The sequence below is a fragment of the Rhizobium grahamii CCGE 502 genome, assembly GCF_000298315.2.
Taxonomy (GTDB): Bacteria; Pseudomonadota; Alphaproteobacteria; order Rhizobiales; family Rhizobiaceae; genus Rhizobium; species Rhizobium grahamii.
Genome location: NZ_AEYE02000014.1, coordinates 1 through 55056, shown reverse-complemented (window position 1 = coordinate 55056; position 55056 = coordinate 1). Strand labels below are relative to the sequence as shown.

53 protein-coding genes, 1 tRNA gene, 1 other RNA gene and 3 pseudogenes (1 of these 58 only partly in view) are annotated in these 55056 nt (G+C 59.9%); 33 read left to right on the top strand and 25 right to left on the bottom strand.

Annotation, left to right across the window (positions count from 1 at the left end):
* Positions 1-204, bottom strand: a transfer-messenger RNA (tmRNA) gene (gene ssrA / locus RGCCGE502_RS34930) (it extends 165 nt beyond the left edge of the window).
* Positions 205-671: 467 nt separating this feature from the next.
* Here ssrA and RGCCGE502_RS12195 point away from each other — a divergent pair.
* The 5 genes from RGCCGE502_RS12195 to RGCCGE502_RS12175 all read left to right on the top strand — a co-directional run bounded on the left by RGCCGE502_RS12195 (position 672) and on the right by RGCCGE502_RS12175 (position 5949).
* On the top strand, positions 672-1466 hold the full coding sequence (locus tag RGCCGE502_RS12195; RefSeq protein WP_016554467.1) for a thymidylate synthase: 795 nt from the start codon (positions 672-674) through the stop codon (positions 1464-1466).
* Positions 1467-1478: 12 nt separating this feature from the next.
* Entirely contained in the window at positions 1479-1994 is a 516-nt protein-coding gene (locus tag RGCCGE502_RS12190) for a dihydrofolate reductase (RefSeq protein ID WP_016554466.1), read from the top strand.
* Positions 1995-2145: 151 nt separating this feature from the next.
* Complete coding sequence (gene hflK, locus RGCCGE502_RS12185) at positions 2146-3231, top strand: FtsH protease activity modulator HflK (protein ID WP_016554465.1); 1086 nt, start codon at positions 2146-2148, stop codon at positions 3229-3231.
* A 3-nt stretch (positions 3232-3234) separates the two neighbouring features.
* Positions 3235-4161, top strand: coding sequence for a protease modulator HflC (gene hflC / locus RGCCGE502_RS12180; protein WP_016554464.1), 927 nt, complete (start codon positions 3235-3237; stop codon positions 4159-4161).
* 192 nt (positions 4162-4353) lie between these two features.
* The gene (locus RGCCGE502_RS12175; protein WP_016554463.1) at positions 4354-5949 is read left to right on the top strand and encodes a DegQ family serine endoprotease; all 1596 of its coding nucleotides are present in this window, start codon (positions 4354-4356) and stop codon (positions 5947-5949) included.
* A 94-nt stretch (positions 5950-6043) separates the two neighbouring features.
* On the opposite strand, the pseudogene RGCCGE502_RS12170 reads toward RGCCGE502_RS12175, so the two are convergent.
* Together RGCCGE502_RS12170 and serB are read right to left on the bottom strand one after the other, a co-directional pair.
* Positions 6044-6609 (bottom strand): annotated as a pseudogene (locus RGCCGE502_RS12170) (GNAT family N-acetyltransferase).
* The gene (gene serB / locus RGCCGE502_RS12165; protein WP_016554461.1) at positions 6606-7496 is read right to left on the bottom strand and encodes a phosphoserine phosphatase SerB; all 891 of its coding nucleotides are present in this window, start codon (positions 7494-7496) and stop codon (positions 6606-6608) included. Before serB ends, RGCCGE502_RS12170 begins: the two are co-directional and overlap by 4 nt.
* A gap of 1 nt (position 7497) precedes the next feature.
* Here serB and miaA point away from each other — a divergent pair, with 1 nt between their 5' ends.
* The gene (gene miaA, locus RGCCGE502_RS12160) at positions 7498-8388 is read left to right on the top strand and encodes a tRNA (adenosine(37)-N6)-dimethylallyltransferase MiaA (RefSeq protein ID WP_016554460.1); all 891 of its coding nucleotides are present in this window, start codon (positions 7498-7500) and stop codon (positions 8386-8388) included.
* A gap of 11 nt (positions 8389-8399) precedes the next feature.
* Here miaA and RGCCGE502_RS12155 read toward each other — a convergent pair whose 3' ends face one another.
* Positions 8400-10496, bottom strand: coding sequence for an ATP-binding protein (locus RGCCGE502_RS12155; protein WP_016554459.1), 2097 nt, complete (start codon positions 10494-10496; stop codon positions 8400-8402).
* A gap of 344 nt (positions 10497-10840) precedes the next feature.
* Between RGCCGE502_RS12155 and RGCCGE502_RS12150 the strand changes: the two genes are divergently transcribed.
* Together RGCCGE502_RS12150 and ilvN are read left to right on the top strand one after the other, a co-directional pair.
* Complete coding sequence (locus RGCCGE502_RS12150) at positions 10841-12634, top strand: acetolactate synthase 3 large subunit (RefSeq protein ID WP_019279901.1); 1794 nt, start codon at positions 10841-10843, stop codon at positions 12632-12634.
* A 26-nt stretch (positions 12635-12660) separates the two neighbouring features.
* Positions 12661-13233, top strand: a complete 573-nt coding sequence (gene ilvN, locus RGCCGE502_RS12145) for an acetolactate synthase small subunit (protein WP_016554457.1) — start codon at positions 12661-12663, stop codon at positions 13231-13233.
* A gap of 70 nt (positions 13234-13303) precedes the next feature.
* Here the strand turns inward: ilvN and RGCCGE502_RS12140 are convergent, their stop codons facing one another.
* Positions 13304-14281, bottom strand: coding sequence for a LysR family transcriptional regulator (locus RGCCGE502_RS12140; RefSeq protein WP_016554456.1), 978 nt, complete (start codon positions 14279-14281; stop codon positions 13304-13306).
* An 85-nt stretch (positions 14282-14366) separates the two neighbouring features.
* Between RGCCGE502_RS12140 and RGCCGE502_RS12135 the strand changes: the two genes are divergently transcribed.
* Positions 14367-15491 (top strand): alkene reductase, encoded by a 1125-nt coding sequence (locus RGCCGE502_RS12135; protein WP_016554455.1) that lies wholly within the window; start codon positions 14367-14369, stop codon positions 15489-15491.
* A 62-nt stretch (positions 15492-15553) separates the two neighbouring features.
* Here RGCCGE502_RS12135 and RGCCGE502_RS12130 read toward each other — a convergent pair whose 3' ends face one another.
* The gene (locus tag RGCCGE502_RS12130; RefSeq protein ID WP_019279900.1) at positions 15554-16402 is read right to left on the bottom strand and encodes an aldo/keto reductase; all 849 of its coding nucleotides are present in this window, start codon (positions 16400-16402) and stop codon (positions 15554-15556) included.
* Between the two features lie 159 nt (positions 16403-16561).
* On the opposite strand from RGCCGE502_RS12130, the gene RGCCGE502_RS12125 reads away from it, so the two are divergent.
* From RGCCGE502_RS12125 to RGCCGE502_RS12110, 4 genes and pseudogenes are all read left to right on the top strand, one after another.
* Entirely contained in the window at positions 16562-17155 is a 594-nt protein-coding gene (locus RGCCGE502_RS12125) for a LysE family translocator (protein WP_016554453.1), read from the top strand.
* Positions 17156-17278: 123 nt separating this feature from the next.
* A complete protein-coding gene (gene nthA / locus RGCCGE502_RS12120) occupies positions 17279-17854 on the top strand; it encodes a nitrile hydratase subunit alpha (protein ID WP_439332339.1) in 576 nt (191 codons plus the stop codon).
* Positions 17851-18509 (top strand): annotated as a pseudogene (gene nthB, locus RGCCGE502_RS12115) (nitrile hydratase subunit beta). The gene nthA and the pseudogene nthB overlap by 4 nt, the downstream one beginning before the upstream one ends.
* Positions 18496-18867, top strand: coding sequence for a nitrile hydratase accessory protein (locus RGCCGE502_RS12110; RefSeq protein WP_016554450.1), 372 nt, complete (start codon positions 18496-18498; stop codon positions 18865-18867). Before nthB ends, RGCCGE502_RS12110 begins: the two are co-directional and overlap by 14 nt.
* Before the next feature lie 3 nt (positions 18868-18870).
* Here the strand turns inward: RGCCGE502_RS12110 and RGCCGE502_RS12105 are convergent, their stop codons facing one another.
* From RGCCGE502_RS12105 to RGCCGE502_RS12095, 3 genes are read right to left on the bottom strand one after another with little or no spacing between them, the layout of a single operon-like run.
* Entirely contained in the window at positions 18871-19653 is a 783-nt protein-coding gene (locus RGCCGE502_RS12105; RefSeq protein WP_016554449.1) for an anti-sigma factor family protein, read from the bottom strand.
* The gene (locus tag RGCCGE502_RS12100) at positions 19650-20165 is read right to left on the bottom strand and encodes an RNA polymerase sigma factor (RefSeq protein ID WP_016554448.1); all 516 of its coding nucleotides are present in this window, start codon (positions 20163-20165) and stop codon (positions 19650-19652) included. Before RGCCGE502_RS12100 ends, RGCCGE502_RS12105 begins: the two co-directional genes overlap by 4 nt.
* Positions 20166-20175: 10 nt before the next feature.
* On the bottom strand, positions 20176-20556 hold the full coding sequence (locus RGCCGE502_RS12095; RefSeq protein ID WP_016554447.1) for a COG4315 family predicted lipoprotein: 381 nt from the start codon (positions 20554-20556) through the stop codon (positions 20176-20178).
* A gap of 242 nt (positions 20557-20798) precedes the next feature.
* On the opposite strand from RGCCGE502_RS12095, the gene RGCCGE502_RS12090 reads away from it, so the two are divergent.
* Positions 20799-21926 (top strand): ATP-dependent DNA helicase, encoded by a 1128-nt coding sequence (locus tag RGCCGE502_RS12090; RefSeq protein ID WP_016554446.1) that lies wholly within the window; start codon positions 20799-20801, stop codon positions 21924-21926.
* A 13-nt stretch (positions 21927-21939) separates the two neighbouring features.
* Here the strand turns inward: RGCCGE502_RS12090 and RGCCGE502_RS12085 are convergent, their stop codons facing one another.
* Positions 21940-22626 (bottom strand): MerR family transcriptional regulator, encoded by a 687-nt coding sequence (locus tag RGCCGE502_RS12085; protein ID WP_040674535.1) that lies wholly within the window; start codon positions 22624-22626, stop codon positions 21940-21942.
* Between the two features lie 420 nt (positions 22627-23046).
* Here RGCCGE502_RS12085 and RGCCGE502_RS12080 point away from each other — a divergent pair, with 420 nt between their 5' ends.
* Positions 23047-23799, top strand: coding sequence for a pyridoxine 5'-phosphate synthase (locus tag RGCCGE502_RS12080; protein ID WP_016554444.1), 753 nt, complete (start codon positions 23047-23049; stop codon positions 23797-23799).
* Positions 23800-23855: 56 nt separating this feature from the next.
* Here the strand turns inward: RGCCGE502_RS12080 and RGCCGE502_RS12075 are convergent, their stop codons facing one another.
* Positions 23856-24743, bottom strand: a complete 888-nt coding sequence (locus RGCCGE502_RS12075; protein ID WP_016554443.1) for an SDR family oxidoreductase — start codon at positions 24741-24743, stop codon at positions 23856-23858.
* 117 nt (positions 24744-24860) lie between these two features.
* Here RGCCGE502_RS12075 and RGCCGE502_RS12070 point away from each other — a divergent pair, with 117 nt between their 5' ends.
* On the top strand, positions 24861-25277 hold the full coding sequence (locus tag RGCCGE502_RS12070; RefSeq protein WP_016554442.1) for a winged helix-turn-helix transcriptional regulator: 417 nt from the start codon (positions 24861-24863) through the stop codon (positions 25275-25277).
* Here the strand turns inward: RGCCGE502_RS12070 and RGCCGE502_RS12065 are convergent.
* The 4 genes from RGCCGE502_RS12065 to RGCCGE502_RS12050 all read right to left on the bottom strand — a co-directional run bounded on the left by RGCCGE502_RS12065 (position 25263) and on the right by RGCCGE502_RS12050 (position 28943).
* Complete coding sequence (locus RGCCGE502_RS12065; protein WP_016554441.1) at positions 25263-26492, bottom strand: MFS transporter; 1230 nt, start codon at positions 26490-26492, stop codon at positions 25263-25265. The two genes, RGCCGE502_RS12070 and RGCCGE502_RS12065, sit on opposite strands and share 15 nt — an antisense overlap.
* Before the next feature lie 70 nt (positions 26493-26562).
* Positions 26563-27180 (bottom strand): TetR/AcrR family transcriptional regulator, encoded by a 618-nt coding sequence (locus RGCCGE502_RS12060; protein ID WP_016554440.1) that lies wholly within the window; start codon positions 27178-27180, stop codon positions 26563-26565.
* A gap of 60 nt (positions 27181-27240) precedes the next feature.
* A complete protein-coding gene (locus RGCCGE502_RS12055) occupies positions 27241-28158 on the bottom strand; it encodes a bifunctional helix-turn-helix transcriptional regulator/GNAT family N-acetyltransferase (RefSeq protein ID WP_016554439.1) in 918 nt (305 codons plus the stop codon).
* A 65-nt stretch (positions 28159-28223) separates the two neighbouring features.
* A complete protein-coding gene (locus tag RGCCGE502_RS12050) occupies positions 28224-28943 on the bottom strand; it encodes an aspartate/glutamate racemase family protein (RefSeq protein ID WP_016554438.1) in 720 nt (239 codons plus the stop codon).
* A gap of 160 nt (positions 28944-29103) precedes the next feature.
* Between RGCCGE502_RS12050 and RGCCGE502_RS12045 the strand changes: the two genes are divergently transcribed.
* Positions 29104-29568 (top strand): Lrp/AsnC family transcriptional regulator, encoded by a 465-nt coding sequence (locus tag RGCCGE502_RS12045; protein WP_016554437.1) that lies wholly within the window; start codon positions 29104-29106, stop codon positions 29566-29568.
* A gap of 112 nt (positions 29569-29680) precedes the next feature.
* Positions 29681-30952, top strand: coding sequence for an NAD(P)/FAD-dependent oxidoreductase (locus RGCCGE502_RS12040; protein WP_016554436.1), 1272 nt, complete (start codon positions 29681-29683; stop codon positions 30950-30952).
* A 34-nt stretch (positions 30953-30986) separates the two neighbouring features.
* Here the strand turns inward: RGCCGE502_RS12040 and RGCCGE502_RS12035 are convergent, their stop codons facing one another.
* Positions 30987-32033: an NAD(P)-dependent alcohol dehydrogenase gene (locus RGCCGE502_RS12035; protein ID WP_016554435.1), complete on the bottom strand. Its 1047-nt coding sequence runs from the start codon at positions 32031-32033 to the stop codon at positions 30987-30989.
* A 186-nt stretch (positions 32034-32219) separates the two neighbouring features.
* On the opposite strand from RGCCGE502_RS12035, the gene RGCCGE502_RS12030 reads away from it, so the two are divergent.
* The 3 genes from RGCCGE502_RS12030 (at position 32220) to ilvC (ending at position 35010) form a co-directional block, all read left to right on the top strand.
* On the top strand, positions 32220-33125 hold the full coding sequence (locus RGCCGE502_RS12030) for an AraC family transcriptional regulator (protein WP_040674533.1): 906 nt from the start codon (positions 32220-32222) through the stop codon (positions 33123-33125).
* A gap of 167 nt (positions 33126-33292) precedes the next feature.
* Positions 33293-33943: a TetR/AcrR family transcriptional regulator gene (locus tag RGCCGE502_RS12025; RefSeq protein ID WP_016554433.1), complete on the top strand. Its 651-nt coding sequence runs from the start codon at positions 33293-33295 to the stop codon at positions 33941-33943.
* 47 nt (positions 33944-33990) lie between these two features.
* A complete protein-coding gene (ilvC, locus tag RGCCGE502_RS12020) occupies positions 33991-35010 on the top strand; it encodes a ketol-acid reductoisomerase (protein WP_016554432.1) in 1020 nt (339 codons plus the stop codon).
* Positions 35011-35058: 48 nt separating this feature from the next.
* Here the strand turns inward: ilvC and RGCCGE502_RS12015 are convergent, their stop codons facing one another.
* Both RGCCGE502_RS12015 and RGCCGE502_RS12010 read right to left on the bottom strand, forming a co-directional pair.
* Positions 35059-35646, bottom strand: coding sequence for a class I SAM-dependent methyltransferase (locus RGCCGE502_RS12015; RefSeq protein WP_016554431.1), 588 nt, complete (start codon positions 35644-35646; stop codon positions 35059-35061).
* 90 nt (positions 35647-35736) lie between these two features.
* A complete protein-coding gene (locus tag RGCCGE502_RS12010) occupies positions 35737-35994 on the bottom strand; it encodes a GlsB/YeaQ/YmgE family stress response membrane protein (protein ID WP_016554430.1) in 258 nt (85 codons plus the stop codon).
* A gap of 151 nt (positions 35995-36145) precedes the next feature.
* Between RGCCGE502_RS12010 and RGCCGE502_RS12005 the strand changes: the two genes are divergently transcribed.
* A complete protein-coding gene (locus tag RGCCGE502_RS12005) occupies positions 36146-36616 on the top strand; it encodes a YidB family protein (protein ID WP_016554429.1) in 471 nt (156 codons plus the stop codon).
* 205 nt (positions 36617-36821) lie between these two features.
* Here RGCCGE502_RS12005 and RGCCGE502_RS12000 read toward each other — a convergent pair whose 3' ends face one another.
* Positions 36822-37922: a branched-chain amino acid aminotransferase gene (locus RGCCGE502_RS12000; protein WP_016554428.1), complete on the bottom strand. Its 1101-nt coding sequence runs from the start codon at positions 37920-37922 to the stop codon at positions 36822-36824.
* Between the two features lie 219 nt (positions 37923-38141).
* On the opposite strand from RGCCGE502_RS12000, the gene RGCCGE502_RS11995 reads away from it, so the two are divergent.
* Positions 38142-39362 carry an aminotransferase-like domain-containing protein gene (locus RGCCGE502_RS11995; RefSeq protein ID WP_016554427.1) on the top strand — a complete coding sequence of 407 codons (1221 nt, stop codon included), beginning with the start codon at positions 38142-38144 and terminating at the stop codon, positions 39360-39362.
* Between the two features lie 24 nt (positions 39363-39386).
* On the opposite strand, the gene RGCCGE502_RS11990 is transcribed toward RGCCGE502_RS11995, so the two are convergent.
* On the bottom strand, positions 39387-40445 hold the full coding sequence (locus RGCCGE502_RS11990) for an aldo/keto reductase (RefSeq protein WP_016554426.1): 1059 nt from the start codon (positions 40443-40445) through the stop codon (positions 39387-39389).
* 164 nt (positions 40446-40609) lie between these two features.
* Here RGCCGE502_RS11990 and RGCCGE502_RS11985 point away from each other — a divergent pair, with 164 nt between their 5' ends.
* The 7 genes from RGCCGE502_RS11985 to RGCCGE502_RS11955 all read left to right on the top strand — a co-directional run bounded on the left by RGCCGE502_RS11985 (position 40610) and on the right by RGCCGE502_RS11955 (position 47414).
* Entirely contained in the window at positions 40610-41587 is a 978-nt protein-coding gene (locus RGCCGE502_RS11985) for an ABC transporter substrate-binding protein (protein ID WP_016554425.1), read from the top strand.
* Positions 41588-41604: 17 nt separating this feature from the next.
* Positions 41605-43299, top strand: a complete 1695-nt coding sequence (locus RGCCGE502_RS11980; protein WP_016554424.1) for an ABC transporter permease — start codon at positions 41605-41607, stop codon at positions 43297-43299.
* On the top strand, positions 43287-44315 hold the full coding sequence (locus RGCCGE502_RS11975; RefSeq protein ID WP_016554423.1) for an ABC transporter ATP-binding protein: 1029 nt from the start codon (positions 43287-43289) through the stop codon (positions 44313-44315). Before RGCCGE502_RS11980 ends, RGCCGE502_RS11975 begins: the two co-directional genes overlap by 13 nt.
* A gap of 68 nt (positions 44316-44383) precedes the next feature.
* The gene (locus RGCCGE502_RS11970) at positions 44384-45493 is read left to right on the top strand and encodes an endonuclease/exonuclease/phosphatase family protein (protein WP_016554422.1); all 1110 of its coding nucleotides are present in this window, start codon (positions 44384-44386) and stop codon (positions 45491-45493) included.
* Positions 45490-46236 (top strand): hypothetical protein, encoded by a 747-nt coding sequence (locus RGCCGE502_RS11965; protein ID WP_016554421.1) that lies wholly within the window; start codon positions 45490-45492, stop codon positions 46234-46236. Before RGCCGE502_RS11970 ends, RGCCGE502_RS11965 begins: the two co-directional genes overlap by 4 nt.
* A 66-nt stretch (positions 46237-46302) precedes the next feature.
* A complete protein-coding gene (locus RGCCGE502_RS11960; protein ID WP_016554420.1) occupies positions 46303-47214 on the top strand; it encodes a PhzF family phenazine biosynthesis protein in 912 nt (303 codons plus the stop codon).
* Between the two features lie 124 nt (positions 47215-47338).
* Positions 47339-47414: transfer RNA gene (locus tag RGCCGE502_RS11955), tRNA-Lys, on the top strand.
* Between the two features lie 155 nt (positions 47415-47569).
* Here the strand turns inward: RGCCGE502_RS11955 and RGCCGE502_RS11950 are convergent.
* The gene (locus RGCCGE502_RS11950; protein ID WP_016554419.1) at positions 47570-49360 is read right to left on the bottom strand and encodes a glycoside hydrolase family 15 protein; all 1791 of its coding nucleotides are present in this window, start codon (positions 49358-49360) and stop codon (positions 47570-47572) included.
* A gap of 299 nt (positions 49361-49659) precedes the next feature.
* On the opposite strand from RGCCGE502_RS11950, the gene RGCCGE502_RS11945 reads away from it, so the two are divergent.
* The 3 genes from RGCCGE502_RS11945 to RGCCGE502_RS11935 all read left to right on the top strand — a co-directional run bounded on the left by RGCCGE502_RS11945 (position 49660) and on the right by RGCCGE502_RS11935 (position 51305).
* On the top strand, positions 49660-50058 hold the full coding sequence (locus tag RGCCGE502_RS11945; RefSeq protein ID WP_016554418.1) for a DUF1236 domain-containing protein: 399 nt from the start codon (positions 49660-49662) through the stop codon (positions 50056-50058).
* 211 nt (positions 50059-50269) lie between these two features.
* A complete protein-coding gene (locus RGCCGE502_RS11940) occupies positions 50270-50869 on the top strand; it encodes a BA14K family protein (RefSeq protein ID WP_016554417.1) in 600 nt (199 codons plus the stop codon).
* 202 nt (positions 50870-51071) lie between these two features.
* Entirely contained in the window at positions 51072-51305 is a 234-nt protein-coding gene (locus tag RGCCGE502_RS11935; RefSeq protein WP_016554416.1) for a hypothetical protein, read from the top strand.
* Between the two features lie 599 nt (positions 51306-51904).
* On the opposite strand, the gene RGCCGE502_RS11930 is transcribed toward RGCCGE502_RS11935, so the two are convergent.
* From RGCCGE502_RS11930 to RGCCGE502_RS11915, 4 genes and pseudogenes are all read right to left on the bottom strand, one after another.
* Positions 51905-52906, bottom strand: coding sequence for a Gfo/Idh/MocA family oxidoreductase (locus tag RGCCGE502_RS11930; protein ID WP_016554415.1), 1002 nt, complete (start codon positions 52904-52906; stop codon positions 51905-51907).
* 37 nt (positions 52907-52943) lie between these two features.
* Entirely contained in the window at positions 52944-54167 is a 1224-nt protein-coding gene (locus RGCCGE502_RS11925) for an NAD(P)/FAD-dependent oxidoreductase (protein WP_016554414.1), read from the bottom strand.
* Between the two features lie 6 nt (positions 54168-54173).
* Positions 54174-54488, bottom strand: a complete 315-nt coding sequence (locus RGCCGE502_RS11920; RefSeq protein WP_016554413.1) for a MocE family 2Fe-2S type ferredoxin — start codon at positions 54486-54488, stop codon at positions 54174-54176.
* Positions 54489-54811: 323 nt separating this feature from the next.
* Positions 54812-55056 (bottom strand): annotated as a pseudogene (locus RGCCGE502_RS11915) (S-(hydroxymethyl)glutathione dehydrogenase); the annotation flags it as partial.

Here is a 55056-nt window from a genome sequence, read left to right as displayed (position 1 = left end):
AAAAAGACGATCTTTACACCCTTGTCGATCCTGTTTCGCCCCCATCAAAAGCCGGCCATCTCATTCTGGGCCGCCGGTTTTTGGTGGAGGCGCCGGGTACCGCCCCCGGGTCCAATAGGTTTATTACACCGCTCATTTATCGCCATAGCCGGCCCGAAGACCGGCATGGGTGATATAGTGTTTTCCGTCAGGGATGGGAAGAGGTGTTGTCACAAAACCGTGTGGTCCGGTCAGAAAGCGAAAGGATGTTCGGCAACCTAAGAGATCGCCTTCCGATCGCCGAAGGCGCGCCACGCTTCTTCAGTATGCGTACCTGACGATCCCGGCCACGGCTCCTACTGGTAGGGAGGCGGCAGGGCGTCGGCTGCACCCCCGCGCGACCCGGTAGATCTCGATCAGGAGAACAGCCAGCAGCGCGGCGGAGTCAGTCGAATAGTCCTTCGCGATCCTCTGCATTTCCTCGCAGTACGGCACGGACCGGCTGACCATGTCATCAAAGACGTCGGCAACCTTCGCATTGAACGTGAAATCGCCAATAGGCTGATCCTAGTCAGCGAATGGATACGTGGCCGCTGATCGTGACGGAGATTTGTCGGGATAAAGCTCGCGCGACGATTGGTTTCGATGCGCGAAGCGCTTAAATAAGTTGAGAACGGAATCGGCGGCGAACGATGAAGCAGTATCTCGATCTTCTGAAGCATGTGATGGAACACGGAACCGATCGCGGCGATCGCACCGGCACAGGCACGCGCTCTGTGTTCGGCTATCAGATGCGGTTCGACCTGCAGGAAGGCTTTCCGGTTCTTACGACAAAGAAGCTGCATCTGCGGTCCATCATCCATGAGTTGCTCTGGTTCCTACGTGGCGACACCAATATCCGCTACCTCAAGGACAATGGCGTTTCGATTTGGGATGAATGGGCGGACGAGAATGGCGATCTGGGGCCAGTCTATGGCGCGCAGTGGCGCTCGTGGCCTTCGCCAGATGGCGGCCATATAGATCAGATCGCTAAACTCGTTGCCGGCATCGTCAAGAATCCGAACTCGCGCCGCCATATCGTTTCTGCGTGGAATCCTGCCGAGGTCGATGATATGGCGCTTCCGCCATGCCATTGCCTGTTCCAGTTCTACGTCGCCGACGGCAAGCTTTCCTGCCAGCTTTATCAGCGCTCCGCGGATATCTTCCTCGGGGTGCCCTTCAATATTGCCTCGTATGCATTGCTGACGATGATGGTTGCGCAGGTGGCCGGCCTGAAGCTCGGTGATTTCGTGCACACGCTCGGCGATGCGCATCTCTATCACAACCACTTCGAGCAGGCGAAGCTGCAACTGACCCGCACGCCGAAGCCGTTGCCGTTCATGCGGATCAACCCCGATGTGAAGGATATCTTCGGCTTCAAGTTCGAGGATTTCGAGTTGGTCGGATACGAGGCCGACGCCAGCATCAAGGCGCCGATTGCGGTGTGATCGGAGACGTCGATGTCTGACATTTGCAAGACGATCGTGGTCGCCGTTTCCGAGAACGGCATCATCGGGCGGGATGGTGACATGCCATGGCGGCTCTCCACCGATCTCAAGCGCTTCAAGGCGCTGACACTGGGCAAGCCTGTTGTCATGGGGCGCAAGACCTATGACTCCATTGGTAAGCCGCTGCCCGGGCGACCAAACATCATGATTTCCCGGCAGTCTGCCGCGGTAGCGAATCCGGACGTGCATATGGCTCATTCGCTGACCGAGGCCATCAGCCTTGCAGAGCACCTTGCCAAGCAAAATGGTGAGAGCGAAATCTGCATCATCGGTGGTGGGCAGATCTATGAGCAGGCCATCGATCTCGCCGACCGGCTGTGCGTGACGCATGTCGAAACCGCGGTCGAAGGCGATACGTCGTTTCCGGCGATTGACTCAGCGCTCTGGAGGGCGACGGAGACGATCGACGTGCCTGCAGGCGACAAGGATAGCTATCCCACGAAATTCGTGGTCTATGACCGGCGCTAACCGCTGAAAACCAACTATTTTCCAATAAATATCGTCAAGTTCCTCATGCTGCGTTGAAAGCAGATGCGGCGATACCTATAACGGTCACGATCGCAGCTATCCGCCGCCCCCGTGGGTTAGGCGATCGGAGTTCAACGAATAAGAGGTTTTGATGCCCTGGAGCAATCAGAATGGCGGCGGCGGCCCTTGGGGCGGCGGCGGCGGTAACAATCAGGGACCATGGGGGCAAGGGCCCAATCGCCCGCGCGGTGGCGGCAAGGGCGGGCCGCCTGATCTTGAGGATATTATCCGGCGCGGTCAGGATCAGCTGCGCAACATTGTGCCTGGCGGGTTCAACGGCGGCGTGCTTGTCATCGTCGCGGCGATTTTGGTGGTGTTCTGGCTCTTCCAGTGCATCTATATCGTCCAGCCGGACGAGCGCGGCGTCGAACTGCGTTTCGGCAATCCCAAGGAAGAAGTTTCCACTCCGGGCCTGCATTTCCACCTGTGGCCGATGGAGACCGTCGAGATCGTCAAGGTGACGATGCAGCAGCAGAATATCGGTGCGGCGTCGACGTCGACATCCTCGTCGAGCGGGCTGATGCTTTCCGGTGACCAGAACATCCTGAACGTTCAGTTTTCAGTCTTCTTCACGGTCAGCGATCCCAAGGCCTACCTTTTCAACGTCGAGAACCCGGCTGAGACGCTGCAGCAGGTCGCCGAAAGCGCCATGCGCGAAGTTGTCGGTCGCCGTCCGGCCCAGGATGCCTTCCGCGACAATCGTCAGCCGATTGAAACGGAAGTCGCCAACATCGTCCAGGGAACCATGGATCGCTACAGGGCTGGTATTTCCATCGGCGCCGTGACGATTCAGGACGTAGCGCCGCCACGTGAAGTTGCCGATGCCTTCGAAGAAGTGCAGCGGGCCGACCAGGACAAGCAGCGATTGGTCGAAGAGGCCAATCAGTACGCCAACCAGAAGCTCGGTCAGGCACGCGGTGACGCCGCCCAGATTCGCGAAGCGGCAGCGGCCTACAAGAACCGCGTCGTCAAGGAAGCCGAAGGTGAGGCTCAGCGCTTCTCGTTCATCAACGAACAATATGCGAAGGCGCCCGAGGTCACTCGTACGCGTCTCTTCCTTGAAACGATGGAGCAGGTTCTGAAGAATTCCAAGAAGGTCGTGATCGACGAGAAGCAAGGGGTTGTGCCTTACTTGCCGCTCAATGAGATCGGCAAACCGGCGCAGCAGGGAGGTTGAGCCATGACATCGAACAGGCTTCCCCTCATTCTCGGCCTTATCGCCGTCGTCTTGATTGCGCTCTACTCGTCGGTCTTCGTCGTGAATGCGCGTGAGCAGGCGATTGTTGTCCGCTTCGGTCAGATCCAGTCGGTGAAGACCGAGCCGGGTATCTACTTCAAGCTGCCGTTTGCCTTCATGGATGCCGACCGCGTCCAGATCGTGGAACGGCAGGCACTGCGCTTCGACCTCGACAACATTCGTGTTCAGGTTCGTGGCGGCGCGACCTTCGATGTTGATGCCTTCGTGGTCTATGACATCAGGGATGTCCGCAAGTTCCGTGAAACGGTCTCGGGCGATCGCGAGGCAGCGGAAGCACGCCTTCGCACGCAACTCGATTCTTCGCTTCGGCGTGTCTACGGCCTGCGCGACTTCGATGCCGCACTGTCTGAAGAGCGTGTGGCAATGATGCTCGAGGTTCGCGACGACTTGCATCGCGATGCCGAAGATCTTGGTCTCAACATTCAGGACGTCCGCATCCGTCGTACGGATCTGACGCGCGAAGTCGCGCCGAAGACCTACGACCGGATGCGCGCCGAGCGTCTTGCCGAAGCTGAACTCCTGCGTGCGCAGGGTACGGAAGAGGGCCAACGCCGCCGGGCTATCGCAGACAGGCAGGTGGTCGAAATCACCGCCGAAGCGCAACGCGATTCTGAAGTCCTGCGCGGTCAGGGCGACGCCGAGCGCAACCGCTTGTTTGCGGATGCATTCAGTAAGGATCCTGCGTTCTTCGAGTTCTATCGTTCGATGGCCGCTTATTCGACGGCTCTGACCTCGCAAGACACGACGTTGGTGATCTCGCCGAACTCGCAGTTCTTCCGTTTCTTCAACGACGCAAGCGGCGCGCCGCGAAACGCAGCGCCGGCAATGCCGACAGCGCCGACCAACTGATCGCCGCGTTGCGGCGCCGGACAAAAAAACGCGAAGGCCGGCTAGTCTGCCGGCCTTTTTGCGTTGCGGCACCAGAGCTGCGAGCGCAGTGAACAGGATTGCACGGGATTTCGCGAAAAGGTGATTTCACCCTCCATCATTCCGCCTTATGCTGGTGCTCAGAGTGCGTTTTATTTGAAATGAGGATGCTTGATGGCCCCGACGACCCGCCCGACCTTCAGACGATCGCTCGCTCTCCTGGCCGGCGCCGCACTTCTGGCAAATGTTGGTTTCACCGGCTCGGTGCAGGCACAGGGCACCCCGCCGATGAACGGTCCGGCGTCCGTTGCCGATCTCGCCGAAGGGCTCCTCAATGCCGTTGTAAACATTTCGACGTCGCAGAATGTCAAGGATGACGAGGGTGTTGGCCCGGCGCCGCGCGCGCCCGACGGTTCGCCCTTCCAGGAATTCTTCAACGACTTTTTCAATAAGCAGAAGGGTAACAAGGGCGGCAACCACAACGTCAATTCGTTGGGTTCCGGCTTTGTGATCGACCCGCAGGGCTACATCGTCACGAACAACCACGTCATTGAAGGGGCTGACGATATCGAAGTCAATTTCGCCGATGGCACGAAGCTGAAGGCGAAGCTGATCGGCACCGATACCAAGACCGATCTTTCGGTGCTGAAGGTTGAGCCAAAGACACCGCTGACGGCCGTCAAGTTCGGCGATTCCAGCGGAATGCGCATCGGTGACTGGGTCATGGCGATCGGCAATCCGTTCGGCTTCGGCGGGTCGGTGACTGTCGGCATCATTTCGGGACGCGGTCGCAACATCAACGCCGGACCCTATGACAACTTCATCCAGACGGATGCGGCCATCAACAAGGGCAATTCCGGCGGCCCGCTCTTCAACATGAAGGGCGAGGTTATTGGCATCAACACGGCGATCATTTCGCCGAGCGGCGGATCGATCGGTATCGGTTTCTCGGTGCCGTCGGAATTGGCTGCAGGCGTCGTCGAGCAGCTGCGCGAGTTTGGCGAAACGCGCCGCGGCTGGCTCGGTGTGCGCATTCAGCCGGTTACCGACGATGTTGCTGACAGCCTCGGCCTATCGAGCGCCAAGGGTGCGCTGGTGGCGGGGGTCATCAAGGGTGGTCCCGTTGATGATGGTTCGATCAAGGCTGGCGACGTCATCCTCAAGTTCGACGGCAAGCCTGTTAACGAGATGCGTGATTTGCCACGCGTGGTGGCGGAAAGCCCAGTGGGCAAGGAAGTCGACGTTGTCGTGCTTCGTGACGGCAAGGAGCAGACCGTGAAGGTGAAGCTCGGCCGCCTCGAGGATAGCGATCAGGCCGCCTCGAACGATGCCGACGCCAACAACAAGGGCGGTGTCATCAATCCGGATCCTGATGAAAACCAGGATATGGACGAGCCGGATGACCAGCAGAGCCAGCCCATGCCGGATGGCAAGGGCAAGACGGATCAGGCTGCACCCGATGCAGCGAATCCGAAGAATGTACTCGGCCTGTCGCTGTCTGAGCTAAGCGCGGAGACCCGGAAAACCTTCGGTATCGCTGAAAGCGTCGACGGCGTGCTTGTCGCTGAGGTCGCAGCCGGCTCTTTGGCGGCGGAAAAGGGATTGAAGCCGGGTGACGTGATCGTTGAGGTGGCGCAGGAGTTTATGCGCTCGCCCGAGGCCGTCGCCGCGAAGGTGCAGTCGCTAAAGCAGGAAGGCCGGCGGAACGCGCAGATGATGATCGCGTCGGCAAACGGCGACTTGCGCTTCGTAGCTGTGCCGATGGAGTAGCGAGACGAGGGCTCGCTCATCCCTTCAAGAAGCGTCAAATGGACGATGGTAAGCGGTACCATGTGCTCATGGTGCCGTGCGCTGATATTTGGCGCTAGCGGATCCCGCGTTCCCATTGCTGACGGCTGATCGTGTAAAGAACGTGGCGTTTCAGATGCGGATGCGTGTCCGGAATGCAGGGTGGTCGAAATCGCGATCAGGTTCATGATGCAAGCCAAGCCGCTGCATGACAGCGGTCGAACGATGGTTGTCGGTTACCGCAAACGAAACGATTTCGCTCGGGTCGAACTCTGTGAAGCCATGGCGCAGTGCGGCCATTCCCGCTTCTGTCGCATATCCGTTGCCCCAGTATCGTTTCGCGAGACGCCAGCCGACCTCGATGGTACCTGCCGGCAGAAACGGTTCGAGTTTGGGTCTCCAGAGGCCGCAGAAACCGATCGGCTCATCGGTTTCCTTCAGGGCTATCGCATAGAAGCCAAGTCCGGTCTTGGCGATACTGTCGCGGATAGTGTCGAGCATCAAATCCGCTTCAACTCGGTCGCGACGGAAGGCGAAAAATTCCATCACCTCCGGATCGGAGTTGATCTCGTGGAACAGCGGCCGATCGTCATCGGTCCAGTTGCGCAAAAGCAGGCGATCGGTCGCTAGGATTACCATCATGGCACTACGAAATCGGTCTTGCGGTAGCCCTGGATATAGAGCAGGGCGCTGAGATCGCCGTGATTGATCTGTATCTTCGCCTGTGCTGCAACGGTCGGTTTGGCGTGCAAAGCGACGCCGGATCCAGCCAATTGAAGCATGCCGAGGTCGTTTGCGCCGTCTCCAACGGCAATGGCGTCGTCGGGAGAAATACCGAGCCTTTCGGAAATATCATTCAGCGCATCGACCTTGGCCTGCTTGCCGAGGATCGGTTCAGAGACGAAGCCGGAAAGAACACCAGCCTCTTCCAGCAGAACATTCGCGTGGTTCTCGTCGAAGCCGAGCGTCTTTGCGATGGGGCCGGTGAAGACGGTAAAGCCCCCGGAAACCAGCGCTGTGTAGTGCCCCTTGGACTTCATGGTGGCGATCAGTTCCCGGCCACCCGGAGTGAGCGTGATTCGTCTGGAAATGACGTCGTCGACGACGCCGATCGGTAGCCCTTTCAAGAGCGCAACGCGCTCACGGAGGGCTGGCTCGAAAGCGATCTCGCCATTCATGGCGCGAGCAGTGATCGCGGCGACCTTCTCCTTCAACCCCACTTCGGCAGCGAGTTCGTCGATGCATTCCTGGCCAATCATGGTTGAGTCCATATCGGCGATCAGAAGTCTCTTGCGGCGTGTCTCGGCATCCTGGATGACAAGGTCGATCGCAGCGCTGCCGATGACGGCGAGGATGTTGGCCCGAGCGGCTTCGACGTCGGCCCCATCCCTCAGTGCGATATCGCAGGCAATTCCGTCAGCCAGCCAGTAGAGACCGGAAGCTTTCACGGCATCGGCCGCCTGCTCGGCAATCGACTGCGTGAGAACAGGATTTGACGGATTGGCAACAAGCGTGGCAACGAGGGCCATGATGGAAAACCTTCTGAGCGCATTGGACGCGATCCTGATAACCGGGCCGACCGCCAGCGGCAAGTCCGCGCTCGCGGTCGAATTGGCAAAAGAGCACGGTGGCGTCGTCGTCAACGCAGACAGCATGCAGGTCTACGACACGCTGCGCGTGTTGACCGCGCGGCCATCTGAAGACGATATGCAGGGTATTCCCCATTACCTCTACGGTCACGTCCCCGCGAGTCGTGCCTATTCGACGGGGGCGTGGCTGCGCGACGTTACTGATCTGCTGCAGCGCCTCCGCGCCGATGGGCGCAAACCGATTTTTGTTGGCGGAACGGGCCTCTATTTCAAAGCGTTGACGGGCGGCCTTTCCGACATGCCTGCGATACCGCAGGACGTGCGCAACAGCCTTCGTTCACGCTTGCAGGATGAGGGGCCCGACGAACTCTATCGGCACCTGCAGGAACGCGACCCTGCTGTCGCCGAAGGTCTTCGTCCGCAGGATGGGCAGCGGATCGTGAGGGCGCTCGAGGTTGTCGAGGCGACTGGCCGCTCGATCATCGATTTTCAGGCGCAAGCGGGACCGGTGATCATCGACCCGTCGGCGGCTCGCAAGATCGTGGTCGAACCGGAGCGCGCCGTCCTTCACCAGCGGATCAACGGGCGATTTGAAAAGATGCTGGAGCAGGGGGCTGAGGACGAGGTGAAGGCGCTGCTTTCGCTTTCGTTGCCACCTGATTTGCCAGTGATGAAAGCGATAGGCGTTTCGCAGATTGCGGCGATGTTGAAGGGCGAGCTTACCCGCGACGAGGTTTTGGAGCGGGGCGCTGCTGCAACGCGGCAATATGCCAAGCGGCAGATGACCTGGTTTCGCAACCAGATGGACGAAAGCTGGGAGCGCTTGCGGTAGCGCTGCGCTCGCTAATCCTTGTTGTTGAGGCTGCTGAGCGGCTTTTTCAGTATGCTATCCCGGAGGGACATACCGGGTTCGCGGCGAATGCTTCCCCCGACAGTTGGGCCTTCGCCGGATCCCGGCTGCGATTCTCCGCGTATTTCGCGTCGCAGGGCCTCGAGGCGGCTATCGATAGACGTTTCCGGCGCTGCAACAGGTGGGCGCTGTGGAGCGGCAAGGGGCTCGCGCGGTGTTCCTGATCCCGGCAACATATCACGACGATAGGGTTCGATTGGCGCCAGCGGTGGCGTTGCCAGGGAATGACTGGGCGATGGCGCTGAGGGATAGGCGGAGGGTGCTGCTACCGGTCCGTCGAAGTCGTTATCATAGTCGTCTTCGTCATCGTAAGGACCGCTGGGCGGCATTGCGGCGGCGTAGCTTTGCTGGAACGCGGAAATATCCGGGCCGCTGGTGGCGCGCATGCGGGTTACGATCTTCCGCAGATCGACGTTGTCGGGATCCTCGTCGCTGACCTTCACATTGGCACCGTTGGCCTTCGGCAAGTAGCGCTCCTCAACGCGCGAGAAGCGCATTCGCATTGGAACGCTGATCGCTTCACCGAAGGCAATCGCCTCGCCGTTGCCGATCGAGGAAATGAAGCTGGTCGTCGAGATCGACGAGTTAGGAATCGCCGAACGGATGATTTCCTGGTCGCGATCATTGGCAAGGCGCATGGCAAACAGTGTCGAGCACTGCGACAGGATCGTCTGATCGAGTTCGCCTGGACGCTGGGTGATGATCCCCAGCGACACGCCGTATTTGCGGCCTTCCTTGGCGATGCGGGCGATTGCCTGTCTTGTCGGGAAGAAGCCGAGATTCGGATCCGACGGAATGTAACGATGCGCTTCTTCGCAGACGACGAGCATGTGGATGGCGCCGTCGCTCCACAATGCGATTTCAAAAGCCATGCGGCAAAGAACCGAAGCGACTGAGTTCACAACCTCGGAAGGGATGCCGGACAGCTGGAAGGTGCAGATCGGCCTGTTGTCGCCGGGGATGCGGAAGATTTCCGCCACCGTCTCCATGATCGTGTCGCTGATCGTGTTGCTGGAGAACATGAAGTGGTAGCGCGGATCGTTGATGGCAGCGAGAACGCGCATCTTCAGCGACCGGAGCAGAGGCTTTTCACTGCGTCCCTCGAGCCTGCCGATGCGTTCGTCGATCAGCGCCAGCAGATCGGCCATCCGATAGGGAACCGGCGTATCCGCCGTAATCGAGCTCTTTTCCGTTGTGCGCCTGACGAGCGAATTGTCGCTGCCGCGGAAGGCGCGCTTTGCCTCCGGCAGCAAATCCCGCAGGATGTCGACTTCTTCCGGAATCGGTGTTCGGCCTCTGAAGACCACTTCTGCGAACTCTTCCAGTTTCATCAGCCAGAACGGCAGGTCGAGTGTGTCCGTATCGATGACAACCGAGTGCTTAGGGAAGGCGGCCGCAAACTCGTTGTGCGGGTCGAGGATCAGTACGCGCAGCTTCGGGTCAGCCTCTATCGCCTTGTGCAAGAGCAGAGACACGGCTGTCGATTTGCCGACGCCGGTCGAGCCAACGATTGCAAAATGCTTGGACAGCATCGAGGGAATATGGATGGCGGCATCAATGCTCTCGTCTTGCGTGAGCTTGCCGATCACGGCCGTTGTTCCGCTGCCGGCGTCATAGATGCGCATCAAATCTGTCGAGCGAATGCGGTGAGCGATGGCGCCGAGATAGGGGTAGCGCGAAATGCCGGTCGAGAATTGCTCGCGGCCATCCTCGTCAACGCGAACTTCGCCAAGCAATTCGGTTTCGATTTGAAAGTAGTTGTCTTCTCCTTCGCCCCAGCTGTGACCGCCGGTGTTCATGGAGTAGACGAGGGCGACCACCCGGTTTCGACCAACGCTGATCGAAATGAGCCTGCCGACCGACCACAGTTCGGCCAGCTCTGTGCCGCCGGCTTCTGCGACGGCAGCGATCGTGGCACGAGACCCGCTACACGCAACAACGCGGCCAAGAAACCGGTTACCCGGGGTCTGGTCGTCGCGGCGGTCATGCTCGCCTGCCTTGCCTGCCGTGTGCAAGTCCTTGTTCAGCAAAGGGCTACTCCCTGCGGTAGTAAAGGAGGATATGAGCGAACGTTTAAGAAAGTCTTTTTGCGACAGGCGCCGGTCCCGCACGGCTTCTGGTGGTAGGGATGATGCTCGATTTTTTATTGCTGCATGCGTTGACGATGCGAAATTTTCTGTCTATCACTTCGCCCCATGAAAATCGCAGTAGCTCTTATCGTGGTGGGAAGGCGCATGGGCAGGATGGTGTAACCATCCGGCGATAGCCACCCATGCGCTAGACGAAGGCTCCCACAGGGGCCTTTTTTTATGCCCGAAATTCGGGCTTCCGGACCATAAAACTCAAATCCCAGCAGTCAAAACGGAAAAGAAACATGACGGGCACGGACAATCAGGCAGCAGGCAATCGGATGACGGGAGCGGAGATCGTCCTCCAGGCGCTGAGGGACAACGGCGTCGAGCATATCTTCGGCTATCCGGGCGGCGCAGTGCTGCCGATTTACGACGAGATCTTCCAGCAGGACGATATCAAGCACATTCTCGTCCGCCATGAGCAGGGCGCCGGCCACGCCGCCGAAGGCTATGCCCGCTCCACAGGCAAGGTCGGCGTCATGCTTGTTACCTCGGGCCCGGGTGCGACGAATGCCGTCACGCCGCTGCAGGACGCCTTGATGGACTCGATCCCGCTCGTTTGCCTGACCGGCCAGGTTCCGACCTCGCTGATCGGTTCGGATGCGTTCCAGGAATGCGACACTGTTGGCATCACGCGCCCCTGCACCAAGCACAACTGGCTGGTGAAGGACGTCAACGATCTGGCTGCGATCATCCACGAAGCCTTCCGCATCGCCCAGTCCGGCCGTCCGGGTCCTGTTGTCGTCGATATTCCGAAGGACGTTCAGTTTGCGACCGGCACCTACACGCCGCCGTCAGCCCATGCGATCCAGAAGAGCTACCAGCCGAAGGTTCAGGGTGATCTCAGCCAGATCCAGGCTGCCATTGAACTGATGGCAAGCGCAAAGCGTCCGGTCATCTATAGCGGTGGCGGCGTTGTCAATTCCGGCCCCGAAGCTACCAAACTGCTGCGCGAGTTGGTCGAACTGACGGATTTCCCGATCACCTCGACGCTGATGGGCCTCGGCGCTTATCCGGCATCAGGCAAGAACTGGCTGAAGATGCTCGGAATGCACGGCTCCTACGAGGCGAACATGGCGATGCATGACTGCGACGTCATGGTCTGCATCGGCGCCCGCTTCGACGACCGTATCACCGGCCGTATCAACGCCTTCTCGCCGAACTCGAAGAAGATCCACATCGACATCGACCCGTCCTCGATCAACAAGAACGTTCGCGTCGATCTTGGGATCCGCGGCGATGTCGGAAGCGTTCTGGAAGATATGGTTCGCCTGTGGCGCGCATTACCGAAGAAGCCGGAAAAGAGCCAGATCGCCGATTGGTGGGCCGATATCGCCCGTTGGCGCGCGCGTAATTCCTTCGCCTATACCAAGAATAACGACGTCATCATGCCGCAATACGCGCTGGAGCGCCTCTATGCGCTTACCAAGGATCGCGACACCTACATCACGACCGAAGTTGGTCAGCACCAGATGTGGGCAGCACAGTTCTACGGCTTCGAGAAGCCGAACCGCTGGATGACCTCGGGCGGCCTCGGCACCATGGGCTACGGCCTGCCGGCAGCGCTCGGCGTGCAGATTGCCCATCCGGAAAGCCTCGTCATCGATATCGCCGGTGACGCCTCGATCCAGATGTGCATTCAGGAGATGTCGACGGCGATCCAGTACGAAGCGCCGATCAAGATCTTCATCATGAACAACCAGTACATGGGCATGGTCCGCCAGTGGCAGCAGCTGCTGCACGGCAACCGCCTGTCCAACTCCTATACGGAAGCGATGCCTGACTTCGTCAAGCTCGCCGAAGCCTATGGGGCCGTTGGCTTGCGTTGCGATAAGCCTGATGAGCTGGACGGTGCGATCCAGGAAATGATCGACGTCAAGAAGCCGGTCATTTTCGATTGCCGTGTCGCCAATCTCGCCAATTGCTTCCCGATGATCCCGTCGGGCAAGGCTCACAACGAAATGCTGCTTCCGGACGAAGCCACGGACGAGGCGGTCGCCAATGCGATCGACGCCAAGGGCCGGCAGCTCGTTTGATATCAAGGTAGAGGAAACCCACGATCATGAATGCACATCTTCAGCCGACGGGCTCTGCCTATTTCATCTCGCCCGAGACGGCGGCGGCCGAAAGCCATACACTTTCGGTCCTCGTCGACAACGAACCCGGCGTCCTTGCCCGCGTCATCGGCCTGTTCTCAGGCCGTGGCTACAACATCGAGAGCCTGACCGTCTCCGAGACCGAGCACCAGGCGCACCTGTCGCGCATTACCATCGTGACGCGCGGCACGCCGCACGTGCTCGAACAGATCAAGGCGCAGCTTGAGCGCATAGTTCCTGTTCATCGGGTGGTCGATCTGACGGTTCGCGCCCGCGAACTCGGCCAGGAGCGTCCGATCGAGCGCGAAGTGGCGCTCGTCAAGGTCGTCGGTACCGGTGAGACGCGCGCCGAAACACTACGGCTCGCCGACGCCTTCCATGCGAAGGTCGTCGATGCGACGGTCGACCACTTCATCCTGGAGATCACCGGAAAGTCTTCGAAAATCGACCAGTTCGTGTCGATCATGAAACCGCTCGGCCTGATCGAAGTCTGCCGCACCGGTATTGCTGCAATGAACCGCGGCCAGCAAGGCATGTAAGCAAACAGATGTGCCGGGCGCCTTGGCGCTCGGCACGTCATTCGTTCCGATGGTTTCGGGGCGACTTATCCTACTCGGCAGCCATCATGGCGATGTCGTGTCCGGCATTCGCCTCAAGTACCTTGGCGCGAACCGGCTCAAGAGCGGCAAGGATCTGTTGGCGCAGCCACACATGACCGGCGTTTCGGTCGGACGAGGTGTGCCATCCAAGCGAGATGTCATAGGGTGGAATGTCCACCGGGCCTGGGCTGATGGCTAGGCCGAACACCGGCGCCCAGGCTCGGGCGAAGCTAGCCGGCACCGCAGCGATCACGTGCGTATCACGAACCAGGATCGGCAGCGTGAAGAGGTGCGGCGTCGTCACCGCGGCGCGTCGTTTCAAGCCACGCTCAGCCAGTACTTCATCCACCAGGCGGCAGCGCCCGTCCTTGCTGACGATCACGGCTTGCGGGGTCGCAAGAAACGTTTCGAGGTCGATCGCGCCTGGACCACCTGTTGTCCCGGGATTGCTGAGGATGACATAACGCTCGGACCAGAGCTTGCGACGTTTGTGGAGCTCGTTGCCGGTCTCTACCTTGCCGATCGCAAGGTCGATTTCGCCGCTGTCCAATAGATCCGCGGGATAATCCTGGTCGATCGACCGTATCACGAAATCGACATTTGGCGCCTGCTCGTGAACGGAAGCGAGGAGCGGTGGCATCAGCAGGCTTTCGAGATAGTCGGTCATTCCGAGCGTGAAGGTCCGCTCATCCGTTGCCGGGTTGAATTGCTCCGGCTCGATCAGCCGGGATTGGATCGTGCACAGGATGCCGCTGACGGTTTCCGCAAGTTCCTGCGCCCGCGGCGTCGGCTCGATGCCGCGCGCCGAGCGAACAAACAGTTCGTCCGACAGCAGCGCCCGTAGCCGGCCGAGGTTGTGGCTCAAGGCGGATTGGGAGGTGCCGATGCGCTGTGCCGCCCGCGTGACGTTGCGCTCGCTCATCAGTGCGTCAAACGCAACCAGCAGATTCAGGTCGAACTTCAGGATATGAGCGTGATCGATCGACATTATGATTTCCATCTGTTGGATTTATGAATGACGCAGAGATATCTGTTCGGTCGATGATAATCAACCGACTTAAGGAATAACGCTCATGAAGTCTCTCTTTGAAGCCTACGATCTTCGCGGCCAGAAACTTCGCAACCGCGTCGTCATGGCTCCCATGACTCGTGCTCGGGCGAAGGACGGTATCGCCGACCAGCAGACAGCCCGCTACTACCGGCAGCGCGCCGGCGCCGGTCTGATCGTCTCCGAGGGGACGCCGATCTCGCAAGAGGGAACGGGCTTTGCCTTCATTCCCGGCATCTGGTCGGATGAGCAGGTCCGCGGCTGGCAGGGTGTGACTGACGCCGTGCACGAAGAAGGCGGTAAGATCTTTGCGCAGATCTGGCACGTCGGTCGCATGTCGCACACCTCTCTTCAGCCGGCTGGCGGACTGCCTGTCAGCTCCAGCGCCAAGCCTGCGCGCGACGATAAGAGCACGGCCTATGCGTTCAATGAGGACGGCGTTGCCGGCTTCGTCGAAGCGAGCGTACCGCGGCCGCTCGGGACTGACGAGGTTGCGAGGGTCGTAAACGACTTTGCGAATGCCGCGGCCAATGCCATTGCGGCCGGATTTGACGGCGTCGAAATCCACGGCGCAAACGGCTATCTGCTGGAGCAGTTTCTCAATCCTGAAATCAATGACCGCGCCGATCGGTATGGAGCGGGCAACGTCGAGGACAGGACGCGCTTCGTGCTCGAGATCGTCGATGCGGTGGTGGCGCGGATTGGCGCGGAGAAGGTCGGCATCAGGCTTTCACCATTCGGCAGGCTGTTCGACATGCCGCTTCATCCGTTGGTCGAGGAAACCTACCTGCACCTTGCAGCTGCGCTGGCTGAACGGAACCTTGCCTATGTGCACTTGAAGGACCAGGGGCCGGCGAGTGCTCCGGCTCTTTCGAGAGATTTCCTGCACAAGTTCCGCCAGAGCTATTCGGGTACGCTTATTCTTGCTGGTTCCCTCGACAAGGGGCGCGCCGAGCAGTTTCTGCGGGACGGTTTGATTGATCTTACCGCCTTTGGTCAGCCATTCATCGCAAATCCGGATCTGGTAGAACGTCTGCAGGGGGACCTGCCGTTGGCAACGCCCAACCGTGACACCTACTACGGCGGCGGCGCCGAGGGCTACACGGATTACCCGGTATACGCGGGTGGCACTGAGGCAAAGGCTGCCTAGTCGCGGCGCCACCAACGATTTCCAGGAAATCGCAACGCGACTTCATAGAAAGCCGCTGGAGATCATAGCATCTCCAGCGGCTTTTTTCTTGCTGGAGGCGGGAAGACAGTGTCGAGTGCCCCCCAGTCCTCGTCGGTAATATCGAGCGAAACGGCGTCGCGGTTTTCGGTGGCGCGGGCAGCGCTCGATGTTTTCGGGATAACGATTACACCATCGCGCTCCAGCAGGAAGGCAAGCGCCACCTGGGCAGGCGTCGCCTGGTATGCCTTGGAAATGCGGACCAGTTCCGGATGATGCAGGATGCGACCCTGTTCGATCGGCGAATAGGCCATGACCGGGATGTGCCGCTCCTGACAAAATGGCAGCAGATCATATTCGACGCCGCGGCGCGACAGATTGTAGAGGATCTGATTGGCGGCGACGTTGTGCCCATCAGGCACGTCAAACAGTTCCTCCATATCGCTCTTGTCGAAGTTGGAGACACCCCAGGCCCCGATCTTGCCTGATGCCTTCAGCGCCTCGAACGCTTCGACGCTTTCGGACAAAGGGTGGTCGCCGCGCCAGTGCAACAAATAGAGGTCGATCCGCTCCGTCCCGAGACGCGACAGGCTGGCTTCGCAAGCGTCGATCGTGCCCTGCCGGCTGGCGTTCCAGGGATACACCTTGCTGACGAGAAAGACCTCGTCCCGGCGCCCACGGATCGCCTCGCCGACGATCTTCTCGGCGCCGCCATCGGCGTACATTTCTGCCGTATCGATCAGTGTCATGCCGAGGTCCAGGCCTGTCCGCAGGCTCTCGATTTCTCGCTTTGCCTCCGAGGATTTCTCGCCCATGTTCCAGGTGCCCTGGCCAAGGGCCGGGACCTCGGCACCGTTCGGAAAGCGGATCGTTGGGATGGCGTCGCCTTGCATGATGTCATTCCCGGTTTCGGAGAAGATTGGACAGATCGATGATCTTTCAACCAATCCTGTCACCATGACAATGGCCGTGTGGAAAGACAAATTTAGGTCACATACATTGACCTAAATTCAAAGGCCTCGCCGTACCGGACGCGGGCTTCGGGAGGTTCCATGCCGCTGGACACATTTCTTGCCCTTGTGCTGTTTGCATTTACGACATCCATAACGCCGGGGCCGAATAATATGATGCTATTCGCATCCGGCGTGAATTTCGGTTTCCGGCGTACCGCTCCGCATATGCTGGGTATCGGGGCGGGGTTCTTCTCACTGCTGATCGGCGTCGGTTTCGGGCTCGGCGCGCTCCTGCATACGGTTCCGGCGCTCTACATGACGCTGAAGTTTGCCGGTGGAGCTTATCTTGCCTGGATCGCGTGGAAGATTGCGACGTCCCGCTCTATCGGCGAAGGCAAGAGCGGCGCGAGGCCGATGTCCTTTCTCTCCGCAGCCGCCTTCCAGTGGGTCAATCCGAAGGCCTGGGTCATGGCCGTCACCGCAATGGCGACCTATACGATCCCCGACATCTATCTGGCGAGCGTTCTGATCGTCGGCGGCGCGTTTGCAATGGTCAACGTGCCAAGCGTGTCGACTTGGGCGGGCTTTGGTTCGGCGCTGCGCGATTGGCTGTCAGAGCCGACACGGCTCAAATGGTTCAACATCACCATGGCCGTACTGTTGGTGCTAAGCCTGTGGCCGTTGTTAAAGTAGATAACGGCTGGCGGTGAGCTTGGCGGCTGGATTTCAACCGCCTAAGATGCATCATGCATTGGCGGAGGATGTCCCTTGCACGACGATCACGACCATCACCATCACGACAACCGCTATACGGACATGCAGGCGCGGGTGAGGGCGCTTGAGACTGTCCTGACGGAGAAGGGGTTGATCGATCCCGCGGCGATCGACGCGATCGTCGAGACCTACGAGACGAAGGTCGGTCCCCGCAACGGGGCGCATGTTGTCGCGAAGGCGTGGAGCGATCCGGAGTTTGCTGACTGGTTGCGACAAGATGCGACAGCTGCGATCGCGAGTCTCGGATATGCCGGACGCCAGGGGGAGCACATGCGTGCGGTGTTCAACACCGACGACACCCACAATCTCGTCGTCTGCACGCTCTGCTCCTGTTACCCCTGGTCTGTGCTTGGCTTGCCGCCGGTTTGGTACAAGGCGCCGGCCTATCGTTCGCGGGCAGTCATCGACCCGCGCGGCGTACTGGCAGAGTTCGGCGTTACATTGCCGGAGAGCAAGAAGATCCGCGTCTGGGATTCGACGGCCGAGTTGCGGTATCTCGTTGTTCCCGAACGGCCGAACGGCACGGACGGTTGGAGCGAGGAACGACTTGCCGATCTCGTTAGCCGCGACGCGATGATTGGAACAGGTCTGGCAGCTGTTCCGGAGGATGCAAGATGAACGGCCCGCATGACCTTGGCGGCCAGATGGGCTTCGGCCCAGTCGCGCCGGAAAAGAACGAGCCGTATTTCCATGCGGAGTGGGAGAAGCGGGCACTTGGACTTACGCTGTCCGGCGGGCACTTGGCGCCTGGAACATCGACGAGAGCCGCCATACACGCGAAAGCATCCCGCCGGCCGATTACCTTGGTGCTAGCTACTACGAGATCTGGACGCGGGCGCTGGAGGTGCTGTTGCAGCGACATGGCTTCGTCACAGCCGAGGAGATCGATGCCGGCCGCAAGAAGTTGGATGGCGCGACGCCGAAGCGGGTGCTCAAGGCCGATATGGTGGCAGGCGTGCTCGCCAAAGGCGGCCCCTGTGACCGGTCAGTGACAACGGCGCCCCGGTTCGCTGCAGGTGACAAGGTTCGAACCAGAAATTTCAATCCGACCACCCATACGCGGTTGCCACGTTATGCGCGCGCGAAATCGGGCGTGGTGGAGGCGGTTCAGGGCTCGTTCGTCTTTCCGGACGACAATGCCCACGGAAGGGGTGAAAACCCGCAATGGGTCTATACCGTCGTGTTCCATGGCGGCGAGATCTGGGGCGAGGGTGCCGATCCGACACTCAGCGTTTCGATTGATGCTTGGGAGAGCTATCTTGAGCCAGTGTGAGACACGCTCGCCGCTGGCGCAGTCGCCGCAATTGCCGAGATCGGCTGACGGCGAACCGGTTTTTCCGGAGCCCTGGGCCGCTGAGGCGTTTGCGATGACAGTCCATTTGCATGAGCGGGGATTGTTTACTTGGAGCGAATGGGCGGAGGCCTTGTCCCGGGAGTTGCATAAGCCCGGCCGCGCCGAAGACGGCAGCGACTACTTCGACTGCTGGGTGGCAGCGCTTTCGGCGATGCTTGTCAAGCTCGGCGTGGCCGACGCCGACATGATTATCGATCTGCAGCGGAGTTGGCAGCGGGCGGCCGAGGCGACACCGCACGGCAAGCCGATCGAGCTTGCCAACGATCCGTTGCGCTGAGGTTCAGGACGGAAACTGCCTGTAGCATTCCTCCGCGACCTTCCTCAGCAGGTCGCGCGACACCTCACCGGTGACGGCATAGCCAAGTTCTCCATCGATCCAATAGAAGGTTTCGACATCGCCTGATGAGGCGAAGCGGAAACTGGTCGATTTGTTATCCGCGTTCCGCCCGACGAGCACCGTCAGGCGCTCGCCTGCCTGATCCTCATACATGAACATCGCGCCGGGCTTGCCATCGACGGGCAACAGGCGTCCGCCGACCAGCTTGAAACCGAGTTGGTGCAGGTTGGGAACCTTGAGATCCTGCACGGCAAGCCGCTTGCCCAGCCAGGTCGCAAGATGAGCTTCCTCGCTTGCAAAGACCTCCACTGGATGGCGCACTTCTCCAGCGTAGACCAGGAAAGCGTTACGTGCTTCGCTGGGAAGCGTTTCGAGTTCCGTTAATTGCATTTCCGGCTTCTCAAACAGTGTCGGTCCGTAGTGGCCACTCAGCGCTCCAAATCCAAAAACTACGGCGATCGCGGCTGTCATTGCCAGTCGCTTCGGCCAATTGGCAGGCCGGCTCCGACCGGTGACGAGTTGGATATCCGCGTCCGCGGACTTCTCATAGGCAGCGAAGAGCGATCGGATCTCGGCATTTTGCGCAATCCATTCCGCCACTTTGGCGGCATCGTCCGGATTGTCATTGAGCCATGCGTCGATGCGCGCGCGTCCGTCGTCTGGAAGCTGGCCGTCGGCGTAGGCATGAAGATCCGCTTCGGTCACGGTCTGGTTGATCTCTTTCATTTCGGTCTCCGAAGCGTAATGACATTATCGGCCTTCATCCGCTCTCCAAGGCGCTGGCGTGCGCGCGACAGGCGCGACATGACGGTGCCGATGGGGATGTCGAGCGAGGTCGCAACCTCTTGGTAGGTATAGCCTTCGATGACGACCAGCATCAGCACCGAGCGGTTTTCTTCCGAGAGACTGTTCAGCGCGTCCTCCAGCCGCGAGCGCTCGAGCGGATCAGGGGCCGGATCCACCGACACGATCTCTTCGGCGTTATCAAGTTCCACGAACGGGGCGCGGCCGGTCTGGCGCCGACTATTGCGATAGAGGTTCGTCATGATCGTCAGGACCCAGCCGCGCAGGTTCAACCCCCGCCATTGTCCGCGACGGGTGAGCACCTTCTCGACGCAATCCTGCAGCAAATCCTCCCCATCCGCATCGGAGCGGGTAAGGCTACGTGAGTAGCGCCTCAGCGAGGGAAGGAGGGCCAGGATTTGGCCCTCGAACGTATCATGACCCGGTGTCTTCAAGTCCGTTCGCTCACGGCTTGACGAGATCCCAGTTGCCGCCGACGCCGTCACCGGTGATATCGCCCATCTTCTTGTCCTTGACCCAATAATACAGCGGCATGCCGTCTTTCGCCCACTGCTTGGTGCCGTCCTTCCGTTCGACAATCGAATATGCACCTTCCGGCTTCGCGCCGCTAGCGGCCATGAGCGGCGGCCAGTTCTTGGCGCAATCCTCGTAGCAATTCGACATGCCCTTGTGATCTTTCTTGAAAGTGTAAAGGGTCATGCCTTTTTCGCCGGCCAGGACCTTCCCCTTGGCTGTGTCGACGGTCTCGACGGGCGGGGCGGCAAAGGCAGCCGTTGCGGCAGCGGAAGCGACGGCAAATGCAACTAGCATCTTTGCGGATTTCATGGGCTCTCTCCTCACATCTCGGCCAGGCTTGATTGCCTTGCCTGACATGAGACACCATCGGCCCCGGTTTTATTCCCCTGTCGCCTGTCCGTGGCGCTGTTATTATTGCAGCGTCGTCGGGAGAGTGGGAAGGGTGCCGAGATCAGATCGCGTTCCCATGGAGCTGCTGTGATCGAAGGTTCTTGTCCACTCGGATTTTCAGGGTTGCCTATGTCAGGCGAATCCTGCCAAGTCGATCCACGATGCAATTTGCTCCGCAACAAGATGAAGCCCTCAAGGCCGTTTCCAAATGGCTGAAGGACGGGCGGTCTCCGCTTTTCCGCCTGTTCGGTTATGCCGGTACGGGCAAGACGACGCTTGCGCGCCACTTCGCGGAACATGTGGACGGTGATGTGTTGTTTGCCGCGTTTACTGGCAAGGCGGCTCAGGTTTTGCGCTCGCGCGGCGCCAGCAATGCCAAGACGATCCACTCGCTGATCTATCGCCCGCGGGGCGAGGAGGCTGTTGAGGACGAAGAGACAGGCAAGACCTCGATCGCCCCGATGTTTTCCATCAACCGGCAAAGCCCGGTGGCCAAAGCCGCCCTCATTGTGGTCGACGAATGCTCGATGGTTGATGAGGCGCTCGGCCGGGACCTGATGAGCTTCGGAACCCCGATCCTGGTGCTCGGCGATCCGGGTCAGCTTCCTCCGGTTTCTGGCGGCGGCTTCTTCACCAATCAGGAGCCGGACTATCTGCTGACGGATATTCACCGCCAGGCTCGCGACAATCCGATTATCCAGCTTGCGATGCAGGTACGAGAAGGCAACGAAGTCGGCTATGGCGACTACGGGACAGCGCAGGTTATCTCAAAGGGCGAAGTCAACCAGGCGCTGGTCCTTGATGCCGATCAGGTCCTCGTCGGAACCAATCGGACGCGGCGCAGATACAATCAGCGCCTTCGCGAGCTGAAGGGCTTCACGACCGAATATCCGCAAACGGGCGACAAGCTCGTTTGCCTGCGCAACGATCCGGCAAAAGGGTTGCTCAACGGCTCCCTCTGGCAGGTGATGACGTCGTCCAAGGAGACGACGAAGCCGGGCATCAACTTGCTGATCCGCCCTGAAGACGATGACATGGATCGCGGCGCGGCCAAGATCAAGCTGCTGAAGCAGGCGTTCGAGGATGTCGAGGGCGAGATTCCCTGGAACACACGCAAGCGCTACGACGAGTTCGACTACGGCTATGCGCTAACGGTCCACAAGGCACAGGGCTCGCAATGGAACAATGTCGTGCTGTTCGATGAAAGTTGGGCCTTCCGTGATACCCGCGAACGCTGGCTCTACACCGCCATCACGCGCGCGGCCGAAACGTTGACGATCGTGCGCTAGGTGCTTCTCCGAGTCAGATCTGGACTACACCCAACATGACGGCCTTGGCTATCGCCTGGAAACGGTTGTTGGCCCGGAACTTTTGAATGATGCCGGTTTCGAGGGAGTGTGCGTCTTCGTTCTGGAGGTCGAGGGTGCGCGCAATGCGCTGCGTGGAAAGGCCTGCCGCCATCAGAGCCAGGCATCGGGACTCCTGATCCGTGAGGCCCGACCCACCCTGGTTGTCGTTCAGCGGCTGATCATCGCTTGTTTCGCGATCGAGCAGGTTACTCACCTGCTGCATCTGCCGGTGTAGCGTGGACATTTCAGCGCTGAGTTCGCGCTTGCGGGTGTTAAGCGCGTCGCGAAACAAGGTTTCCGCAGCTTCCTGCGTCTCAGCCTCAATCAGGTCATTCATCAGGTCTTGTATCACGGCAACGGCCATTCCGGCCTCGCGGCAAGCGTTGATGACCGCCATGCGTCGGACGTCGCCCGGCTCGTAGACGCGCATCAGGCCGATTCGGCCGGCGGAGATCAGGCCTTTCTCCTCGTAAAAGTGTAAGGTCCGATGGGTAACGCCGAAGGCATTGGCCATATCGGCTATAGGCACTCTTCCGCGGGGCAGGTCGGCGGGTAGTGCCGCTGAAGGGAGGAAACGGTGCCTCGGGCGAGTTTGCGTCACGTGGTCTGAGGTGAACCCTTGATTGTAACCTTCTGCCATGGTCCCTCCCGTTGTGTTCATCATGCGACTGCATTGCAAAGGGTGCGGTTGAGTGGGGTTTCCTCTTAGCGTTCCTGTTCAGTTATCGAAGGACTTGGCGGTGTCTTCTTCGATATCGCAAGCTTACGTTACCCGTGATTGACGTATTTTGTTAGTATCAAAATTAGTGACTTTTAATTTACAGGGCAACCCGCCTTGAAAGCTTCACGAAGCAACGTTGATTCGCGGCGAAAGTGGCCGTGGCGAAACATTTGGCCGTTTAATGCGCAAAGGCCGAACCAAATCTACTTGCAGCCGTTCCGCTAACGGACGAAACGCTCGCGCCATCACGGATTTGCATGCATTCATGTACGAATCTCGTTGGCCCCTGACGACTCATTGGCTTAGAAACACTTGTGCTTCGTTTCAGTGGAACCCGCTATGCCGACTACGCTTTCCGTCAATCTCAATGCCGTCGCGATGCTCCGCAACCGCCGCGATCTACCGTGGCCAAGTGTAGAAGGACTCGGGCGGATCGCGCTGCAATCCGGCGCAAGCGGTTTGACCGTGCATCCGCGCCCCGACCAGCGGCACATCCGCTTCTCCGACCTGCCTGTTATCCGCAACTTGATCGACGATGAGTTTCCGGATGCCGAGTTCAATATCGAAGGTTATCCGACCGACGAGTTTCTGGAGCTCTGCGCCGGCGTTGCGCCTGAGCAGGTGACGCTGGTTCCTGATGATCCGACACAAGCGACGTCGGATCATGGCTGGGATTTCCGCAAGCATCGGGACTTCCTGGCTGACGTGATCGGGCGGCTCAAGAAGATGGGAACGCGTGTATCGCTGTTTGCCGACGGCGACGGTGATGCCGAGGCTGCTGGGATCGCCAAGGCCGTCGGCGCCGACCGGATCGAACTTTACACTGGCCCCTATGGCGGCTGCTACGACGCACCGGAGCGGGCCGGGCCGATCCTCGAAGCACTGGGCAAAACTGCGGACGCGGCGTTGGCGATCGGCTTGGGCGTCAATGCCGGGCACGATTTGACGGTGGTGAATCTGCCCCCGTTGGTAAAGCGAATTCCGCAGCTGGCCGAGGTATCCATCGGCCACGGATTGACGGCAGATGCGCTTGAATTCGGCATGGCGGAAACGGTGCGGCGGTTCTGCCGAGCCTGCGGCCAGAAGATCTAGGCTGGGAATTGGGCGAAAGCCCGCTCTGCCGTGCAAAGCGGGCCTACGCGACTGGCTCAGGCGATGAGCGCGGTCTTGTGTGCGACCAAGAAATCCTTGAGCGTTTCGGACTGCCTGCCGGTCAGCTTTTCATAGTCATCCGTTACCAGATCAAAGTTGCCCGCGCGGATGTTCGCGTCGGCGGAGACGAGCATGTCGGCGACGAAATCGGGCAGGCCGGCGCCGCGCATGCCTTGGCCGAGCTGCTCGTCCGTGACGCTGACTGCATTCAACGGCTTTCCGGTTGCATCGGTGACGGTCGCGGCGATCTGGCTGGCGTTCAGAGACTCCGCTCCAGTCACCGTATAAGTCGCGCTCTCCGTCGTCTTCGATGCAAGCGCTGCCGCAATTGCCCGTGCGCAGTCTTCGCGGGAAATATTGGAAACCTTCCCTTCGCCAGTGGCCGTGTACCAGCTGCCAGACTGAAGATTGTGCGGCATCCCATGGAGATAGTTGTCCATGTACCAGGCATTGCGAATGATGGTGTAAGGGATGCCCGTCGCCTTGATGGCATTCTCGGTGCCGAGATGATCCGGCGCGAAGGTGACCAGCGATTTGTCCGGCGATGGCATCGACGTGTAAGCGATGTGCTTCACGCCAGCTTTCGCCGCCGCATCCACGGCTGCCTTGTGCTGCTTGAGCCTCTGGCCGGGGACGGCGAGCGCATCGGTGCTGATGATCAGCAGCCGATCGACGCCCTTGAAGGCAGCTTCGAGGGAGGCGGCGTCGTCGAAGTCGGCCCTGCGCGTGGCGACACCCTTGGCGGCAAGGTCTCCGAGCTTGGCGATGTCGCGCGTTGCGGCGATGATGTTTGCAGCAGGAACCTTTTCGGTCTCGAGCAGATGGTGAATGATCCGCTGGCCGAGCTGGCCGGCTGCACCGGTGATGAGAATGGTCTCGCTCATGTCTTTCCTCTAGGTTCGATCAAGGTCTCAAAAAGAGACTAGCTCTAGATTAGGAATTGACTGCGAGCTGTAAAGAAGGCAGTTTTTTCGCTCTACGTTACCAAAAGGGAACCAAGCATGAGCGGCGCTGTCCTCAACCTGAAGAACAAGGCTCCCGGCGTTCGTCGCGATGTCGACCTCAGCAACCTCGACTTCGACAATTGCCCGGTCCGGGACATGATGCAGCAAATCGGCGGCAAGTGGTCGACGCTGATGCTCGAGGCGCTCTCCAAGCGTCCGTATCGATTTGGAGAGCTACGGCGGATGATCCCAGACATCTCGCAGCGTATGCTGACACAGACATTGAGAGACTTGCAGCGTGATGGTTACATCGAGCGGGAGGTGTTTCCGACCAAGCCGCCGAGCGTCGAGTATCGCATGACCGATCTTGGCCGCTCGCTTTACGGCACTCTGGCGCTACTGCTGAACTGGGCGGAAGAAAACCATCATTTGGTTCGCGCCGCCCGGCTCAGATTCGATTCAGCCGACGTCTGAAACTGTCTGCCTGCCGAAGCCTTCCGTGAGGAAGAGAAGGAAGGCGAGGGCTGGAAAGCAGAAACCGATCCATGCAGTCATCGTCCAGCCGCCGGTAGCGTAAGCCCAGCCGCCCACCGCCGATCCGATCGCGCCGCCGGTAAAGAACGTTGCCATGTAAAGGCCGTTCAGGCGGCTGCGATGCTCGGCGCTGATCGCGTAGACGGCGCGCTGGCCACAGACAAGGTTGGTGGTCACTCCGAAATCGAGCAGGATAGCCGCCGCAGTCAGCAAAAGCAGGGCCGTTAGGGAGCCGTCCGTCGCGAATTGACTGATGAGAAACGCCGACATTCCAAGCAGCATCGCCAGTGTGGAAGCCGCTCTCGTGAGCCCGCGGTCGGCGAGCCGTCCGGCGATCGGCGAGGCCACAGCGCCAGCCGCGCCAGCGAGCGCGAATAGTGCGATACCGTTCTGCGTCAGCCCAAATTGAGGGCCGGCGAGGAGGAGCGGCGTGGTGGTCCAGAACAGGCTGAAGGCACCGAACATGCCCGCCTGATAAAGCGCGCGACGCTGGAGAACGCGGGAGTGGAGTGCAAGGTCTGCCATCGAAGCAAGCAGCTTGCCGTAGCTCAGTCGCGTGTGGGGGACACGGACCGGAAGCTTGGCTCTTAGAATGACGACGAGCACGACCATGGCGGCGGCAGTCAGGAAGTAAACCATGTGCCAGGACGTCGCCTCCGCAACGAAGCTGGCGAACGGGCGTGCCAGCATGATGCCGCAGAGTAGCCCGCTCATCACGTTACCGACGACGCGCCCCCGGATTGCATCCGGCGCCATATGAGCAGCAAAGGGGACGAGTACCTGGACGGCAACCGAGGCGAGACCAATGCTCAATGAGGCCAAAAGAAACATTGCGGGAGTCGATGACAGACCTGCAGCCACCAGGGCAACGGCGGAGACCGCAATAAGCGTCAGCACGAGCCTGCGGTTTTCCAGAAGATCGCCGAGCGGAACGATCAATAGCAGGCCCAGACCGTAACCGATCTGGGTTAGCGTAACGATCAGGCCTGTTGCCGCTGGCGTGAAGCCGAGAGACGCGCTGATCGGGCCGGCGAGCGGCTGACCATAATAGAGATTCGCCGCGACGAGTCCGCACGCCGCGGCGAAAAGAAATGTCATCAATGGCGAGATCGCCTGTGGCGCGACGGTTTTTCGCGTGGCGGTCGAAAGGCTCATAGTAGGCTCCGGTGGGGCTATCGGATGTTAAAAAAGATTGCGCGCTGAGGCGGGTCTTATTCAACCCGATTCACGCAAGAAGTTTCATTGCCGTTGCGGCGACAGCGGCCATGTCGTCCTCGCTACGTCCGGTCTTGCCGACAACACGCATTCCCTTAGTCATGCAAAGGAGCGCCCGGGCAGTGGCCGCAACGTCGATCTCGCTGGATATCGAGCCGTCGCTTTGGCCGAGACGGAGGAGATCGGCGATCAGTGTCTCGTTGGCAGCAAAGGCCGCCGCGACACGTTCGGCCGCCTCCTGATCGAAAAGCGCGAGGTCGTTCGCGCTACCCACGACCAGACAGCCGCGCAGGCCGGCAGCGCCGTGCGACGAAAGTGCATAGTGTGTCAGGACCTCGCGAATTTTGTCGCGGCCGGTTTCGGCTTTCGCCATGCGTTCGTCCAGTAGCCCACGACGAACAGTCCGATATCTGTCGAAGGCTGCGAGAAACACGCCGCGCTTGTCCTTGAAAGCCTTGTAGACGCTGCCTGAGGCAAGGCCCATGGCTTCGGTAAGCTCGCTGATCGACGCGGCCTGATAGCCACGCTCGGAAAAGACCTGCAGCGCTTTGTCGAGCGCTGCGTCGCGATCGAATTCGCGTGGTCTACCGCGTGTCCGGGTCGTCTCAGTGAAGGTCGCCATGATCATGGCAGAATAATTAGGAAATGATCGTTTCCAAATCAAGCAAAACTTTTGCGACGCAGCAAATCAGAGGTCAAGAACCCAGGTCTGGCCATTCTCCTCCGGACCAAACATTCGGTGTCGCTCTTCGGAGACAAGGCGAAAGCCCGCCTTCACATAGATGCCGCGCGCTGCGTGCAGAACGTCGTTCGTCCAGAGCGATACCTGACGGTATTTCTTCGCCCTGGCGAACCGAATGCACTCGTCCACCAGCATCTTGCCGAGTCCGAGACCACGCGCCGCCTTGTCCACATAGAGCAGACGAAGCTTGGCGATGCCGTCGCCGCCGTTAGTGACGAGGATGGAGCCGACGTTGATGCCTGCTCGTTCGGCGATCCAGCAATACTCCATTGAAGGATCGAAATTCGCCAGGAACTTGCCGGCGACCTCGGCGACAAGCCCCTCGAAGCGCATGTCCCAGCCGTACTCCGCGGTATAGGCTTTTCCCTGGCTCTGAACGATCCAGCCGATATCCCCAGGCTGATGCGCTCGGATGATTAAGGGCGGCGGCGACGCGTCGGAGTCCAGTAGTGAACGGATGGCCGTCATTGCAGTCACGATGCTTTGGGGTTCACCATCGACCAGCGTTGCAAAACGCTCTGCGATCTGAGCGTTGGAGCGTCGGCCAAGTTCCTCGAATTGCTCGTGTCCCTTGGTGGTGACCGTGATGATCTGGCTGCGCAGATCGTTTGGATCAGCGGTGGTCTCGATCAGTCCGTCGGCGCGAAAGCGCTTGAGGATTCGGCTAAGGTAGGCGGGGTCGAGATGCAGGTCGCGCGCCAACGCGACGGCGCTGACGCCCTTGCGGGAGCCGATCTCGAAGAGCACACGCGCGTCAGTCAGCGTGAACTCGGTATCGAGATAGGCCTTGTTCAAGACCCCCAAGAAGTTTGTGTAGAAGCGATTGAAGTCGCGGGCAGCGTCGATCAAACCTGAATCAGCCATGGACAATACCTCCGATTAGGAAATCTTGTCCTGTTTTTATTTGACTGAGTCAACTAATTTCGATGTCAGGCAGCGACTGTCTCGTCAACTGTTTCGTCGGCGAGCGCGAACTCGACGGCCGCCCTGGCATGGATCTCTGTCGTGTCGAACCCGGGCAGCGGCAGCCGGTTCGGGTCGAGGATGAGGCAGATTTCCGTGCAGCCGAGAATGATACTGTCGGCGCCCTTGGCACGCTCACGTTCGATAATCTGCATCAACTTTTCACGCGAGCTGTCGAGCACCTTGCCGGCGCAAAGCTCGTTGAAGATGATGTCATGAACGGTTGTCCTGTCGGCGGCTTCAGGAACAGCGACGTCAACGCCGAGCCCCTTCATGCGATCGGCATAGAAGCCATGCTCCATTGTGTATCGCGTCGCCAGAAGCAGCGGACGCTTGCATCCGGCTGCCTTCAGTGACGCTGCAGTTTCGTCGACAATGTGGATCAGCGGCACGGAGATGCGCGAGGCAACCCGATCGGCGATCAGGTGCATGGTGTTCGTGCAGATCAGCACGCAGCGCGCGCCGGCAATCTGCAGGTGAAGGGCAACGTCGCCAAGCCGGTTTGCAGCGGCGTCCCAGTCACCGGCTTTCTGCATCGAAACAATCTCGTCGAAATTGACGGAGTGCATCAACAGCTCCGCCGAAGACAGTCCACCGAGGCGCTCGCGCACCATCTCATTGATCATGCGATAATAAACCGCCGAGCTTTCGAAGCTCATTCCGCCGATCAGTCCGATTGTTTGCATTCTGGTTATGCTCCCGTCTGGAATTTCCTATTGGCGAAATCATGCATCAATCATCGCGCAAATGGTTTTCTTTCTTTGATCCGAACTCCCCATTCGCGCTGTATTTTTGCGCAAAATAGCAATACTGTGCAAAATCAAATCGCCACTCCTGGAGGGCTCGATGCTGGATGATCGCGACCGCCGAATCCTTGAATTATTGCAGACCGATGCCGGCATTTCGGTGACGGATCTTGCGGAGAAGGTCGCTTTGTCGGTCTCGGCCTGTTCGCGGCGCATCCAGCGGCTGGAGGAGAGCGGCCACATTGCGCGGCGGATCGTCGTGCTCGACCGCGCGAAGATGGGGGTCCCGACGACGGTGTTTGCGTTGATCAAGACGGCACACCACACCGACGAATGGATCGAGACCTTTCGCCGGGCGATCAGCGCCGTTCCAGAGATCGTCGAAGCGCACCGCCTTACTGGGAACCACGACTACATTCTGAAGATCGTGCTCCCACGGGTCGAGCACTACGACGTGATCTACAAGCAAATCGTTCGAAAGATCGAACTCTTCGACGTTTCCGCGTCCATATCGATGGAGTTGCTGAAAGGCGGCACATCGATCCCCGTTGCCTACGCGGACTGACCGACGTTTCTCGACCATCGCCCTGAGCAGGCGAGCTATGCGGAAAGGAAGGTTGAAAGCTGCGTTGGATCAACGACATTGGCTATGGCGAAATGACACGGAAAGGCAGGTCATGAGCGAGCAACATGTTGTCGTTATCGGCGGTGGCTTCGGTGGATTGCAACTGGTCAACGATCTCAAGGGCGCTGGGCTTCGGATCACGCTCGTCGACCGACGCAATCATCATCTCTTCCAGCCTCTGCTATACCAGGTGGCGACAACGATCCTTTCAACATCCGAAATCGCGTGGCCCATCCGGCATCTCTATAGCGACCGGCAGGATGTGACGACGCTGCTTGGTGAAGTCGTTGGCGTCGATACTGCCGTAAAGGAAGTTTCCTTACGTAGCGGCATGACGCAGCGTTATGACACCCTCGTTCTCGCCACAGGCGCGACTCACGCCTACTTTGGGCGCGACGATTGGGAACCGGTGGCGCCCGGGCTGAAGACGCTGGAGGATGCGACGACAATTCGTCGGCGCGTGCTGCTGGCCTTCGAGCGGGCCGAAACTGAAGCCGATCCTGCCGTTCGCGACGCGCTTCTGACTTTCACGATCGTCGGCGCTGGACCGACCGGTGTCGAACTTGCCGGCATCATCGCCGAACTCGCAAGCAAGACCCTGCCGCGCGAGTTTCGCAATATCGATACTGGAAAGACGCGGGTCGTGCTTGTCGAGGCTGGGCCAAGGGTGCTCCCGACCTTCGCCGAGGAGCTTTCCGCCTATGCAAGCAAGGCTCTCACTGAACTCGGCGTCGAGCTGCATATCGGCGAACGGGTCATGGAATGCACGGCGGAAGGCGTCGAAACGAGCGAGGGGTTCATCTCCAGCCGCACGATCGTCTGGGCCGCAGGCGTGCAGGCATCGCCCGCGGCCAAGTGGCTCGATGTTCCGGCAGATCGGGCGGGGCGCGTCATCGTCGAGACGGATTTGACGGCACCAGGACTTCCGGATGTCTTTGTCGTCGGGGACACGGCGTCGGTTATTCAGGAAAGCGGTGCTCCCGTGCCTGGAATCGCACCGGCTGCGAAGCAGCAGGGCGCCTATGTCGCCAAGGTGATCCTGGCGCGTCTCGCGGGAAAGCCCGCTCTCCCGCCGTTTCGATATCGTCATCAAGGCAGCCTTGCGACGATCGGTCAAAGTGCCGCCATCATCGATTTTGGTCGCATCAAACTGAAAGGCTGGATTGCATGGTGGATATGGGGCATTGCCCATATCTACTTCCTGATCGGGACGCGTTCGCGTTTCGCGGTGGCCTGGAGTTGGCTGTGGATCTATCTGAGTGGGCAACACAGCGCCCGGCTGATTACCCAGAAGGAAACGATGCGCGACGACGATCGCAAATAGAAAGAGGGCGGCTCGAGGCCGCCCTTTGCGTTTGTCAGGCAGCCAGCGAGGCAATGTCGATGACGAAGCGGTAGCGAACGTCGCTCTTCAGAACGCGTTCGTAAGCTTCGTTGACCTGCTGGATGTTGATCGTCTCGATCTCGGAGACGATGTTATGCTCGCCACAGAAATCCAGCATTTCCTGGGTTTCCTTGATCGAGCCGATCATCGAGCCGGAAATGCTCTTGCGGCCTGGGATCAGCGAGAAGGCGTGGACTGGGATCGGGTTTTCCGGTGCGCCAACCACGACGAAGGCGCCGTCGACCTTGACCAGACCGAGATAGGCATTCCAGTCAATTTCAGCACTGACCGTGCAGATCACCAGGTCGAAGGCGCCGGCGAGCTTCTGGAACGTCGCCGGGTCGTTGGTAGCGTAGTATTCCTTGGCGCCGAGCTTGAGACCGTCTTCTTTCTTGGAGAGGCTTTGCGACAGAACGGTAATCTCAGCACCCATCGCCGCGCCGAGCTTGACGCCCATGTGGCCAAGGCCACCCATGCCGACGATCGCGATCTTCTTGCCGGGACCGGCATTCCAGTGACGCAGCGGCGAATAAAGCGTGATGCCGGCGCAGAGCAACGGGGCCGAAGCGTCAAGTGGAAGGTTGTCCGGGATGTTCATCACGTAGCCTTCCTTGACGACGATCGAGTCCGAGTAGCCGCCCTGAGTGCGCGTCTTGCCGTCAGCTTCGAATTCGTTGTAGGTGCCGACAAGGCCCGGCATGTATTGCTCGCGGTCGACGTCGCGGGTTGCGCAGCCGACGCAGCTGTCGACGAAGCAACCAACGCCGACGCGGTCGCCGACCTTGAATTTGGTCACGGCCGAACCGACGGCGGAGACGATGCCGGCAATCTCATGGCCCGGCACGATCGGGTAGACGGCGTTCTTCCATTCGTTGCGGACGGTATGGATGTCCGAATGGCAGATGCCGGCAAACTTGATGTCGATCACAACGTCATCCGGATTGGGGTCGCGTCGCTCGAACGTGAAGGGCGTAAGAGGTTTCGACGCATCAGTAGCAGCATAGCCTTTTGCAATAGGCATCCGAGACTTCCTTTCGGGTTGCTGGGAGGATGGCCGAAGATGTATCGGATCGAGTTCCATGCGGTAGAGCAATCCTCCGTGGTTTTTGCACGATCCTGCAAAATTGAGGAGAAGGGCTATTCTCGGGCGCGCGAACCTATCCTAGATAGTGCGCATCCCCGTGCCGCAGATGAAGGGTTTTCTCGCATGACCTTGCCGTTCAATCCCTATCAGGAGATCGCTTCGATTGCCGCTCGATACGCCGGCGACGACGGCGAAGTCCGTACTGCCATTGAAAGCCTCGGGATCAGTCGCCGGCATACCCCGAGCGCGCCCTGCCATGGCAGCTACCGACCTTGCATTGCCCTTGTGGTTCAGGGCTCCAAGTCCGTGCGCCTGGGAACGGATGTCATCAACTACGGTCCCGGCGACTACCTGCTGACGTCGCTCGATCTGCCGGTTATCTGGCGTGTTGTTGAGGCGAGTGCGGAGGTTCCACACCTCTGCCTGACACTTGCCATCAACAGCGAGAAGGTTCTGGAATTGCTCAGCCGCGCCGATTTTCCGCGACCGGCGGCACCAGCGCAGGGCCGGGGGATCACGGTCAACGTTGCAACGCCGGAGCTTCTGGATGCAACGGTGCGCCTGCTGCGCTTGCTCGATAGTCCGAAGGACATCGCCGCGATGGCTCCACTGATCGAACAGGAAATCCTCTACCGCGTGCTCATCGGTCCCGAAGGCGCCAGACTGATCAACATTGCGGTCGCCGATAGCCACGGCAATCGTATCGCACGGGCAATTGCCTGGCTGCGACAGCATTTCGCGCGTCCGCTGCGCATCGAGGATCTGGCGGAGCAGGTCAACATGAGCGTGTCGTCCTTCCATCACCATTTCAAGTCGATCACGGCGATGACGCCGGTGCAATACCAGAAGCAACTGCGCCTGCACGAGGCCCGTCGCCTGATGCTGGTCGAACGGCTGGATGCCGGCACCGCTGGGCACAGGGTTGGCTATCAAAGCCCGTCGCAGTTCAGCCGTGAATATAGCCGGGTCTACGGCCTGTCGCCGCTGCGGGACGTCGAGGCCGCGCGCGAACCGGTTGATGGCGCCTGACCCCAGGTGACGGAATTGTCCGAGGAGGGCTGAACAATCAAGCTATCGCGAAATTTGGCTGTGCGCTGTAGCATGAAATTTTGCTATCGGCCTGCTTGACGCGGACTTAGCTTTGACGCATAACGCCTACGAACCGTACCGTACGGTACTTATCGGGAGTGGGGAACGTGTCCGTCGATAATTTGGAGCCAAGCGAGTTTTCACCGCGCCAGAACGCGGTGTTGGAACAGGCGCTGCAGTTGCTCGTCGATGGCGGCGAGAAGGCGCTGACGACGTCGGGTGTCGCCCGCGCGGCCAATTGCTCCAAGGAAAGCCTCTACAAGTGGTTCGGTGATCGTGACGGTCTGTTGTCGGCCATGATTGCCTATCAGGCGAGCAAGGTGCGCACGTTCGAGCGCAACGGCGAACGGCTGACATCGGCCAGCCTGCATGACCACCTCGTCATCTTCTCGAAGGATCTGCTGGAAGTTCTGGCGGGCGACATTTCGCTGGCGTTGAACCGTCTTGCCATCGGCCAGTCGCATCGTGACGGCTCCAAGCTCGGCAAGCTGCTTCTGGAGCGCGGGCGCCGCCAGATCGATCGCCGCGCCATGGGGCTGATCGATTCAGGCAAGCGTGCCGGACTGCTGCGCTTTCATGATGCCGACGAGGCATATCACACGCTTTATGGCCTGATCGTTTCCGATCTGCATGTTCGCATGCTGCTCGGCGAGCCTGGTCTCAAGGATACCGCGCGCCAGGCGGAGAGGGCGGTTACCGCCTTTTTGCGCCTCTACGGCACGGAAAAGGTTTTAGCGGAGATGCCGCTGGTCGGCTGATCCCCACTTACAACAGTCACAGGACAAGCAAAGGGAAGGAAATTCAAATGCGCGTCTATTACGATCGTGATGCAGATCTCAACCTCATCAAGTCGAAGAACGTCGTCATCGTCGGCTACGGTTCCCAGGGTCGCGCACACGCCCTGAACCTGAAGGACAGCGGCCATGCCAACGTCGCCATCGCGCTGAAGGCCGGTTCGCCGACCATCAAGAAGGCCGAAGCCGACGGCTTCAAGGTCATGACCGTTGCCGATGCCGCCAAGTGGGGCGACTTGATCATGATGGCGACACCCGACGAACTGCAGGCCGACATCTACAAGGCCGACATCGCCGGCAACATCCGTGACGGCGCTGCCATTGCATTCGCACACGGCCTCAACGTTCACTTCGGCCTGATCGAGCCGAAGGCTTCGCTCGACGTCGTCATGATCGCGCCGAAGGGCCCGGGCCACACGGTTCGCGGCGAATACCAGAAGGGTGGCGGCGTTCCCTGCCTCGTTGCCGTTCACCAGAACGCTTCCGGCAACGCTCTTGAACTCGCTCTCTCCTACGCCTGCGGCGTCGGCGGCGGTCGTTCGGGCATCATCGAAACCAACTTCCGCGAAGAGTGCGAAACCGACCTCTTCGGCGAACAGGTCGTTCTTTGCGGCGGTCTCGTCGAGCTGATCCGCGCCGGCTTCGAAACGCTGACGGAAGCTGGCTACGCGCCTGAAATGGCCTACTTCGAGTGCCTGCACGAAGTGAAGCTCATCGTCGACCTGATCTATGAAGGCGGCATCGCCAACATGAACTACTCGATCTCGAACACGGCGGAGTGGGGCGAATACGTCACCGGCCCGCGCATCATCACGGCTGAAACCAAGGCTGAAATGAAGCGCGTCCTGCACGACATCCAGACCGGCAAGTTCACGTCCGACTGGATGCAGGAATACAAGGCTGGCGGCTCGCGCTTCAAGGGCATTCGCCGCATGAACGACAGCCACCAGATCGAAGAAGTCGGCGCCAAGCTGCGCGGCATGATGCCTTGGATCGGCAAGAACAAGCTGGTCGACAAGTCTGTCAACTAAGTGGTTTCAAGCTGCTGAATCAGGGGGCCGGGGCGAAAGCTCCGGCCTTTATTTTTGCGTCCGCACCGCAAGCCAGCGCGTTGGCTTTCCATCATAGCCGGTGCCGTCGCCTTCGCTGATGACGATGTTATGCCAGCCGCCATCGCCCAGCATTTCCGAAAGCAATTCAGCCGAAAGGTAATTGTAGTAGCGACCGAAGCGATCATGCCCTTCCGCCTCGCCCGCCTTGAAGGTCGCATGGAAGGTGCCACCGGGCCGCAGGGCCGTGCGAATCCGCTCCAGCACCTCGGGCAACGTCGCACGCGCGACATGCGACAGGCTTGCCTCGGCCCAGACGCCGTCGAAGGCTTCCTCCTCGTCCAAATCCTCGAAGCGCAGGACCGCGACGGGACGCTTTAGGAAGGACTCCGCCTGATTGGCGATCGCCGGTGATCCATCAGTCGGCGTTACGTCGAAGCCTTTTGACAGCATGTAGGCGCTGTCCTGGCCGCCGCCGCAGCCAAGGTCAAGGATGGATGAGCCAGGATGCAACTGAGACAAAAAGGCGTCCAGCCGTCGGATCGGCAGCGTTCGTTGGCGCGAGGCGTAGGTGGCCGCGTTGTCGTCGTAGAAGGAAGATGTACTCTCGTCCGCCATGATCGTTCGCCCGATGAATCAAGGCCGAATAACACGCACAAAGCCGCCGCCTTTGAGGCGACGCTCATTCGGCCGAAACAAAATCGCGCGCTAGATGGACCGGCGCCCGCTGACGGCGTGGTATAGCCAGAGAACGACGACAGCACCGATGACCGCCACAACGAGGCTGTAGATATTGATGCCCGTTACGCCCGATGCGCCGAAGAAACTGAAGATAACGCCGCCGACGATCGCTCCGACGATGCCGAGGACGATGTCCATCAGCATGCCAGCGCCAGACTTGTTGACGATCTTGCTGCCGATGAAACCTGCGATCAGTCCAAGGATAATCCAACTGATTACTGACATCCGCCATTTCCCTCCTTGATTGGTTGAATATTCAGACCATCTTCCCGTTTAGCTAAATAGCTCGCCGGGGAATTCAAGGTTCGTGAGAGCCTTATGCTTTCATTCTACAGTTGTTGTTCAGTGAAATGAAGAAACCAAAAAGGAGGATGGCATGGGTATTTTTGACGACGCCGTTCCAGGCGGAAATATATCGAAGCCGATCATGATTGCACTCGGTGCGTTGCTGGTGGGCAAGCTTCTCGGTGGTGGCGGCGGCCAGACGGATCCAGCTGGACAACAGGCCAATCCGCAAACCACTCCGCAGCCCGGTGACGGCGGGCTTCTCGGCGGTCTTGGGGGGCTCGGTGGTCTCGGCGGCCTCCTCGGCAAGCTGACGGAAGCCGGGCAGGGCGATACGGTGGATTCCTGGGTCCAGCCCGGGCAGAACAAGCCGATCGCGCCGGGTAGCCTCAATGATGCGCTCGGGTCCAAAACGATCAGCGATCTCGCACGTCAGGCGGGAATCAGCGAGCAAGAGCTCCTGAATCAACTGTCGACGGTCCTGCCCGGAGTGGTTGATAAGCTGACGCCGCGAGGCCAGCTGCCGACACAAGAGCAGATCGCGTCTCTGTTCCGTTCCTGAACGCGGGACGATCGAGCTACAGTCTCGGAAATACTCCCCCGCTTCCCCAACGGAAGCGGGGAACGAGGGCTTTTCCCGCCTTAACTCCTTTAGTCAACGGCTGAAGGGTCGCACCTCTCGGCGCAAGCCACAAAAAACCGGGCGTCGCCCGGTTTCGAAATCTCTGAATTGCTGGTGGCCGACTGGTCGCGCGCCGCGGATGGCCTCAGGCGAGGATACGGCGTGTCCAGCCACGTTCATCGTTTGTGACGCCCTTCTGCAGGCCGACGAGCTCCTGACGCAACTCGCTGGTCAGCTTGCCGGTCTGTCCATCTCCGATACGGAATTCGCCCCCGGCGTGTCGCACCAGGCCGATGCCCGCGAGGACTGCTGCCGTGCCGCAAGCGAATGCTTCCACGAGTTTGCCACTGGCCGAATCGGCCTTCCATTCCGCGAATGAGTAGGGGCGCTGCTCGACGCGCAAGCCCTTTTCTTCGGCGAGCACGATCACCGAGGCGCGCGTGATGCCCGGCAGGATCGTGCCCCCAAGAGGCGGGGTTACGACAGATCCGTCGTTCATCACGAAGAAGACGTTCATCCCGCCGAGTTCCTCGACCCAGCGATGTTCCGCAGCATCAAGGAACACGACCTGGTCGCACTCCTTCTTCGCCGCTTCGGCTTGTGCCACGAGGCTGGCGGCGTAGTTTCCGCCGCATTTGGCAGCACCGGTGCCGCCGGCTGCTGCTCGGGTGTATTCAGTCTCGACCCAGAGGGAAACTGCCTTTGCGCCACCCTTGAAGTATGCGCCAACCGGAGAGGCGATGATGCAGAAGATGTACTCCTGGGCAGGGCGGACGCCGAGAAACGCCTCGTTGGCGAACATGAATGGGCGCAGATAGAGGCTGCCGTCGCCTGACGGAATCCATTCCTTGTCGACGCGGACAAGCTCCTCGACCGCCTTCAGGAAAAGCTCTTCCGGTACGGCAGGCATCGCCATCCTGGCCGCCGACTGCGCGAAACGGCGGGCGTTCTCTTCGGGCCGGAAGAGCAGGATGCGACCGTCGTCGGCCTTGTAGGCTTTCATACCTTCGAAGATTTCCTGAGCGTAGTGCAGCACTGCGCTGGCGGGATCGAGTTCCAGAGGCCGCCGGGGCGTTACCTTCGCATCGTGCCAGCCTTTGTCGGGAGTCCACCGGGCCAGAACCATATGATCCGTGAAAACCTTTCCAAAGCCGGGTGTCTCCAGAGCCTGAGTTCGATCGGCTTCCGAGACCGGCGACGTATGGAATTCGATCTTGATTTCAGGAGTATTCGACGACGCGGACATTGCTGGCACCTTCATAGGATGTTGGATAGTGGCGGCGACACTACCGCCACGGGGTGGGTCTTGAAAAGATCGATTCTGGCCCGTTCTGGCTTCTGTTTACGGAAGTGACCTTCGCTCGCCAAAATTGTCATGGCGGCAACCAAATAGGTCAGTAATATTGACTTATTTTTTATTGCGTGGTTCTCTCATCTAAAGACAAAAAATTGCGAGGAAATACCCATGTTGAATTGGGAGGGCATGTTCGCGACGCGTTCTTCACGGATGCGCGCATCGGAGATTCGCGAGCTTTTGAAGCTCCTTGATCGCCCTGAAATCATTTCCTTTGCGGGCGGCATTCCCGATCCGGCTCTTTTCCCCGACCAGGAATTCAAGGAGGCCTATGCCGATATCTTCAGCAGCTCGGCCGTGAACTCGGCGCTGCAGTATTCCGTTAGCGAAGGCTACAAGCCGCTCCGCGAATGGCTGGTCAAGCAGATGGCGGCGCTCAACATTCCTTGCGAGCTTGAGAACGTCTTCATCGTCTCCGGCTCGCAGCAGGGCCTCGACTATCTCGGTAAGCTTTTCCTCTCGCCAGATGATACGGCACTCGTTACCTGGCCGACGTATCTCGGCGCACTCCAGGCCTTCAATGCCTACGAGCCGACCTACGATCAGCTGACGCCGAACGGCAACCGCACGCCCGATTCGTATAGGACGCAGGCCGCTGCGGCGGGTGGCAAGGTGAAGTTCGCCTATCTCTCGGCCGACTTTGCCAACCCGACCGGTGAGACCGTCGATCAGGCTGGACGAGAGAAGGTTCTCGCGTTGGCTGACGAACTCGATATCGCCGTTATCGAAGACGCGGCCTACCAGTCGCTCCGCTACAACGGGGCGCCGGTCGCGCCGATTCTTGCAACCGAAATTGCGAGGAAGGGGCACATCAACAATACCCGCACGATCTATTGCGGCAGCTTCTCCAAGACGCTGGCGCCGGGCCTCCGCGTCGGCTTCATAGTTGCCAACGCTCCCGTCATCCGCAAGCTGGTGCTGATGAAGCAGGCGGCTGACCTGCATTCGTCGACGATCAATCAAATCGCGATCGCCCACGTCGCGGAACGCGGTTTCGAGGCTCAGGTCGCCAAGATCAGGTCCGTTTACAGCCACCGCCGCAATGTCATGTTGGCGGCGCTGGAGAAATACATGCCTGCCGGTACGAGTTGGACCAAGCCGGAAGGCGGCATGTTCATCTGGGTGACGCTGCCTGATGGCATGGACGGCGCCGCACTGCTTGCCAAGTCGCTGGAAACGGCCAAGGTCGCCTTCGTCCCCGGCAAGGCATTCTTCGCCGACGGCTCGGGAGCAAACACCTTCCGCGTCAGCTTCTCCTGTGCCAACGATCAGATGATCGAGGAGGGGATCAGCCGCCTGGGGGCGCTCATCACCGCGGAAATCGGCGGCTGATTGGCCGCCGACCTTCGGAACCAACTACCGATTTAGGTGCGGGCCGAACAATTCCAGATCGGCCTCACTCAGTCTATCGCTTGCCGTATTGAGCTGGTGCCAATACGGATAGAGCACAGGCGGCAGGCTGACCGCATCGAGGCGCTTGCGCTCGTCTTCGGTCAGCTTCAGTTCAGCGGCGGCCAGATTGTCCTTGAACTGGGCCTCGGTGCGACCGCCGATGATGACAGAGGTCACCGCCTTGCGACCGATCAGCCAGGCAAGCGCCACCTGGGCTGCCGACACGCCACGTTCTTCGGCGATGGCCACCAGCGTTTCCACGATGTTCCAGAGGCGGTTTTCGTCGCGGATCGGCGGCTCGGTCCACCCGGCGAATTGACGCGACCCTTCCGGGGCGGCCTGGTTGCGGCGATGCTTGCCGGAGAGCAGGCCGGCAGCCAGCGGGCTCCAGACGAGGACGCCGAGGCCCTGGTCGACGCTGATTGGAAGCAGTTCGTATTCCGCGTCGCGTGCTTCGAGCGTGTAGTGGATCTGTTGGCTGACGAACCGCTCCCGCTTTTCCCTTTCGCTGATACCCAGCGCTTTCATGATGTGCCAGCCTGAGAAATTCGAACAGCCGACATAGCGGACCTTGCCCTGGCGGACGAGCATGTCGAGCGCTTCCATGGTTTCTTCGAGGGGCGTCTGTCCATCCCATTCGTGAAGCTGGTACAGGTCGATGACGTCGGTCTTCATGCGCCGGAGGCTCGCTTCGCAGGCACTGATGAGGTGATAGCGCGACGAGCCGGTATCGTTTGGCCCGTCTCCCATGCGAAAGCGCGCCTTGGTCGCGATCAGCACGCCGTTCTTGCGCGGCCCGCCGATGATCTCGCCGAGAATTTCCTCGCAAACGCCTTGCGAATAGACGTCAGCCGTATCGATGAGGTTGACGCCGGCGTCGAGGCACAGGTCGACGAGCCTGCGCGCTTCGGCGACTCCGAGATCACCAACCATCTTCGCCCAGCCTTGGCCACCGAACGTCATCGTGCCCATCGTCACGGTCGAAATCTTGAGGCCGGAGCGGCCGAGAAGCCTGTATTCCATATGCATCCTCCTCCCAGAGGCTTGAGCCAAAACGTCCGGTAGAAGATAGGGGTAGGGCAGGCGGGTCAAGGGCACGATTGCACGTCAGCATCGCGAAGCAGACTGTCACAATCATGTTATCCGCGATGGCTAAGGATCGGCTCTCCCATCATCGAGGATCCACCATGAAGACGATCGTTTCCGCCGCCGCGCTGCTCGCAGCGACCTTGCTTGCAATTCCGGCATCCGCCGCAAATCTCGTTCTCTACACCAGCCAGCCGAATGAAGATGCGCAAGCGACCGTGGACGGCTTCATGGCCGCCAATCCCGACGTCAAGGTGGACTGGGTACGTGACGGCACGCCGAAGATCATTGCGAAGCTGCAGGCGGAAATCGAGGCCGGCAATCCGGTCGCCGACGTGCTGCTGATTGCGGACACGGTGACGCTCGAGCGTCTGAAGGAAGCCGGCAAACTGCTCGCCTACAAGTCGCCGGAAGCCGCGAGCTACGACGCTTCGCTTTATGACGCCGACGGTTACTATTATTCCACGAAGCTGATCACTACCGGCATCGTCTACAACACTTCCGCCACGTTCAAGCCGACGAGCTGGAAGGATCTGACGAAGGCCGAAGCCAAGGGTCTCGTGACCATGCCGAGCCCGCTGACGTCGGGTGCGGCCCTCATTCATGCGCAGACGTTGGTCGGTGTCGACGGCCTCGGCTGGGACTTCTACAAGGATCTTGCCGCCAACGGCGCGACGGCTGCCGGTGGTAACGGTGCGGTGCTCAAGTCGGTCGCTTCAGGCGAAAAGGCGTTCGGTATGATCGTCGACTACATGCCGATCCGCGAAAAGGCCAAGGGCGCGCCGGTCGAGTTCGTGTTCCCGATCGAAGGCGTTTCTGCAGTAACGGAACCAGTCGGTATTCTCGCAAGCTCGAAGAATGCCGATGCGGCGAAGAAATTCGTTGACTACGTCCTCTCCGAAAAGGGACAGGAAGGTTTCCTCAAGCTCGGCTACATCCCGGCGCGCAACGGTATGAAGCTGCCGGAAGGCTTCCCGGCTCGCGATAGCATCAAGGTGCTGCCGATCAATGCCGCCCAGGCGCTGAAGACCACCGATCAGGACCTCAAGACGTTCTCCGGCATCTACGGCTCGAACTGATCGCCGCCGGAAAGCAGATGCGCGGATATGTTCGTCCGGGAAACAGCCAGCCTGCCTGGCTGTTTCCTTTTGTCGTTATCATCGTCCTGATCCTGAGCGTGCTGCCGCTGGCGCGGCTCGCGATGACGGGCATTGTGTCACTTGCACATGGCGGCGTCGGCGCGGTGCTCAGCGATCCCGCGCTTTGGCAAGCAACCTACTACACGCTGGTCACGGCCATTCTCGGCACACTGATCTCGCTTGCCATCGGCTGCGCCTTCGCCTTCCTGCTGACGCTGACAGATATCAGCAGCAAGGGAGCGCTAAGCTTCCTGTTCGTCCTGCCGATGATGATCCCGCCGCAGGTGACGGCGCTTGCCTGGGTGCAGATGTCTGGGCCTTCAAGCCCGCTGTTGAAGGCGTTGCACATTGCGCCTCCGCTTGGATCACCGCAGCCACTCTATTCGGTCGGTGGCATTTCGCTGCTCTATGGGGTGCAGCACGCGCCGCTCGTCTATCTCGCTCTCCGGGCCGGCCTGATGGCGTTGCCTCGCGATGGTGTCGAGGCGGCGCGCCTTTCTGGGGCCGGTAGTCTTCGTGTCTTCCGCGACATCATCCTGCCGCTGTCGTTGCCCGGCATCATTGCTGGAGCCGCGATTTCGTTTGTTTCCTGCACCGGCAATTTCGGCATTCCGGCAATTCTCGGCATACCGGCTTCGATCTACACGCTCCCGACACTGATTTTCACCAAGTTTTCCGCCTTCACCAGCCGGACTTTCGGCGATGTTGCAGTGCTTTCGGTGCTGATCGCGATGATTGCCGCTGCCGGGCTTGCCATTCAGGAACGCGCCTTGCGTGGGCGCGATTACCGCGTCCTTGGACTTTCGGGCGCGACCGCGGCCTTTGAGTTGGGGCACTGGAAGTTCCTTTTGCAGCCGCTGCTCTGGGTCTGCATCTTCTTCATGCTGGTGGCGCCATTCTTCGCGCTTCTCGCCGGCGCACTCGTGCCGGCCTATGGTGTGCCGCTGACCTTCAAGACGATGTCGGTAAGCGCTTTCTACGAAATTCTCTTTCGGCAAGCGGTCACACGCACGGCGTTCGTAAACTCGCTCTCCCTCGCGGCCGGAACGGCACTATGTCTCCTTCTGGTGACCGTGCTGACGGCTTATGCGTTGACGCGACGGAAAGACCTGCTTGGCCGGATCGTTTCCAGCCTTATCGAGATTCCCTATTCGCTGCCCGGTATCGTCATGGCCGTGTGCTTCATCCTGGTGTTTGCCGCACCGCTTCCGATCCTGCATGTGACGCTCTATGGAACGATCTGGATCATTCTGATTGCCTACCTCTCCAGTTTTTTTGCCGTTAGCCTGAAGCCTGTGGTCAGTGCCTTTCATCAGCTCGATCCGGCACTGGAGGAGGCGGCAAGGCTCTCGGGAGCGGGCTTCTTCCGGCGGCTTGCGGATATCATCGTGCCCTTGATCGCGCCCGCAGCCGGCGCGTCGGTGATCCTGGTCTTCCTGATCGCCTGCAATGAGCTGACTATTTCCGCGCTTTTGTGGTCTGCCGGGACGCAGACGCTTGGCGTCGCCATCTACAATCTCGATGACAGCGGCAGTTCCGATCTCGCTTCGGCTCTCTCCGTGCTCGTCGTTCTTATGGTCGTCTTCATGATGCTTCTCATGGAATTGATGGCAAAACGCCTGCCGAGAGGGGTCGTACCGTGGCGGAACTGATCCTCAACCATCTTGCCAAGGATTTTGGCACCGGGCGCGCGGCGGTTGCCGACTTTTCCTTGAAGGTGCCGCATGGCGGCTTCCTAGCGCTGCTCGGACCGTCCGGTTGTGGCAAGACAACGGTTCTGCGCATGATCGCCGGTTTCGAGGCGCCAACCGATGGCTCGATCCATCTTGGCGAGCGCCTGCTTGCAGACGCGTCGCGGTCGTTGCCACCGGAACGGCGCAATATGGCAATGGTGTTTCAATCCTACGCGCTGTGGCCGCATATGAGCGTTGCAGACAATGTGGGCTACCCCCTGAAAGTGCGCGGCATCTCCGGCGAGGCGTACAGGCAGAAGGTCCGCGAAGCACTGGCGACGGTGAGACTTGGCGATCATGCCGAACGGCGTCCCGCCGATCTCTCCGGAGGCCAGCGACAGCGCGTGGCATTGGCCCGCTGCCTGGTTTCGTCACCTGACGTCGTGCTGCTCGACGAGCCGCTTGCCAATCTCGACCGGCACCTGAAACAGGAGATGGAGGAAACGTTCCGCGAATTCCACCAGCGCTCCGGAGCGACGATGGTCTATGTGACGCACGATCAGAGTGAGGCGATGGCGCTTGCGACGGACGTTGCTGTCATGTCCGAGGGCCGCCTGCTCCAGGCCGCACCGCCCGCGGAAATCTATGCGCGGCCGGAGGGCCGGCTGGTTGGCGGGCTGATCGGTCGCGGCGCGATCCTCTCGCTGTCTTCTCCGGCTGGTGACATCAGGCCTCTCGATTGGAGCGTCCTCGAACAGATGTTTTCGTGCGAGGCGAGTCATGGGCCAAAGGTGGACGTGCTGGTGCGGCAGGAAGACGTCTTGATCGCGGGTGAGGGCATTCCGGCACGCGTCGATTCAATCCTCTACGAAGGCGAACGCTACGCCGTGAAGTTGCTGCTTGGCGACGGACAGGTGCTTCGCGCATTCAACCGTGAGCGCTTGCGGGTCGGCGAAAGCGTGCGGGTCATTGCGCGCGCCGCCTGGCGTCTCTGATCTCGAAACGTCTTTCCGAAGCGAGGCTTAGCCACTACTAATGGCATAGAGCCAATTGGAAATGTTCGATGTCGCTTCGCATTGCCACCTTCAACGTCGAAAACCTCATGACGCGTTTCGACTTTACCGGCTTCCGCAACCAGTTGCGTCAAGACCGGGTCATCAAGCTTTTCGAAGTGCGCAGCGAGGGCGTCTATCAGCAGCTCGAGCAGGCGCGGGTGATCGCTTCCACTGACGATACCAGGCAGATGACGGCGCTGGCGATTGCTGACGCCGACGCCGACATCCTCTGCCTGCAGGAGGTCGACAACATGGAGGCGCTGCAAGCTTTCGAATACGGCTATCTCTTCAGGATGGTCGGCAACGGCTATCGTCAAAAATATCTCGTCGAGGGCAATGACAGCCGCGGGATCGACGTCGCGGTGCTCATCCGGGAAGAGACGCGCGATGGGCAGAAGATCGAACTCAAGCAGATCAAGAGCCACGCGATGCTCACCTATCGCGATCTTGAACTTTTCAACGACGAGCTGGCGCTGACCAACCGCATTGACGACAAGATCTTCAAGCGCGACTGCCTGGAGCTCGACCTTGAAATCGGCGGCGTTCCGCTGTCGCTCTATGTGGTTCACTTCAAGTCGATGGACGGGCCGCGCACGAACGGCGTCGATAGCAGGCTTGGTACGATGCCGGTACGTCAGGCGGAGGCACTAGCGGTACGTCGTATCATCGAGGACCGTTTCAACGGTCATACCGATGACAAGCGGTTCGTTATATGTGGTGACATGAACGATTATCAGGAGCGCGTCGACGTCATCGGGCGTCGGCGCACGGGATACCGCTTCGAGCACCGGGACGAGGATATCAGTGCACTCGACGCCTTCAGCCACGATGGTTTTGCCGAGAACGTCGTCCGTCGTCGTGACCCGCTCGATCGCTGGACGCTCTACCATGCTCGGGGTCCGGAAGAGCAGTGGCTGTGTCAGCTCGACTACATCTGGATCTCGAAGACACTTGCCAGAACGAATGCCGGTCGCCTGCCGGAGATCGTTCGGCACGGGCAGCCCTATCGCACCGTCTTCCCACCCGGCCAGGAGATCGAGCGTTATCCCCGCACCGGCTGGGACCGGCCGAAGGCCTCAGACCATTGCCCCGTTGTCATGACATTGGATTTGATATGAACCTGCATTTTTCTGAGGATTTTGCCGGCTGGCCGCCGGAGCAGACGGTATTTCCGATTGCCGGATTGGACCTTAAGGTCCTCATGGGGGATCATCCCTTCGATGTCGCTGAGCGCGAGGCGATCCGGGAGAACTGGGAACGAGAAACTGCGGCCAACCCGGCGCTCTTCGATGGCCGCATGGTCTTCCAAAAACGGCTGGCGCTCACCGAAAGTGGCCTGGCGGCCGAGGGCCACGTCATCCCATTCTCGACATTCATGTGGTGGCGCCGACAGCCGGATCGGCAGGGCGGCATCCATCTGTTCGCCTATCCGGTACTTGAGACCTCCGACGGCGCCTTGGTGGCGATCCGCATGGGAAACCATACGGCCAATCCGGGTCAGGTATATTTTGCCGCCGGTTCGCTGGAACCCGAAGACATCTCCGGAGATCGGTGCGACGTGGATGGCAATATGCGTCGCGAGGTGTTCGAAGAGACCGGGCTTGACCTTGCCGATGCCGAGGCTGGCGATCGCTACTATGCGAGCCATGTCAGGCGTACGGTGACGGTGCTGCGTCTCTTCCGCTTCGACCTGACCGCCGACCAAATGATTGCGAAGATCCACGCACATATGCTGGTTGCCGATGACAAGGAAATTGACGGCGCGGTTGCGATCCTTTCCGCTGACCCGAAGGCGCATCCCTACAATATCGCGATGCTTCCCGTCATCGATTGGTACTTTGGAGAGAAGCCCCGCTCTTAACGCCTTGCGCTCGGTCGTCCGGTCGGGCAGGTTGGCGAAACGAGGACCGAGACCAGGGAGGCCCATGTGGCGCGAAGCTACAGTGTCTACGACGTGTTTACCGACCGCAAACTCGCCGGAAACCCGCTCGCCGTCATCTTTGATGGTGATGACCTGAGCGACGACGCCATGCAGGCGATCGCGAAGGAAATGAACCTTTCAGAGACAGTCTTCGTGCAGGCTTCGGATAACCCCGCCTACACGGCGCGAATCCGTATCTTTACCCCCGGCCGCGAGTTGCCTTTTGCCGGACACCCGACCGTCGGAACGGCCGTCGCGCTCGCCGAGCAAGCGCATCGCAACGCAACTATCGATCTCGTTTCGGTGCTGGAGGAAAATGTCGGGCCCGTACGGTGCGCGGTTCGACTGCGAGAGGGCGAGGCTAGTTTTGCCGAATTCGATCTGCCGCGAAAATCGCAGCAGATCACCATGCCCCTCGACAAGCTCGGGATTGCCAATGCCCTGTCGCTGAACACCACGGAAATCGGCTTTGAAAATCACATTCCGTCGTTGTGGAGCGCCGGTGTACCGTTCCTGATGGTGCCCGTGCACGACCTTGGTGCTGCGCAACGCATGGATTTCGACCCACAGCTTTGGGAAGCGACCGTTCCTTTTGTCGATGGGGCGCTCGCGTCGGCCTATGTTTATTGTCGCGGCGGTGTGAACCATGTCGCGAAGTTCCACGCGCGGATGTTTGCGAGCGGCATGGGAATTGTGGAAGATCCGGCCACGGGGTCGGCGGCCGCGGCGCTTTCCGGCGCTATCCACCATTTCGACCGCCTGACGGATGGCCACCACGATCTGACGATTGAGCAGGGTGTAGAAATGGGCCGGCCGTCCTTTATTCACCTGCACATGGATGTCGAAGGCGGGGCAATCTCGAATGCTCGGATTGGCGGGCAGGCAGTGCGGATGGCTAGCGGAACACTGGACCTTTGATTTCATTGCATTTCAGCCATGCGCAAAAATCTTCGCATTTAACCAAAGAATTTTCAGGCAGGCGCTAGACAAGCCAAACGATCATGTTTATACGCCCCCTCACACCGCGCAACACGGCGGTTACGGGTGATTAGCTCAGTTGGTAGAGCAGCTGACTCTTAATCAGCGGGTCGTAGGTTCGAGCCCTACATCACCCACCAAAAGCTCCTTTAAACAAGGACATAGAGAAACCAGCTAAAGCTGGTTTTTGTCGTCTTTGGACTTTAGCTCCCATGAAAAAGTCGGCCGCCGCTTCCTGTCGAATTGGCCTGGCCCCGTTCCTCCCCTTCGGTGAAGCCGGTGCTGAGAACGACGGTTATTCGGCCCGTTGCTCGGCCGGTCCCTCAGCCCGTGCGAGGTTGAGCGCGCTGTTGATAAGTCCGACATGACTAAACGCCTGGGGAAAGTTTCCCACCATCCGTTTTGCCTGGGTATCGTACTCCTCCGAGAGAAGGCCGACGTCATTGCAGAGCGAGAGCAATCGCTCGAAGAGACGTAGGGCGTCGTCCCTGCGTCCGATCAGCACAAGTGCATCGACAAGCCAGAAACTACAGGCAAGGAAGGCGCCTTCACCAGCAGGTAGTCCGTCGTCGACTTCACGGGTTTCGTATCGAAGGAGCAGACCATCGCGCAGGAGCTTGTGCTCGATCGCCTCGACAGTGGCGATGTAACGTGGGTCTTCGGGAGGGAGGAACCCGACCATCCCAATGTGCAACAGGCTGGCGTCGAGGGCTTTTGATCCGTAGGCTTGGACGAAGCAGCCAAGCTCCGAATCGAATGCTTTGTCGCAGACATCCTGATGAATACGGTCGGCGGCGGCCTTCCAACGTGCTGCGGCCTCACTGTTATCTTCTTCGCGTGCCGTCGTGGCCGCGCGGTCGAAGGCAACCCACGCCATAACCTTCGAATAGGTAAAGTGCTGGCGCTGCCCCCGCACTTCCCAGATCCCTTCGTCCGGTTCGGTCCATATCTTCTCCAGGAATTGGAGGATGGCATCGCTGAGCTGACGACTGCGCGGATGTGGCGGCAGTCCTCCCTTGCGTGCCTGCAGCATCGCGTCGGCGACCTCGCCATAGACGTCGAGCTGAACCTGTTCTGCGGCGCCATTGCCGATGCGGACCGGGCGAGACCCTTCGTAACCCGCCAGCCAGGGAACCTCCCACTCCAGTAGGTTACGTTCCCCTGCAACGCCATACATGATTTGCATCTGCGCCGGGGCACCCGCGACAGCGCGCAGCAACCAATCGCGCCACCCACTGGCTTCCTCGTAGTACCCAAGCTTCATAAGTGCCAGAAGGGTAAGTGTGGCGTCCCGAAGCCAGCAATACCGGTAGTCCCAGTTGCGCGGTCCTCCGAGTTGTTCGGGGAGGGACGTCGTCGCCGCCGCGACGATACCGCCTGTCGGCATATAGGTCAGCGCCTTCAGCGTTATCAGCGACCGTTTGACGAGCGGCTTCCATACGCCCACGTGTGAGCATGTGCTTGCAAACGATTTCCAGAAGCCTTCGGTGTCCTCCAAGGCGGCCCGGATCGATCTCGCTACCGGCCGAGGAACGTGCGACGGGTTCCATGTCAGGGTGAAGGAGTGCTGTTCTCCCGCGGAGACAGAGAACGAACCCACAGTCCGCATTTCGTCGCCATGCAGGGGTACCGATGATGTCAGGGTCAGCCTGTCGGGGCCGGCGATCGCCGTTAGGGTGCCATCCTCGCTGCTCGTCACCCAAGGCACAGTTCGTCCGTAGTCAAAGCGAAGAACGAACTCCAGGTCGAACGCCAAGGTGCCGTGCGTGCCCTCGACGATACGCATCAGATCACTCCGGCCATCGCGAAGAGGCATGAAGTCCTTGATGACAGCGCTGCCTGTCTCAGTTCTGAACTCTGTCTCCAGGACGAGCGTGTCTTCAGTATATCGGCGTGTCACCTCGTAGGTCTCGCTGGAAGGTCGGATAAGCCACCGTCCATTGTCGTCGCTGCCGAGCAGCGCCGCAAAGCAGGCGGGGGAATCGAAGCGGGGAAAGCAGAGCCAGTCGATGGATCCATGCTTCGATACAAGCGCGGCGGTCTCGCAATCTCCGATGAGCGCGTAGTCTTCGATGCGGGCCGGCACGACCGATCTCCTTTGTTCGTGGTCTCGTCTAAGGTAGAGGCCTAGAAGGAGGGTCAAGTGCACATAGTGGTCCTTCGACGGAGCCGGTTTGGCAGCATACTTCCCGCAAGGTGTTCGTTTGAAAGCGGTGAGACGCGCGTAAGGACCGCTTCTCCTCGCCAGTTCGCCAGCGTGAAAGCGACGCTCGGACTAAAGTCGGGTTCACCTCGGACTGAGGTCCGGTAGACGGAACCGTCAGGATTCCACGTCGTTGGATTTACGTGCGGCCTGTCGAGGTCGCTTTGTTCAAGGAGGAAAACATGCTTATCAAACATTCGATTAGCGCTGCCGCAGCATTGGTCCTTGCGTCCGGCGTAGCATTCGCGCAGTCGTCGACCGTCAACGGCGCGGCAGGCGGTGCAGTCACCGGCGCGATCGTTGGTGGACCGGTTGGCGCAGCCGTTGGTGGGGTCGCCGGAGCGACTGTCGGCGCGATCCTCGAGCCGCCGCCGCAGAAGGTGGTTACCTACGTCCGTGAGGCACCAGCGCCTTCGGCGCGGGTCGTCGTCAAGCAGAAGGTCGTCGTCGGCCAGCCGCTTCCGACGACTGTTGTGGTTACACCTGTTCCTGATAATCCCAAATACGCCTATGCCGTGGTGAACGACGAACGTGTGATCGTCGAGCCTTCATCGCGCAAGGTCATCCAGGTCATCAACTGATCCTGGTCCAGAGCGCGGCAACGCTGCGCTCACCACCAGCAACAATCAAACGACATCAAGGGAATACGCGGCGGCCGCGATCGGTGTGGTTGCCCGCCGGACTTTCGCCGAGCGCGACAGGGCGAGGAGGAACAAAGTTCCGGAAGGCGGGTTTCTCGCTGAACTCGATTGTGTCGCACAATCAGTTGGATCGAGGGGTAGGGAGGCTGCTATGAAAGCGATTGCTACGGTGCTGTTCGGCGCTGCTGCGGCGGTGGGGGCCTGTCTCATCGGCGCGGCTGCTGCCACCTACATCCTTGCCGTGCCTGAAGGACAACACTTGGGCAATCTCGAAACTGCAGGCCCCTGGACTTCAACTCCTGAGCGCGTTGATCCGCGGAGCCAAAAGTTCGAGCGCGTTGCGCCCCTAGTCTCCGCAGCCTATCCCATCACTCCCGTCGTCCCGAAGCCTATGACGGACCCAGCAACAGAAGCAACCTCCGAGGGCTTGTCAGTAGACTCCGGCGACACTTCGCTGCGCAACGATCATGAACAATGGTGCGCGTCGCGTTACCGGTCCTACAATCCTGCCAGTGATACCTATCGCTCCTATAGCGGTCAGATCCGCACCTGCGTCTCTCCGTTCGCGGCGCCATCCACGGAGGTCACGGGGTCGGTGAGCAACGGAAATACCAACCATGTCGTGTGGTGTTCTGGCCGCTATGCGTCGTATCGGACGGATGACAATACATACCAGCCGTATGGCGGCCCGAGGCGCGAATGCGTCTCGCCGTTTCCCGAGGGCTCAAGTATCATAACCGTCAGCCAGTAAGCCTCGCCCGGCACTGTGGGCGATTGCTGCTCTTTTGCGTTGGGACAGAACGAGACGGCGGGAACCAACAGCCTTTCATCGCGTTCTAGGCACAGTTCCAAGGCGTTTCGCACACTGCGCCTTGGCCTTTCCAAATGTCCCCGTTACCTGCCCCGCTTCCCTGCGGGGCTCCTTTCTGCTTGTGGAGGAGGGAGGAACCACTATGTCCCACAAACGCTACAGCCGCCGCGACGAGCCGTTGCATTCCAAGGATCTGGCAGTCTGTCATCGTGTGCTCGACCATATCCGCAACGAACAGGGGATCAAGGCGTCCTCGGACGAGTCCGAACGGATCGCCTCCATCATCATCGAGTTCTATCGTCAGGGAGTCCACGACGAGATGCAATTGCGTGCGCTGATCGACGTGGCGCGAGGATTCACGCACCGGGAGACGTAGCAACGGGAACCGGTCTGGAACAGAAGCAGACCTGCGGCGTTTTCCCATTCAGGTCGTGTCGCCCTAGACACGTTGTTTTGAGATGTAGCGATACTAAAGAGCCCCGCCAACACCGCGGGGCTTTTCTCTGCCGTCTTCCCCGGAGTTCCTGTAGGACTTAGGTCCTATAGGACCTCAAACGGCTGAACCATAGGGGGGCATGGCGCGTTGAATCTGCAGAGAAAGGAGACTGACCATGAAACGGTTGATTATCGCAGTGGCCGGCCTCGCAGCACTTTTTGTAAGTGCCCCTGCCGACGCCCAAGGTGTGTATTTCGAGTTCGGTTCCGGAGACTCTCGATACTATGACGATCCGCCGCCGCCTCGTTATTACCGAGAGGGACCGAGGTATCGTGACTACTACCGGCCGCGTTACGCCTACCGCGACGTTTGCTGGAGGGTGCCGTATCAGCACCGAAGCCACAACCACTACATTACCCGGTATAGAACAGTCTGCCGATAAGAGTGAGCCTCGCGCACAGCGGGGCTTTCTCGTTGAAGCTAGGGGCTCGCCATTCCCACGTGCCGGAGGTCAGCCGATTTCTTCGATTCTTGTGGTGTTACTGATACAGAGACGGCTTTGCCGTGAGTTCCACGGCAACACGATTGCCCGTCTTCCAGGCCTGAAGGCAAGCCTTCGTCACCAACATCGCCATGTAGCCATCCCAAGCGCTTGAGCCTGAGGGCGTCTGTGTGAGGATGCCGGCCGTCCAGGCTTCCAACTGCGCGCGATAGGCTTGCCTGAACCGCGGCCGCCAATCCGCAGGTGTCCGAAAGCCGTCGTGGCCCTTTGCACGCAGCGTCGTTGCCGGGCTCGGATCTAGCGCGACGGTTCCATCCTCGCAGACGAGCTCTGCCCGCACATCGTATCCATACTGGGCATCCGTGAAGACCTCGATATCGACCACCACACCGGAAGCAGTTTGCAACAGAATGAACTGCGGTTGCCTATTCGGGGCATTTCGGGTCGCCGGTGGGCTGGCGACGACTGCTGAGGTGATCTCTTCGTCGAGGAGGTACCGCGCGATGTCGAACTCGTGGCCGGCGGAATTAGCAATCACCAATTCGGATGTCAGGTAGTCTGGGCCGACAGCGTTTCGGTGAACGCAATGGAGAAAGAGCGGTCGCCCCAGTTCGCCGGAGGCGAGAGCTTGTTTCATCTCGACGTAACCAGCATCGAACCGTCGCATGAAACCGACCTGCACGAGGCGCTTTCCGGCTGCGACCTCCGCTCGAATGATCGCCTCGGCATCCTCCGAGCTTGCTGCCAGCGGCTTTTCGACGAGCACGGGTTTTCCCGCCGCGATCGCCCTCAATGCCAGAGCGGCATGAGTGCCATCCGGCGAGCAGACCATCACGGCATCGACGTCGGGATCGCTGATCAAGGCATCCGCATCTGCGGCGGCGCGCACGCCAAGGGATACGGCGACGTTTTCGGCGCGACCGCGATCAAAATCCTGCACGGCGACCAGCCTGGCATTCGCGACACCATCGGCCAGAATAGCCGCATGATCGGCACCCATGACGCCGGTTCCGATGATACCGATCCGGATCTCTTTCATTGCCTCTCCCATTCGAAAGTCGCCAACTCAGGAAAGTCTATGACCGGGATAGCAAAGATTTCAAGCTCACTGCAGACGACGATAACGCGTTCGGTGCGGGCTTGGCGCGCTGTGCGATCAACATCTCGGCCACCTTGATATCTCGTGCAATCCGGTTGCCCCGTGCCCAGCCACTCGCCGCAACGATCCGCTGATCGTCAGCGAGATGAAATAAGATCAATGCTTCCTCGTCGATCTCCCGAGTGATGGTGCTCGTCGATTCATTGGCGAGACCGGCTATCTGAAGCGAGAAGTCGTATTGATCGGACCAGAACCAGGGAACAATTTCGTAGGGTCTTTCCGCGCCCAGCATATTGGCGGATGCATGCGCCCCTTGGTCTTGGGCGTTGCGCCATGCTTCCAGGCGGATCCTCTTGTCTCCGTAAGGGAACGAGCAGCAATCGCCAGCAGCATAGATCGCTGGATCGCTTGTCTGCAGCGTGGCGTTGACGGCGATACCGTTCTCGACTGAAAGGCCGGCATGGTGCGCGAGCTCGCAGCGAGGCTCGGCGCCGATGCCGACGACCAGCGTTGTTGCATCGAGGATTTCGCCATCGTTCAGCGACAGGGTGATGCCGGTGTCATGAGCCGCGATCTGCCGCGCGCTTGTACCGCAGAGGATGCGCACGCCATGGGCCCGGTGGAGCGCGTGGACGCGCGCTGCTATGGCTTCCGGTACCGCTCGCATGAGGATGCGCGGCAGTGCTTCGATAACCGTGACTTCGAGGCCCCTTTGCCTCGCCGCTGCAGCCAACTCAAGGCCGATGAAGCCTGCGCCGATGATTGCCAGATGCCCTCCAGGGACAAGACGTTGCGACAGGCGTTGCGCATCGTCGTGTGTGCGCAGATAGAAGACATGCTCCATACCTTCCACAGAGGCGAGCTTTCGTGGAGACGAACCGGTTGCGAGCAGCAGTTTGTCGTAGGAAACACGGCGTCCGCTTGCCAGTTCCACCGACCGGCCCTGGCGGTCCAATCCGACGGCCGCATCGCCCGTCACCGTCGCTATCTTCCGCTCCGCAAGCACGCTGCTGCTGACGACGAAGGGAGGTTCGATACCCTCCGGTGACATCAGATGTTCTTTCGACAAGGGTGGACGCTCGTAGGGAAGGTGCCGTTCCTCTCCGATCAAGGTGATGTCACCATCAAACCCTTGATCCCGTAGCGCAAGCGCTGCTCTTGCGCCGCACTGGCCGCCACCGACAATGACAAACTCTTCCATGGCTCCTCACTCCAGGCCAAGGTAGACGTTGCCGTCTTCGACCTTTGTCCGGTAGGTCCTGAGGTTGACGCACACGGGGGCTCCGCGTGCCTCGCCGGTCCGGTAGTCGAACCTGCCATTGTGTTTTGGACACTCGATGATGTTGTCCATCACCAATCCCTCGGCGAGATGCACCTTTTCGTAAGAGCACATCCCGTCCGTCGCATAGAAGCTGTCGTCGGGGCTCCGATAGATGGCGAAGGTCTTGCCTTCGTGATCAAAACGGATGACGTCCTCATTGGCGATGTCATCGATTTCACAGGCCTTGATCCACGCGCTCATCTGGTCCTCCCAAGCTTGTCTTGCTGATTGAGGCTAGGCCAAAACGGCGTTCGGCGCGGCAAAAAAAATGATCAAAAAACCTCAGGTGTCGGTGGCGTGCACAGGAGAGCTTAGTGCGGAGAGAGATTTGTTCCTGATGAAAAGACGTCATTCGGTGGCGAAAGCGGCCGGTCTGCGGGAAGCTGCCGCGCCGCCGTTGTTGGCGCGGCGCGGATGACCTGGCATCCGCGCCGCGATAGCTAGGTCCGCCACCGCTGCAGTGGCACGCTGGCGGACCTTCTGGAGTGAAGCTCAGTCTCTGGACGCCAAGCGTCGTCCTTGCCTCAATACAGTATCACGCTTCGGATGCTTTCGCCGGAATGCATGAGCTCGAAGCCCTTGTTGATATCCTCGAGCGGCATGGTGTGGGTGATCATCGGATCGATCTCGATCTTGCCCTGCATGTACCAGTCGACGATCTTCGGGACGTCGGTGCGGCCGCGGACGCCGCCGAAGGCGGTGCCCATCCACGAGCGGCCGGTGACCAGCTGGAACGGCCGGGTGGAGATCTCCTGGCCGGCCCCGGCTA

Coding starts and splice junctions, on each gene's coding strand:
- RGCCGE502_RS12195 (WP_016554467.1), top strand. CDS start 672: ATGAAGCAGTATCTCGATCTTCTGAAGCATGTGATGGAACACGGAACC.
- RGCCGE502_RS12190 (WP_016554466.1), top strand. CDS start 1,479: ATGTCTGACATTTGCAAGACGATCGTGGTCGCCGTTTCCGAGAACGGC.
- hflK (WP_016554465.1), top strand. CDS start 2,146: ATGCCCTGGAGCAATCAGAATGGCGGCGGCGGCCCTTGGGGCGGCGGC.
- hflC (WP_016554464.1), top strand. CDS start 3,235: ATGACATCGAACAGGCTTCCCCTCATTCTCGGCCTTATCGCCGTCGTC.
- RGCCGE502_RS12175 (WP_016554463.1), top strand. CDS start 4,354: ATGGCCCCGACGACCCGCCCGACCTTCAGACGATCGCTCGCTCTCCTG.
- serB (WP_016554461.1), bottom strand. CDS start 7,496: ATGGCCCTCGTTGCCACGCTTGTTGCCAATCCGTCAAATCCTGTTCTC.
- miaA (WP_016554460.1), top strand. CDS start 7,498: ATGGAAAACCTTCTGAGCGCATTGGACGCGATCCTGATAACCGGGCCG.
- RGCCGE502_RS12150 (WP_019279901.1), top strand. CDS start 10,841: ATGACGGGCACGGACAATCAGGCAGCAGGCAATCGGATGACGGGAGCG.
- ilvN (WP_016554457.1), top strand. CDS start 12,661: ATGAATGCACATCTTCAGCCGACGGGCTCTGCCTATTTCATCTCGCCC.
- RGCCGE502_RS12140 (WP_016554456.1), bottom strand. CDS start 14,281: ATGTCGATCGATCACGCTCATATCCTGAAGTTCGACCTGAATCTGCTG.
- RGCCGE502_RS12135 (WP_016554455.1), top strand. CDS start 14,367: ATGAAGTCTCTCTTTGAAGCCTACGATCTTCGCGGCCAGAAACTTCGC.
- RGCCGE502_RS12130 (WP_019279900.1), bottom strand. CDS start 16,402: ATGCAAGGCGACGCCATCCCAACGATCCGCTTTCCGAACGGTGCCGAG.
- RGCCGE502_RS12125 (WP_016554453.1), top strand. CDS start 16,562: ATGCCGCTGGACACATTTCTTGCCCTTGTGCTGTTTGCATTTACGACA.
- nthA (WP_439332339.1), top strand. CDS start 17,279: ATGCAGGCGCGGGTGAGGGCGCTTGAGACTGTCCTGACGGAGAAGGGG.
- RGCCGE502_RS12105 (WP_016554449.1), bottom strand. CDS start 19,653: ATGAAAGAGATCAACCAGACCGTGACCGAAGCGGATCTTCATGCCTAC.
- RGCCGE502_RS12095 (WP_016554447.1), bottom strand. CDS start 20,556: ATGAAATCCGCAAAGATGCTAGTTGCATTTGCCGTCGCTTCCGCTGCC.
- RGCCGE502_RS12090 (WP_016554446.1), top strand. CDS start 20,799: ATGCAATTTGCTCCGCAACAAGATGAAGCCCTCAAGGCCGTTTCCAAA.
- RGCCGE502_RS12085 (WP_040674535.1), bottom strand. CDS start 22,626: ATGGCAGAAGGTTACAATCAAGGGTTCACCTCAGACCACGTGACGCAA.
- RGCCGE502_RS12080 (WP_016554444.1), top strand. CDS start 23,047: ATGCCGACTACGCTTTCCGTCAATCTCAATGCCGTCGCGATGCTCCGC.
- RGCCGE502_RS12075 (WP_016554443.1), bottom strand. CDS start 24,743: ATGAGCGAGACCATTCTCATCACCGGTGCAGCCGGCCAGCTCGGCCAG.
- RGCCGE502_RS12070 (WP_016554442.1), top strand. CDS start 24,861: ATGAGCGGCGCTGTCCTCAACCTGAAGAACAAGGCTCCCGGCGTTCGT.
- RGCCGE502_RS12065 (WP_016554441.1), bottom strand. CDS start 26,492: ATGAGCCTTTCGACCGCCACGCGAAAAACCGTCGCGCCACAGGCGATC.
- RGCCGE502_RS12060 (WP_016554440.1), bottom strand. CDS start 27,180: ATGATCATGGCGACCTTCACTGAGACGACCCGGACACGCGGTAGACCA.
- RGCCGE502_RS12055 (WP_016554439.1), bottom strand. CDS start 28,158: ATGGCTGATTCAGGTTTGATCGACGCTGCCCGCGACTTCAATCGCTTC.
- RGCCGE502_RS12050 (WP_016554438.1), bottom strand. CDS start 28,943: ATGCAAACAATCGGACTGATCGGCGGAATGAGCTTCGAAAGCTCGGCG.
- RGCCGE502_RS12045 (WP_016554437.1), top strand. CDS start 29,104: ATGCTGGATGATCGCGACCGCCGAATCCTTGAATTATTGCAGACCGAT.
- RGCCGE502_RS12040 (WP_016554436.1), top strand. CDS start 29,681: ATGAGCGAGCAACATGTTGTCGTTATCGGCGGTGGCTTCGGTGGATTG.
- RGCCGE502_RS12035 (WP_016554435.1), bottom strand. CDS start 32,033: ATGCCTATTGCAAAAGGCTATGCTGCTACTGATGCGTCGAAACCTCTT.
- RGCCGE502_RS12030 (WP_040674533.1), top strand. CDS start 32,220: ATGACCTTGCCGTTCAATCCCTATCAGGAGATCGCTTCGATTGCCGCT.
- ilvC (WP_016554432.1), top strand. CDS start 33,991: ATGCGCGTCTATTACGATCGTGATGCAGATCTCAACCTCATCAAGTCG.
- RGCCGE502_RS12015 (WP_016554431.1), bottom strand. CDS start 35,646: ATGGCGGACGAGAGTACATCTTCCTTCTACGACGACAACGCGGCCACC.
- RGCCGE502_RS12010 (WP_016554430.1), bottom strand. CDS start 35,994: ATGTCAGTAATCAGTTGGATTATCCTTGGACTGATCGCAGGTTTCATC.
- RGCCGE502_RS12005 (WP_016554429.1), top strand. CDS start 36,146: ATGGGTATTTTTGACGACGCCGTTCCAGGCGGAAATATATCGAAGCCG.
- RGCCGE502_RS12000 (WP_016554428.1), bottom strand. CDS start 37,922: ATGTCCGCGTCGTCGAATACTCCTGAAATCAAGATCGAATTCCATACG.
- RGCCGE502_RS11995 (WP_016554427.1), top strand. CDS start 38,142: ATGTTGAATTGGGAGGGCATGTTCGCGACGCGTTCTTCACGGATGCGC.
- RGCCGE502_RS11990 (WP_016554426.1), bottom strand. CDS start 40,445: ATGGAATACAGGCTTCTCGGCCGCTCCGGCCTCAAGATTTCGACCGTG.
- RGCCGE502_RS11985 (WP_016554425.1), top strand. CDS start 40,610: ATGAAGACGATCGTTTCCGCCGCCGCGCTGCTCGCAGCGACCTTGCTT.
- RGCCGE502_RS11980 (WP_016554424.1), top strand. CDS start 41,605: ATGCGCGGATATGTTCGTCCGGGAAACAGCCAGCCTGCCTGGCTGTTT.
- RGCCGE502_RS11970 (WP_016554422.1), top strand. CDS start 44,384: ATGTCGCTTCGCATTGCCACCTTCAACGTCGAAAACCTCATGACGCGT.
- RGCCGE502_RS11965 (WP_016554421.1), top strand. CDS start 45,490: ATGAACCTGCATTTTTCTGAGGATTTTGCCGGCTGGCCGCCGGAGCAG.
- RGCCGE502_RS11945 (WP_016554418.1), top strand. CDS start 49,660: ATGCTTATCAAACATTCGATTAGCGCTGCCGCAGCATTGGTCCTTGCG.
- RGCCGE502_RS11940 (WP_016554417.1), top strand. CDS start 50,270: ATGAAAGCGATTGCTACGGTGCTGTTCGGCGCTGCTGCGGCGGTGGGG.
- RGCCGE502_RS11935 (WP_016554416.1), top strand. CDS start 51,072: ATGTCCCACAAACGCTACAGCCGCCGCGACGAGCCGTTGCATTCCAAG.
- RGCCGE502_RS11930 (WP_016554415.1), bottom strand. CDS start 52,906: ATGAAAGAGATCCGGATCGGTATCATCGGAACCGGCGTCATGGGTGCC.
- RGCCGE502_RS11925 (WP_016554414.1), bottom strand. CDS start 54,167: ATGGAAGAGTTTGTCATTGTCGGTGGCGGCCAGTGCGGCGCAAGAGCA.
- RGCCGE502_RS11920 (WP_016554413.1), bottom strand. CDS start 54,488: ATGAGCGCGTGGATCAAGGCCTGTGAAATCGATGACATCGCCAATGAG.